This window comes from Streptomyces sp. NPDC046821 (genome assembly GCF_040645335.1).
In the GTDB taxonomy this organism is placed as follows: domain Bacteria; phylum Actinomycetota; class Actinomycetes; order Streptomycetales; family Streptomycetaceae; genus Streptomyces.
The window spans coordinates 1-57,671 of the sequence record NZ_JBEYYB010000011.1; the positions used below are offsets into that span (position 1 = coordinate 1).

A 57,671-nucleotide genomic window follows, 5' to 3' on the forward strand; every position below is an offset into this window, starting at 1 on the left:
CCGGGCGGCGCGCAACAACGAGCCGCGCGGCAAAATTCCGGGGGCGGCCCACATACAACCCGGCGGGGGGCGTACCGGACAACCGGTACGCACCCCTCCGTCATGACGTCACCACGTCGTGACCGACGTCCGGGCCGACCCCCGAGGGGCCGGCCCGGACGTTCGGATCAGGCCAGGTCGAACCGGTCCAGGTTCATGACCTTGTCCCACGCCGAGACGAAGTCCTTCACGAACTTCTCCTTGGCGTCGTCGCTCGCGTAGACCTCGGCGAGGGCGCGCAGCTCGGAGTTCGAGCCGAAGACGAGGTCGGCACGGGTGCCGGTCCACTTGACGGCGCCGGAGGCGTCGCGGCCCTCGAAGGTGGTCGCGTCCTCGGACGTGGCGCTCCACGTGGTGCCCAGGTCGAGCAGGTTGACGAAGAAGTCGTTCGTCAGCTTCTCGGGGGTCGCCGTGAGGACGCCGTGCGCCGAACGGCCGTGGTTGGCGCCGAGGACGCGCAGACCGCCGACGAGGACGGTGAGCTCGGGGGCGCTCAGGTCGAGCAGGTTCGCCTTGTCGATCAGCAGGTACTCGGCCGCGATGCGGTTGCCCTTGCCGACGTAGTTGCGGAAGCCGTCGGCCTTCGGCTCGAGCGCGGAGAACGACTCGACGTCCGTCTGCTCCTGCGACGCGTCGGCGCGGCCCGGGGTGACCGGGACCTTGACGTCGACGCCGGCGTCCTTCGCGGCCTTCTCGACACCGGCGGCACCGGCGATCACGATCAGGTCGGCGAGCGAGACCTGCTTGCCGCCCGACTGCGCGGCGTTGAAGGTCTGCTGGATGCCCTCGAGCTTACGCAGCACGGCCGCCAGCTCGTCGGGCTCGTTGACCTCCCAGCCGCTCTGCGGCTGGAGACGGACACGGGCACCGTTGGCGCCACCGCGCTTGTCGCTGCCGCGGAACGTGGAGGCGGAGGCCCACGCGGTGGACACGAGCTGAGACACCGTCAGACCCGAGGCCAGGACCTGGTCCTTGAGGGCGGCGACGTCGGCGTCGTCGACGAGGGCGTGCGAGACCGCGGGGATCGGGTCCTGCCACAGCAGCGTCTCGGACGGGACCTCGGTACCGAGGTAGCGCGCGATCGGGCCCATGTCACGGTGGGTCAGCTTGAACCACGCGCGAGCGAAGGCGTCCGCGAACTCGGCCGGGTTCTCGTGGAAGCGACGCGAGATCTCGCCGTACGCCGGGTCGAACCGGAGCGAGAGGTCGGTCGTCAGCATCGTCGGCGCGTGGGTCTTCGACGCGTCGTGAGCGTCCGGGACCGTGCCGACGCCGGCGCCGTCCTTCGGCCGCCACTGGTGGGCGCCCGCGGGGCTCTTGAAGAGCTCCCACTCGTAGCCGAAGAGGATGTCGAAGAACGAGTTGTCCCAGGTGGTGGGGGTGTTCGTCCAGATGCCCTCGAGACCACTGGTGATCGCGTCGCCACCCTTACCGGTGCCGAACGAGCTCTTCCAGCCGAGGCCCTGCTCCTCGATCGAGGCGGCCTCGGGGTCGTCGCCGACGCTCTCGGCCGGGCCCGCGCCGTGGGTCTTGCCGAAGGTGTGGCCACCGGCGATGAGGGCGACGGTCTCCTCGTCGTTCATCGCCATGCGGCGGAACGTCTCGCGGATGTCGCGGGCCGCGGCGATCGGGTCCGGGTTGCCGTTGGGGCCCTCGGGGTTGACGTAGATGAGGCCCATCTGGACGGCGCCGAGGGGGTCCTCGAGCTCACGGTCGCCGGTGTAGCGCTGGTCGTCGAGCCAGACGGTCTCGGGACCCCAGTAGACGTCGTCGTCCGGCTCCCAGGCGTCGACGCGGCCGCCACCGAAGCCGAAGGTGTCGAAGCCCATCTGCTCCAGGGCGACGTTACCGGTGAGGATCATGAGGTCGGCCCAGGAAAGGTTCTTCCCGTACTTCTTCTTGACCGGCCACAGCAGACGGCGGGCCTTGTCCAGGTTGCCGTTGTCCGGCCAGCTGTTGAGCGGGGCGAAGCGCTGCTGGCCGGTGCCGCCGCCGCCGCGGCCGTCGCTGATGCGGTACGTACCGGCGCTGTGCCACGCCATGCGGATCATGAACGGGCCGTAGTTGCCGAAGTCGGCGGGCCACCAGTCCTGCGAGGTGGTCAGCACCTCGGCGATGTCCTGCTTGACCGCCGCGAGGTCCAGGGTCTGGAAGGCCGCGGCGTAGTCGAAGTCCTCACCGAGCGGGTTCGCCACGGCCGGGTTCTTCGCAAGGATCTTCAGGTTGAGCCGCTTCGGCCACCACTGGCTGTTCGCGCCGTTGCCCTGCGTGGGATAGGGGGCACGCCCGTGCGCTACGGGGCAGCCACCTCCGTCCTCTGCTTTCGCGTCTGCGGCGATCGCATCGTGGTTCTCAGACATGGGGAATCCTTCCGGACGGGGCGGATCACACTGCTCAGGAACTGTGGTGGTGAAACGGCAGAGCGACAACGGGTCGACAGTAAGCCTCGGAGCGGCGCGGAGGGGTCACTCTTGCTCATCCGCCGCACTGGAGTCTTCCTGTCCCTTGGCTATCGCCATAACCGATCCTACGATGGACAGAGTCCAAGTCAAGAAGTGCACCAAACCCATTTCCCATGGGGCCGGTTACGTGCCGGTCAACCTCGGGTATCCCACCGAACCTGAATAGGTGAACCTATGAGTGGCCTGCTGGAGCGACTGCGAGGGCGTGGCTGGCGGATGACCTCTCAGCGGCGTGTCGTTGCGGAGGTTCTCGATGGTGATCATGTGCATCTCACGGCCGACGAGGTACATGCCCGCGCGGCCCGGCGCCTGCCCGAGATCTCCAGGGCTACGGTGTACAACGCGCTGGGCGAGCTGGTCGCGCTGGGGGAGGTCGTGGAGGTCTCCACGGACGGCCGAGCCAAGCGCTACGACCCGAACGCTTACAGGCCGCACCAGCATCTGGTGTGCTCCGGCTGCGGGATCATCCGCGACGTCCATCCGACCGGGGACCCGCTGTCGGGCCTCCCGGCGGACGAACGGTTCGGCTTCGCCGTGTCGAAGGTCGACGTCACTTACCGAGGGCTGTGCCCGGCCTGCACCTGAGGCGGGGCGCCTTCTCGATCCTGGGACACGTACTCACCCGGACATGTGGCCGGCGGCTGCGGTCGGGCCCGCGCCGGGAGTGGGGCCTACCTTGAACGGGGCGCTGTAGTCGTGGTCGCCCGAGTCCCGGGCCGCGACCTCGACCGCGTAGTCGTCGCCGTTCGGCACGGCGGGTACCGCGCTGAGCAGCTCGGAGGACGGCTTGTTGCTGGCCTTCGAGGCCAGCTTGAACAGGCGCTGCGCGTCTGAACCGGAGCCGTGCGTGAGCCAGACGTCGACCTCCTCGCCGGTGCTGTTGCGCCAGCCGACGTAGAGGCTGCTGTCCACGGGGTACACGGTGTCGCCGGACGGAGTGATCACGGAGACCGGGCTGTCGGTGGTGTCGGGCACCGCCTGGGGCGCGGTGCCCAGGCAGCACAGGAACGCTGCGGCGGTGGCGGGCACGAGCCTGGGGCGAAACATGAGACGACCTCGTTCCGGTGTCGGGGAGGTTACGGCTCTACCCCATCCACCATGTGCGCGGTGGCAAACCGACGCGTCCGCAAGGTTCACCCCATGGGGCGCCACAAGAACGAAGGGCCTGGGCAGTGGGTGTCCCGCACTGCACAGGCCCTAGGCCGGTCGAGTTAACTTCGCCGTATTGAGTTAGCTCAGACGGCCACCGAGTCCAGGACCACCTTCGCTTCCCCCTCCTTCTGCATGTCCACGCCGAGCTCCGCTGTCGGCACCTTGTACGTCTCCCGCAGACCCCAGGCACACAGGGCCAGGACGAGGGCGGCCGCGCCGGAGTACAGGCCCACGCCGATCGGGTCCCCGTGGAAGGCGAGGAGTAGCGCGGTCGCGGCCGTGGCCGCCGTACCGCCGCCGACCGCCGCACCGGTCTGGTACGTGGCGGAGATCGACGAGTAGCGGGCGCCGGCGTGGAACTGCTCGCCCAGGAAGGCCGGGATGCAGCCCTGCGGAGCGGCCATGAGCACGTTCACCAGGACGTAGGCGAGGGTCGCCAGCACCACGATGTGCCCGTTCACCATCGGGAAGTAAGCGAAGAAGAACGCTCCGTACGCGAGGGTGCCGAGGATGACCACCGGCTTGCGGCCGACCCGGTCGGAGAGCCGGGCCATGACCGGCACGGCCACCGTGAACGCGACCGACCCCGCGACCTGGAGCAGCATCGACTCGGAGTACGCGTAGCCTCGCTCCTCCGCGTACGTCACTGTGAAGATCGAGCCGATGTAGGCGAGGGTGTTGTAGCCGAAGGCGACGCCGATGGCGAGCAGCATCTGGCGCGGGTGACGCTTGACGGAGTCCAGGATCGGCACCCGGGGAGCGTGCTCGGTGCGGCGCTCCTCCTGGGGCATACGGCTGCGGGCGATGACGCCGACCAGGACGAGCAGGCCGCCGAGCCAGAACGGGATGCGCCAGGCCCACGTCTTCAGGTCGTCCTGCGGCAGCAGCGTGATCAGGGCGAACACGCCCGTGCCGAAGAGGCTGCCGATGCCGATACCGGCGCTGGTGAAGCTGCCCCACAGGCCACGGCGGCCCTCCGGCGCGTTCTCGATGCCGTAGAGGGACGCGCCGCCCCACTCGCCGCCGGCTGCGAAGCCCTGGATGAGGCGAAGGCCGACGACCATGACGGGCGCGGCGATGCCGACGGTCCCGTAGCTGGGCAGGCAGCCGATGAGGAACGTGCTGCTGCCCATGATCACGAGGGTCAGGACGAGCATGGACTTACGGCCGATGCGGTCGCCGAAGTGCCCGAACACGATGCCGCCGAGCGGTCGCGCGATGAAGCCGCTGCCGAACGCGGCGAACGCCACGAGCGTGCCGACCGTGTGGTCGAAGCCGGGGAAGAAGACGCTCGGGAAGACGATGGCGGCGGCGAATCCGTAGACGATGAAGTCGTAGAACTCCAGGGCGGTTCCGAAGCCGGAGATGAAGAAGGTGCGCACGGCTGCGGCGGCCTGGGCCTTGAGGCCGGGCCGGACGGTCTCCGTCATGGCAGGTCCTTCCAGGGGGACGGGACGGGATGAGCGGGCGGGTGTGGGGGAGTGAGGCGGGGCGGGGACCCCTGGGCCGGAGTTCCGGGCATGGCCGGCCGACACAGCTGCACAGGGGGATCCTTCAGGGCACGGCGGTGGGGGCGTGGTCACCCACGACGCCGCTGAGGAGGTTCTTCGGTGCGGCGTGCATCAACCTAGGAAGGTAAAACGTTTTATACAATGCCGGGCAGGCATTGGTTTCTCTGGATTTACGGACAGAACAGTGGCCCGGGGCGTTCGTAATTGCCGCCGGCGTGGCCCGGCCCCGGGGCAGCCGGCGCCGGTCGACCCCGGGTACGTCACCTCCAGCCGCCCCCCGTCACGCAGCCGACCCCCGCGTCACGTCACCCTCGCACAGCCCCCGTCCGACCCGGCGGTGGTGCCACCGGCTCCGCCACCCCCGGCGTGAAGAACCGTTCGTCGACCATGTTCAGCGCGATGCGTACGGCCCCCAGTGCGACGGCCTCGCGGTCCAGGGCTGACGCCACGATGCGGGGTACCCGGATGCAGACCCGTTCCAGTTCCTCCGTGATGTGGCCGAGCACGATGTCCGCGGAGCGCGAGATGCCGCCGCCGAGTACGACGAGCTGCGGGTCGAACGTGAGGCACAGCGCCACGATGCCCTGGGCCAGGGCCGTCGAGAAGCGCTCGACCGCCGCCTGGGCCAGCGGATCGCCCGAGCGGGCCCGCGCGAACACGCGCTCCGCGACGTCCTCCGGGGCGATGCCCGCTTCGAGGCCGGGCAGGCTGATGAGGTGCATGGGAGCCTCGGCCCAGCCCAGCGCGCTCATCGCCCCTATCTCGCCCGCCGCGCCGCTGTATCCGCGCAGGGGCTTGCCGTTGACCAGCACTCCCGCGCCGGTGCGCAGGCCGGCGTGGATGTAGACCAGGTCGTCCGTTCCCTGGGCCGCGCCCTGCCAGCGTTCGGCGAGGGCGGCGGCGCGGCAGTCGTTCTCGACGTGCAGTGGGCAGGGGAGGGTGTCGGCGAAGGCCGCGCCGAGGTCGAGGCCCGACCACTCGGGCAGGGCCACCGACTTGACGACCCGTCCGGCGTGGTCGACGACGCCGGTCGTGGCGAGGCCGACGCTCCACAGGTCGGCGGGCTCGACGCCGGCGTCCCGTGCGGCGTCCGCGATGGCGGTGCGGGTCGCCGCCAGTCGCGCGTCGGCGCCGTCGCCGGGGGAGACGTGGATCCTGGACTGGGCGCGGAGCGTGCCGGTGAGGTCGGAGATGACGGCCGAGACGCTGTGCGCGCCGATGTCGATACCGGCGACGTGGCCGGCGTCGCCGCGGAACCGGAAGAGGCGGGCCGGGCGCCCCACCGAACGTACGGTGTCCGCCGTGGTGTCGTCGGTGGCCGTGTCGATCCAGCCGGTCTCGGTGAGTTCGTCCACCACGGTCTGCGCGACGGGGCGGGAGAGGCCGGACCGGGCGGCGAGCGGCGTCAGCGCGAGCGGACCGGCGGACCGCAGGGTGCTGAGCACCGTCAGGGCGCGTATCCGCCGGAGCAGTACCGGGTCGGCCCCCTTGATCGTCACCGCGAGCTCATTCATCCCACACCCCTGACCCCGACTTTTTGTTCGTGGGAAGCAATATTAGTGCCGACGGTCCGCCGAGCGGGGGTCTCCTGATCACCTTCGGCTCCCCTTCGTGTTCACGTTTCGAGCCGCGTGGCCGAGGAGTTGTCGGGCAAACCCGGTCAACTAGCTCCATTTCAAGCGCCCTTGGCTGGATGGGATGCTCCTTCCTCTTGACGACGGTCCATCAATTATTAATCATCCCCGTATTAATTATCGAGCCACCGCAGGGGGGATGGTGCAGGCAGTGCCGCTGGGGCCAGCAGAACCGGTGAGGCTCGTCGTGGCCGGCGCGGGAATGCGCGGGATGATCTACGCCCGCCGTGCCGTCCTTGAGGGCCGCGCGACGATCGTCGGACTCGCCGAACCACGCGCCGACGTACGGGAGTCGGCGGCGGCGGAGTTCGGCATCGACCCGTCCCACGTGTTCGCCGACTGGCGGGAACTGGCCGCCGTAGGCCGTATCGGTGACGCGGCGGTCGTGGCCACCCAGGACTCGATGCACACCGAACCGGCCATCGCCTTCGCGGAGTTGGGCTACCACCTCGTACTCGAGAAGCCGATGGCGCCGACCGAGGAGGAGAGTGCGCGGATCGTCGAGGCGGCCGAGAAGGCGGGCGTCATGCTCGCGGTCTGCCACGTACTGCGCTACACCCCCTACACCCGGGCCCTCAAGGCGCTGGTCGACTCCGGCCGGATCGGCACGATCGCCAGCATCGAGCACCTCGAACCGGTCGGCTGGTGGCACCAGGCCCATTCCTTCGTACGCGGCAACTGGCGCAACGAGGCCGAGTCCTCGCCCATGCTGCTCCAAAAATCGTGCCACGACATCGACTGGCTGATCCACCTCATGGGCCAAGTCCCCGCCCGCGTCGCCTCGTTCGGCTCGCTGCTGCACTTCAGGCCGGAGAACAAGCCGGAGGGCGCGGCCGACAACTGCCTCGACTGCGGCGTCGAAGCGCAGTGCCCGTACTCGGCGAAGCGCATCTACACCGGCTTCCTCGATGCCCCGGACACCCGTTACTGGCCGCTGTCCGTCGTCACCACCGACCACACCGAGGCGGGCGTGCTCGCCGCCTTGCGCACCAGTCCCTACGGGGCCTGTGTCTACTCCGGTGGCAACGACGTGGTCGACCACCAGGTGGTGACCATGGAGTGGGCCACCGGCCAGACCGTGTCGTTCACCATGACCGCGTTCACCGCCGCCGACAAGCGCAAGACCCGGATCTTCGGAACGCGCGGCTCGGTCGAGGGCGACGGAGTGCGGCTGCGGGTGCACGACTTCACGACCGACACCGTCGAGGTCATCGAGACCGAGACCGGCGAGGACGGCACCGCCGCGGGCGGACACGGCGGCGGTGACGAGATGCTCCTCGACGCCTTCGTCGAAGCGGTCCGCACCGGCGACCGCTCCCTCATCCTCACCGACGCCCGCGACAGCCTCGCCTCCCATCAGGTGGTGTGGGCGGCCGAACGGGCCAGGAAGACCGCGCAGGTGGTGGCCCTGTGACCGGCCCACCCACCACGCGCCACCACAAGCTCCGCACCGCGCACCACCGGTCCACCCACCGCCGTCCAGCAGGAGGATTCCCACGATGAATGCCATTCGCCGCACCACAGCCCGGACCGCACTGGCGGCGGCCATCGCGACCGTGATGTTCACGGCCGGCTGCGGGCAGAAGCTCGACGGTGAGAAGAAGCCGGACCAGGCGAACGGCAAGGGTGCGGACATCGGCGCGGCGGCCAAGTCCGAGAAGGAGGTGGACTACTGGTCCATCTGGGGCGAGAGCGAGCCGCAGGCGAAGATATTCAAGGCCCGCGCCACCGCCTTCACCAAGGCGACCGGCATCAAGGTCAACATCAAGTACCTCGGCCGCAGCGGCAACAAGGTCCTGCCGGGGGCCATCACCTCGGGCAACGGCCCGGACATCTTCGACGGCGGAAGCGACCACATCGCCGCCGACGAGGCCCAGCACCTGACGCAGAGCGTGGACAGCGTCCTCAAGCTGTCCGTGCCGGGCGAGAGCGGCAAGAAGGTGTCCGACGTCCTGCCCGCGAACGTCCTCAAGTCCGCCCAGGACAAGGACGGCAAGCTGATCGTCGTCCCGCACACCCTGATCTCCACGGCGATCTGGTACGACAAGGCCCGCACCCCGGGCATCGCCAAGAACAAGCCGAAGACGTGGGACGACTTCATCGCCCTCCTCGGCAAGGAGAAGGCCGCCGGCAAGACCCCCATCGCGCAGGACGGCCTCGTCAACTCGTACAACGTGTACTGGTTCTACTGGCTGATGATGCGGCACGGCGGCCCCGGCAGCCTGGTCGGGCTCAGCGCCGACGCCAAGAACTGGGACAGCCCCGCCGTCCTCAAGGCCGCCAAGGACGTGTCGCAGCTCGCCAAGGGCGGCTACTTCCAGTCGGGTTACATGGGCACCAAGTACCCGGCGGCGCAGAACGACTGGGCCCAGGGCAAGGGCGTCCTGAACATCAACGGCACCTGGCTCGCCGCCGAGACCAAGCCGCAGGCCCCCGCCGACGCGAAGCCCGACAGCTTCCCCTTCCCGACCGTCACCGGCGGCCACGACTCCGTCGAGATCGGCTCGCTCGGCTGGGAGCTCAGCTCCAAGGCCAAGCACCCGAACGCCGCCAAGCTCTTCCTGAGCTACCTGGTCCAGAAGGCCGTCAGCGAACAGATCAGCGCAACGGCCCTCAACATCCCCGCACGCGACGACGTCCCCGCCCCCGCCGCCCTCAAGTCCGCACAGGACGCGATGGTCTCGGCGAAGGAGACCAACACGACGTACGACGGAGCCACCGCGAACAGCGCCTGGTGGAACAACGTGCTGCTGCCGCTCGACGACAAGCTGCTCGGCGGAAAGATCAGCCCCGCCGAGTTCGTGGCCGAAGGAAAGAAGAAGACCGCGGATGTTCTCGCCAACGGCTGAGCGAGCGGCCCCGGTGACCGGGCGGGCGGACGCGACGGACCGCCCCGCCCGGCGCCGCAGTTCGAGCGAGGGCCCCGCCGACCGCGCCTACCGCCGCTTCATGTTCCCCGCCGCGCTCGTCTACACCGCCGGCTTCGTCCTGCCCTCGGTGTACGGCGTGGTGCTCAGCTTCATGAAGTGGGCGGGGCCCGGCACCGAACAGAAGTGGGTCGGCTGGCGCAACTACGTCCGGATCTTCCGCGACGACACCGCCCGCCAGGCCTTCGGCAACACCCTGATCATCGTCGTCATCGGCGGCGCCGGAGTGTTCGCCCTCGCGTTCTGCGCCATGGCCGTACTGCGGGAGATGCGCGGCCGCGCCTTCGTGCGCGCCGCCGTCTACCTCCCCTCGATCATCTCCATGATCGCCATCGGCACCTCGCTCGGCTTCCTGCTCAACCCGGACGGCGTCGTCAACCGGGTGCTGCGCTTCGTGGGGCTGCACACCCTGGAGCGGTCCTGGCTGGAACCGCAGCACATCTTCGGCTGCATCGTGCTCGGCGTCATCTGGATGACCAGCGGCACGTACATCGTGCTCCTCATGACGTCCGTCGACGGCATTCCCCAACACCTCTACGAGGAAGCCAAGTTGACGGGCCTTACGCGTATGCAGCAGTTCCGCCACATCACCTTTCCGCTCAGCCGGGACATGATCTCGATCGCGGCGGTGCTGTGGACGGTGAACAGCCTGCGCACCTTCGACATCGTCATCGGCTTCACCGGTACGGCGGGCACCCCGACACCCGAGGCACGCACCTACGCCGTGCAGCAGTGGATGACCACCAACGCACAGGTCGGCATCCCCGAACTCGGCTACGGCTCGGCGATGGCGACCCTCCTCACCGTGCTGACCATCGTGCTCCTCGTCCTGGTCAGGCGGATGAGCCGCAGCGAACGGCTGGAGATCTCATGAGGACCGTCGGCCGCTTCTTCGGCGACATCGCGATCCCGCGCGTCATCAAGACCGTGCTGTGGGCGTTCGTCGCGTTCAACCTGCTCATCCTCGCGTGGACACTGCTCAGCTCCTTCCGCGGTTCGCGCGCGCTGTGGACCAACCCCCTCGGCGCCGACGGCCTGAACCTGGGCGGCTACGCACGGGCCTGGCACGCCGGTGATTTCGCGGGCATGTTCCTGAACAGTGCGGTGACCACCGCCGCGTCCGTCGCCGGCATCATGGCGCTCTCCGCGCCCGCCGCCTACGCGCTGGCCCGCTCCCGGCGCCGCAGCGCCGCACCCGTCGTCACGTACTTCGCCGCCGGGCTCGCCCTGCCGGTCCAGGCCGTGCTGATCCCGTACCAGACGCTGTCGATCAAGCTCAGCCAGTTCATGGTCGACTGGGTCACCGGCTGGTGGGACGTGCGGATCTCCCTCGTGATCTGCAACATCGCCGTCTCGCTGCCGTTCGCCGTCTACGTCCTGACCGGCTACTTCAGGTCGCTGCCGAGCGAGCTCGAAGAGGCCGCAGCGCTGGACGGCGCCGGCCCGCTGCGCACGTTCCTCCAGGTGATGGTGCCCGTGGCCCGCCCGGGGCTCACGATCGTCGCCGTACTGAACGTCATCGGGATCTGGAACGAGCTGCTGCTCGTGCTGGTCCTCATCGACGACCCGAAGAAGCAGACCTTGCCCGCCGGCCTCAGCCAGCTGAGCAGCACCATGCAGTACACCTCGGACTGGGGCGGTCTGTTCGCCGGTGTGGTCATCCTCGTCGCCCCGATGATCCTGCTCTTCTTCTGGTTCGGCCGGAAGATCATGGACGGGATGACGCTCGGCATCTCCAAATAGGCCCCAGCTTCCGACCTTCTGACCGCACCCTCTGTCCCGCACCACTCCCGCCGCCGGCCGCCCGGCCGGCGGCGCAGAGCGACCTGACAAGGAGCCCCTCTCATGTCACGTGGTTGGCGTTTCGCCGGGCCGGCCCTAGCGGCCGTCCTCATAGGAACGAGTACCGGCATCACCGCTCCCCTCGCCACGGCCGCACCGGCCCGCGACCAAGGTGACCCCTCGCTCAAGGCGGCCACCTCGTACTACGTAGACCCGCAGGGCAGCGACAGCGCGGACGGCCGCACCCCGGCCACCGCCTGGAAGTCGCTGGACAAGGTCAACGCCCAGACGTTCCAGCCCGGTGACACCGTGAGCTTCAAGGCGGGCGGCACGTGGACGGGCCAGTTCACCCCGCACGGATCCGGGACCAAGGCCAGCCCGGTCACCCTGACGTCGTACGGGACGGGCGCCAAGCCCCGTATCGACGGCGGCGGTTCGGTGGACGCCACCATCAAGCTGAGCAACCTGCACGACGTCGTGGTGGACGGCTTCGAGGTCACCAACACCGGGTCCGGCACGACACCCCGTATCGGCATCGGCGTGAGCGCCACCGACCAGGGAGCCGTCCCGGGCATCACCATCCGCAACAACAAGGTGCACGCCATCCAGGGCGCGAGCTCCGGCGGCCAGGCCTCCAACCCGTCCGCCGGCGGCATCATCGTCGCCGCGCTCGGCAAGCAGACACCCACCTACTACGACAACCTGCAGATCGAGGACAACGAGGTCTACGACAGCCGGTCCTACGGCATCGTCACCTGGTCGCAGTGGATGCAGCGCGAGGGCTGGAACTACCTCTGGACCGACCTGATGGGCATCCCCGCCGCCGACTACCGGCCGTGGACACCTAGCACCCATGTGGTCGTCGAGGGCAACAGCGTCCACGACATCTCCGCCGGCGGCATCACGGTGATGCAGGCCCAGGGCGCGAGGATCGAGCACAACCGCGTCGACAAGACCGCGCAGAACCACGGCAACGTCGGCATCTGGTGGGCCGGCGCCGACGACACGATGGTGCAGTACAACGACGTGTCCGGCACGAAGTACTGGGGCCTCGCCAGCGACGGCACCGCCTTCGACGCCGACGCGTCCGTCCACCGCAGCGTCGTGCAGCACAACTTCAGCCATGACAACGAGGGCGGCTTCTTCATCGCCGTCTCCACCGCATCGGCGCCCGCCGAGGCGACGATCCGCTACAACGTGAGCCAGGGCGACGCGAACCAGGTCTTCGCGCTCTCCACCAACGCCAAGAACATCGACATCTACAACAACACCATCTGGGTGCCGCTGACCCCGTTCATCGCCAACCACCCCGACCGGGCCTCCTTCAGCCTCGTCAAGGTGTGGAACACGACGGTGAAGGACGTCAGGTTCCGCAACAACGTCATCTACAACGGCGCGAAGCTTCCGTACAACGACCAGAACCTGGTCACCTACGACCGCAACCTCTACCAGGACGGCCCCGTGCCCTCCGACAATTCCGCGATCACCGGCGATGCGAAGCTCACCGCACCCGGCGCCGCCAAGCAGATCACCGACCTCTCCGGCTACGTGCCGACCGCGAACTCCCCGGCGATCGCCGCGGGCCTCGACATCGCGAACGACGGAGGCCGTGACACGGCCGGCACCAAGCTGCCGTCCGGGATGCCCGACATCGGCGGCCGCCAGCGTACGGCGGGACCGGGCCTCGACGAGGCCGCGCCGACCGCGGCCACCACGTTCGGCGACGGCCAGTCATCGACGCCCGCCGCGCTCACCGACGGCTCAGATTCCACCACCTGGGCGAGCCCCAGCTCTGGCGTCACCTACCCGGGCTCCATCACCCTGACCTTCCCGAGCAGCCGCACGGTCTCCGAGGTCGTCCTCGCCACGCACTTCGGCCAGGGCCAGGGCATCACGAAGGCCGACGTCCAGACCTGGAACGGCTCGGCGTGGGTCACGCAGGCCACCGACGCGGCGGTCACCTGGACGAGCAACAACGCGACGGTCGAACGGCAGTCGATCCGCCTGCCGAAGGCCGTCTCCACCACCCAGCTCCGCCTCGTGGTGAAGGCGGCCAATCACACCTGGGGCAACCTGTCGGCCAACGAGATCTCCACCCGCTGACGTCCATTCGGCGCCCTCCGCCACGCCCCTTATGGGTGTAATAAAGCGCGATTCGGGCGTGCGGGGGGTCTGATGGGTCCCGGAAGCATCGTCAACTCACCTGAGGAGAAGAATGCGTATCCGGACCTTCATCGCCGCCGCCGCCCTTGGTGCCGCCACCATCATCGCGGGAGCCGGCGTCGCCAGCGCCGACGGAGAGGCGAACGGTTTCGCCGCCGACTCGCCCGGCGTCCTCTCCGGCAACGTCATCCAGGTACCGATCCACGTGCCGCTCAATCTGTGCGGCAACACGGTCGACATCCTTGGTGCGCTGAACCCCACGATGGGCAACCAGTGCGCCAACAACGGCTGAGCTGAGGCCTGACCGGCTTGGACGGGGCCCGCCCGGGAAACCCTGGGCGGGCCCTGCCGTGCGCCTGGCGCCGGCAGCGGTCAGCGGATCTGGTCCGGTGTCACCTGCAATGGTCAGCGGATCTGGTCCGGTGTCACCGTCAGCCACCGCTTGTCCGCCGTCACCTTCTGACCCAGCTCCTTCTGCCGCTGCGCGCCCGTGGCCTTCATGCCGTCGATCTCCTTCATGTAGCTGTCCTTGCGGTTGACCCACACCCGCACCCCGCCGTGCTCCACGTCCGTCGACCGGAACAGCATCGGACCGTCGCTCTTCGGGGTGTCACCGGCGGCCAGGATCGGCTTCTGCCAGGCGTCGACATACGTGCGGATCGCGGCGGGCTTGCCCTCGTACCAGGTGAGGGGCGCCCAGAGGGTGGACGTCAGTTCGTGGTCGGCGAGCTTCGCCGGGTCGTAGTGGCCGGCGGCGATCTCCTTGCGGGAACTGGTGACCTCGCCCGTCTTCGGGTCCTTGAGCAGGGCGGAGACACCGAGCACGTTCTCGGGCTTCACGTCGTACCCGTACTTGGGGTCGGCGAGCACCATACGTACGAGGTCCTCGCTCGCGGCACTCACCACGTACACCTTGATGCCGTGCTTGCTCAGCGAGTGGTACAGCTCCCGCATCCCCGCGGAGAACTGCGGCGGCTTCGCCCCACCCGGCAGCGGCCCCTCATAAGCGAGCAACTCATCGACATACCCCTTGAGTTGCTTCAAGGTGAACCCGGAGAAGATCTGCGCGGCCCACGGGTACGAGACCTGGTCGTCGATGTCGCAGAGACGGTCGTAGTACTCGGTCAGCGTCTCCTTGTGGGTGGCCGTGTCCTTGAAGGGGATCACCTTCAGGGCCGGGTCCATGTTCTCGCGCGTCAGCACCCCCTTCATCTCCAGGAAGGGCAGCAGCGACTCCTCCAGGTCGTTGCGGTACGAGGTGTTGTCCGCGTCGAACACCGCGTACGCGCCCTGATGGTCATGGGACGCGATGACCTCCGCCAACTTCTCCGCCACCGGCGCCGGCCAGTGCGGCAACTCGGCGGCCACCGCACGCTCCTGAGCCCCGGCCGCAGCCGTGGCCTCCGTCTCCGGCCACAACGCCCCCGCGGCAACCACCGCCCCGGTAAGAGCAGTCGCCACACAGAGGGACACGAGCTTCTTGCGCTTCGGAAGTCTGTTCACGGCGCGAAATATAAGGAGCCGAGGGGCGGATCACCAGAGACCGGAATCATGGAATGGGGAGGCGGGGCGGGGGTAGGCGTGGGGCCGCGCCGGAGGTACGCAGATGCGGCGAAAGGAGGCAGGACGGTGTCTGACGAGTGGGAATGGGACGAGACCTTGTTCGCAGGGGCGGCCTCGTACTACCGGCGCGGCCGGCTGCCGTACGCCTCTGAACTGGCGGATGTGCTCGCCCAGATGCTGGAACTCGACGGGCGAGGACGACTCGTCGACGTCGGATGCGGTCCGGGGACCCTCGCGCTCGGGCTGGCGCACCTGTTCCGCGAAGTCGTCGGTGTGGACCCCGACGGCGGGATGATCGCCGAGGCCACGCGCGACGCGGCCGCGCAGGGTGTCGCCGGGAAGACGAGCTGGGTGCAGGCCCGTGCCGAGGAACTGCCGGGCGGCCTGGAGACGTTCGACATCGCCACCTTCGGCCAGTCCTTCCATTGGATGGACCGTGATCGGGTGGCGGTGGCCATCAGGGACATGCTCCGGCCGGGCGGGGCGCTCGTACACGTCACCGACCTGAGCTCGCCGAGTCCGGCGAAGGGTGAACTGCCCTATCCGGGTGTGCCCGACGCGGCTCTCGGGGCTTTGGTGAAGCGCTGGCTGGGGCCCGTGCGGCGCGCCGGGCAGGGCGTGCTGCCGGACGGCACACGGGGTGGTGAGGCCGAGGTGTACCGGCGGGCGGGATTCTTCGGCCCTGAGCACCGCGTGATTGCGGGTGGGCAGGCGCTGGAACGCACCGTGGACGACGTCGTGGCAGGGGTGTTCTCGAAGTCGTTCTCGGCGCCCCACCTGTTCGGCGACCAGCGCGACGCGTTTGAGGCGGAATTGCGAGGGCTGTTGTGGGCGGCATCGCCGGTGGGGCTGTTCTCCGTGGTCCATCCGGACACCGAGGTCTTCGTCTGGTGGAAGGACCCCAGGTGAGCCGGTCTCTCGGACGAGGCCCGGTTCAGCCCACGTGCACCCGAGGCCGGCGGGATCGGTCCGGTTCGGCTTCTCGGAGGACTTCTCGGGTTACCGGGGCCACCTCGCCCTGGCCGAAGAGGAAGAAGCGGAGGAAGTTGGCGAACGGGTTGCCTTCCGTCCATTCGAAGTAGATGTGCGGGTTCTGGCCGGTGAGGTCGCGGACGTGGAGGAGGAGGGCCGCCAGGGCGTTGGGGACGGACGAGCTTTCCAGGGTCAGGACGCGGTAGCGGCCGTGCATCACCTCGCCGCGGACGTTCAGGCTGCTTTCGAACTCCGACGGGTCGAGCACCGTCACCTCCACGAAGACGAAGTCCTCGTGGGCCGGGACGTCGTTGTCGTGGCGCGTCTGGTCGATCTTCTCGCGGTACTCGGTGAGGTCCCGGTTGTCGGGCTCGTTGGCGACGAACCGGATGCGGCGGTGAGCGATGTCCCGGACGAACCGCTCCGCCAGGTTGTCCAGGGTCACGCTGGTCACGCGCAGTTCGAAGGCGCGGGCGAGCCGGGAGGCCAGTGAGACGAGGATGATGCCGGCGATGAAGCAGGCACCGATCTTCACGCCGTCGGGGCGCTCGATGACGTTCACGACCGTGGTGTAGAGGAAGACGGCGGCGATGACGCCGAACCCGATGGTCCATCTGCGCTGCCTGGCCTTGCGGGCGGCGATGGTCACGGCGATCGCGGCCGAGCTGATCAGGACGAGGACGCCGGTCGCGTACGCGCCGCCCTGCTTGTCGACGTTGGCGTCGAAGATCCAGGTGACGAGGAACGCGACGAGGGTGAAGACGATGACCATGGGGCGTACGGCCCGGGCCCAGTGCGGGGCCATGCCGTAGCGGGGCAGGTAGCGCGGCATCAGGTTGAGGAGCCCCGCCATCGCGGACGCCCCGGCGAACCAGAGGATCGCGATGGTCGAGATGTCGTAGACCGTGCCGAAGCCGCTTCCCAGGTACTCGTGGGCGAGGTAGGCGAGCGCGCGGCCGTTGGCCGCGCCGCCCGGCTTGAACTCCTTCTCCGGGATGAGGAGCGTGGTGATGAAGCTCGTGAAGACCAGGAAGATACTCATGATCACCGCGGCGGTCGTCAGCAGCTTCTTGGCACCCCGGATACGTCCCTTGGGGCTCACCTCCGTATCGGTGGCGTCACCCTTCACATGCGGCATGACCGCCACGCCGGTCTCGAACCCGGAGAGGCCGAGCGCCAGCTTGGGGAAGACGAGGAGGGCCACGCCGATCATGGCGAGGGCGTTGCCGTGCTCGGCGGTGAGCGCGGTGGCCCAGTCGGTGATCACATGGCCCTGCGTGACCACGTGGTAGACCCCGCTGATCACGACCACGACGTTGAGCGCGAGATAGATGCCGACGAGGACGAACGCGACGCCGATCGCCTCCAGGAACCCCTTGAGGAACACCGCTCCCAGCAACGCGATCAGGACGAGCGTGATGACCATCTGACTGTTGTGCAGGGTGCTCGTCAGATGCGGGTTCTCCACCAGGTGGGTGGAAGCGTCCGCCGACGACAGGGTGATGGTGATGAGGAAGTCGGTGGCGGCGAAGCCGAGCAGCGTGAGGACGAACAGCTTGCCCTTCCAGAAGGACAGCAGCCGCTCCAGCATCGCGATCGAGCCGGCGCCGTGCGGGCTCTCCTCGGCGACCCGGCGGTAGACCGGCAGTGCGCCCACCAGAGTGACGATCACCAGCACGATGGTGGCGATCGGCGACAGCAGCCCGGCCGCGAGAGCGGCGATGCCGGGCTGGTAGCCGAGGGTCGAGAAGTAGTCGACGCCGGTCAGACACATCACGCGCCACCAGGGCTGCCCCTTGTGCGGCGGCTCCGCCTCTACCTGCGGCGCCCCTGGCTGCGGGGTCTTGGCCATGTCGGACAGGCCCTCGAGCATCCACGCGCGCAGGCGACCCGTACGGTCCTGGTGTCCGGTAGCCATCGACGTAACTCCTGACCCGGGGCGCGCACAGCCGACGAGCCCATTGTCACCACCTGAGCACGGATCGGCACGGCGGAGGAGTGATCCGCCGCCCTCCCGTGCGGCGGATCCATGGGTATCAGGCCGGTGAGGCCATGGGTGTCACGCCAGCGTGACCTCCACCGGGAGCTTCTTGATGCCGTTGACGAAGTTCGAGCGGACGCGCGGGACGTCGGCGGTGAGGCGGATGCCGGACAGGCGCGGGATCAGTTCCTCGAACATGATGCGGATCTCGGTACGGGCGAGCAGATTGCCCAGGCACAGGTGCGGGCTGCCCTTGCCGAAGGTGACGTGGTCGTTGTCGGTACGGGTGACGTCGAAGTCGTACGGGTTGCCGAAGACCTTCTCGTCGCGGTTGCCGGACGCGTACCACATGACGACCTTGTCGCCCTCCTTCACCTGCTTGCCGCCGAGTTCGACGTCGCGGGTCGCGGTGCGGCGGAAGTGGTAGACGGGGGAGGCCCAGCGCAGGAACTCCTCGACGGCCGTCGGGATGAGGGAGGGGTCCTCCTGGAGGCGGGCCAGCTGCTCGGGGTGCTGGAGGAGCGCCAGCATGGAGTGGCTGATGGTGTGCCGGGTGGTCTCGTTGCCGGCCACCACGAGGAGCAGGAAGTAGTTGTCGAAGTCCTGCGCGGACAGCGGCACCCCGTCGCGCGGGGTCTCGTTGACGAGCTTGGACACCAGGTCGGTGCCGTTGCCGCCGCGCCGCCGGCGCGCCAACTCCCGCCCGTACTCGAAGACTTCGAGGGACGCGGGGGAACGGAACGGGAGGTGGCGGTACTTCTCGCTCTCCTCGCTGCCGAGGAGCACGTCCGCGTAGTCGGGGTCGGTGTTGCCGATGATGCGGTTGCCCCAGTCGATGAGCTGCTGGTTGTCCTCCGGGGGCACATCCAGGAGGCGGGCCAGTACGTTGATGGGGAAGTCCGCCGACACCTCCTTGACGAAGTCGAAGCTGCCCTTGGCGAGCGCCGAGTCCAGGGTGCTGGCGGTGAGGCCGCGCAGGAAGTCCGCGTAGCTGTTGATGACGCTCGCGCCGAACTGGCGCTGGAGCAGGCTGCGCATGGCGCGGTGGCGCACACCGTCGAGCTCCAGGATGGAGGCGCGCGTCTTGATCTGGTCCTCGTCGACCTCTTCGAGGTTCACGAACTTCGTGGACGTGAACGTCTCGGCGTCGCGGTCGACACGGGCGATGTCCTCGTGCCGGGTGACCGCCCAGAAACCGGAGTTGGGCGCGTCCTCGGGCTGCCAGTGGACCGGGTCCTCGTGGCGCAGGGTGTGGAACATGCGCCACGGGGTGACGCCGTCGGTGAAGTTGTCGAGGTCGGCGAGGTCGACGTCGGCGAGCGCCATCGGCTCGATCGCCGCGGCCTGGCCGGCGGACTGGGTCGTGTGGGTGGTCATGGGTGCTCCTGAAGGTGGTGCGGCCGGTCAGAGGTGGTAGGAGTACTCGGCGAACTCCCAGTCCGTGACGTGGTGGTTGAAGCGGTCGACCTCGTTGCGCTTGTAGCTGAGGAACGACGTGGTGAAGCCCTTGCCGAGGACTTCGGTCAGCGCGTCGTCCGCCTCCAGGGCGTCGAGCGCGGCGGGCAGCGTCGTCGGCAGCAGCGGGGACTTCTCGGGGTCGTAGCCGTAGCCCTCCAGCGGTGCGGGCGGCTCCTTGCCCTCCTGGATGCCGAGGAGGGCGGCGGCGCAGAGGCCCGCGATCGCGAGGTACGGGTTGGCGCTGGCGTCGCCGAGCCGCAGCTCCAGGCGGGCGCCGGAGCCGCGCTCGGGCGGCACGCGGACCATGGCGCTGCGGTTGTCGAGGCCCCAGTCGACCAGCCAGGGCGCGAGGGTGTCGGGCCCGAAGCGCTTGTAGGAGTTGACGGTCGGGTTGAGCAGGGCCGCGAGCGCGGGCGCGTGGGCGAGGATTCCGGCGACGGCGTGGCGGGCGGTGTCCGCGAGGCCGTAGGCGCCGGAGGGGTCGTCGAAGGCGTTGCGGCCCGGCTCGGTCCCAGGGCCACCGGCGTCGGTCCCGGCGTCACCCGTGGTCTCGGCGGAGAAGTGGAGATGGAAGCCGGAGCCGCCCGCGTCGTTGAAGGGCTTGGCCATGAAGGTGGCCAACTTCCCTTCCTGGCGGGCGAGTTCCTTGATCGCCGCCTTGAAGAGGAACGCGCGGTCGGCGGCGTCCATGGCCTCCGAGTGGTGGAGGTTGATCTCGAACTGTCCGGCGTCGAACTCGTGGTTCCCGGTGGTCACACCGATGTCGAGGTCGCGGAGCTTGCGCAGGGCGGGCAGCAGGTGGTTGTCGGCGTCGGCGCGCAGGCCCGCCGTGTAGACGACACCGGCGACGCCCTGACCGTAGCGGCGCCAGCCGGACGGGGCCGCCGCGTCGGGGTCGAGCAGGAAGTACTCCAGCTCGGGGCCGATGATCGGGCGCAGGCCGACCTGCTCGCAGCGGGCGAGCACGGAACGCAGCAGGTCGCGCGGCGACTCCGGGCTGTGGACGCCCGTCGCGGGGTCGGTCGTCTCGCCCAGGCACCAGGCGACGCCGGGCTCCCAGGGGAGGGCGCGGACGGTGGCGAGGTCGGGGCGCACGGTCACGTCGGGCAGACCGGCGTCGAGCCCGCCCGCGACCGGCACGACATCGCCGCGCGGGCTGGTGTGGTAGACGGCGCGGCAGAAGGCGAGGCCGTGCTCGCGGGCCGAGGGCAGGTGGTCGAGCAGGACGTCGCGGGCGCGGTCGGTGCCGATGAGGTCGGGATACGTCACCCGGACCACGTCTATGCCTCCGGCGGCGAGCCGGTCCATGGTCGGGCGGAGTTCTGGGGTGTCTTGAGCGCTCACCGATGTCTCCTCGGCGGATGTGAACGGGGCGTGGTGGCCGGCGGGGCGTCCCACCCGGTGGGGGCGGGGTGTCCCACCCGGTGAGGTGCGGGGTGCGCACCCGGTGAGGGGCGTGGTGGCTCACCGGGTGAGGTGCCGGCGGCGAGGCGGGAGCGTCGGCCGCTCGGGGCCGCTTCGCCTGCTGTTTGATGCCAAACGGTATGGATGACCGCCGACGTCCGCAAGGGGTGCGGGGTAAGAATTTATCCATCTGGATAGCTCTTGACCAGGGCCCGTCCGGCTCCTACGTTGTTTGAAGCCAAACGAGTTGGGGGTGCGAGTCCCGCCAGCGGCTGTCCGCCTAAGGACATGCACCCCTTTGGCCGGGGCCCGGCCACGGAGCCGGGCCCCATTTCCCCCGGTGCGCCCCGACGCCCTCACCTCCAGGAGGACCGGCCATGAAGGTCGTCGTCGACATGAACAAATGCCAGGACCACGGACAGTGCGTCTTCTCGGCCCCTGACGTCTTCCAGCTGGACGACAACGGCCGCCTCGCCTACGTGAGTGACCCCGACGACGCGCTGCGCGACGAGGTCGAGGAGGCCGCCGACGTCTGTCCGCTGCAGGCCATCCGGATCGAGGCCTGACATGACCGCCACGCCGCACGAGGCCCCCGGCCCGGGGCGCGTCGTCGTCGCCGGCGCCTCGATGGGCGGTCTGCGCGCCGCCGAACAGCTGCGCGCCGCCGGCTGGACCGGGGCGATCACAGTCGTCGGGGACGAGCCCCACATGCCGTACAACCGGCCCCCGCTCAGCAAGGACGTCCTTGCCGGCGCCACGCCGTTCGAGTCACTGGCCTTCACGCCCCGGGCCAGCACGGCGGACGTCGAGTGGCGCCTCGGCACCGGTGTCCGCTCGGCGTGCCTCGACGAGCGGACCGTCGTCCTGGACGACGGGACGGAACTCGCCTTCGACGGCCTGGTCATCGCCACCGGAATGCGCCCGCGCAGGCTCCGCTGCGCAGGTCCCTCGGGTCCGGACAGCGGCCGCCACACCGTACGGACCCTCGCCGACGCCCAGGCCCTGCGCGGTGAACTGACCCGGCCCGGCGTCCGCGTGGTCGTCGTCGGCGCGGGCTTCATCGGCTGCGAGGTCGCCGCCACCGCCAAGGGCCTCGGCGTCACCGAGGTCACCGTGGTCGACCCCGAGCCGCTGCCCATGCTCCGCCCGCTCGGAGAACTCCTGGCCCGCTCGCTGCACCGGCGCCACGAGGAACGCGGAGTGCGCTTCGCCCTCGGTGTGGGCGTCGCAGGCTTCGAGGGCGAGGACCGGGTGACCGGAGTCGTCCTGAGTGACGGAACGGTCCTACCGGCCGACGTCGTCGTCGAGTCGGTCGGCTCGATCGCCAACACCGAATGGCTCGACGGCAACGGCCTCGACCTCACCGACGGCGTCCTCACCGACGAACACCTGCGCGTCGGCGGCCACCCGCACGTCGTCGCCGTCGGTGACGTGGCCCGCTTCCCCAACGCCCGCTACGACGGCGTACCCCGCCGCGTCGAGCACTGGTCGATCCCCACCGACACCGCCAAGCACGCCGCGAAGACCCTGGTGGCCCACCTCGCAGGGACGCCCGCGCCGGGCGCGCCGTTCGCCCCGCTGCCCACCTTCTGGAGCGACCAGCACGAATTCAGGCTGCAGTCGTTCGGCGCGCCCGCCCTCGGCACCGCCGACGCCCGCGTCCTGGACGGCGACCCCGACGGCGACGTCCTCGTGGGCTACCACGCCGACGACCGCCTCGTCGGGGTGGTAGCGCTCGGCGGCCACGCCGCCACCACCGGCGCCGCCCGCTACCGCGCCCAGCTCCTCGCGCAGCCCGCCCTCACCTCGTAAGGAACCCCTGTCATGGCCAGCGTCCGTGGTTACTTCCACCCAAAGACGGCGACCGGCGAGGCCTCGCTGATCCCCTCCCCGCCGTGGCACTACTCCGGCGACCTGCTCACCGTCGAATACCGCACCGACCCGGCCCGGGTACGTGAACTCCTGCCCGAACCACTGGAGTTGGCCGACGAGGACCCCGGCGCCGTCGCGCTGATCTGGGCAGACTGGCAGTCGTGCGCGGCCGCCGGGGACGAACTGCTCGACCCGGTGCGCGCCCAGTACAAGGAGGCGTTCGCGGTCGTGCGCTGCCAGTACAAGGGGCGCACCTACTCGCGGTGCGTGTACATCTGGGTCGACAAGGACTTCGCCATCGCGCGCGGCCTGCACCAGGGCTACCCGAAGAAGCTCGGCTCCATCCACCAGACCCGCCCGCACCCCTACGGGCCCGCCCCGCGCATCGAGGCAGGTGCCCGCTTCGGGGCCACCCTCGCCGCGGCCGACCGGCGCCTCGCCCAGGCCGTGGTCACCCTGCGCGAGCCGTCGGAGACCAACGGCTTCGTGAACGGTCACCCGATGGCCCACCACCGCTGGCTCCCGTCGATCGAGAAGGGCAAGGGCCTCGCCCTCGACGAGCTGATCGAGACCGGCGCCGCGTCCTTCGAGGCGGGCCAGGCATGGGTCGGCGACGCCGACCTCGAACTCTTCGAGGCGCCCACGGAGGAGCTGGCCCGCCTTGAGATCCGCGAACCGATCGCCGCCTACTACCGGCAGGTCGGTGTGGTGTGGGACGGCGGCACCCTCCTCGAATCCGGCACGTCCGAGGCCGAGTGAAGGCCGAGTAACCCCCTTGTTCCGTACGCTGCTTGGAGACTGGACATGAGTGCTGACATGAGTGCTGACACGAGTGCCGACATGAGTGCTGACGTGAGGGCGCACACCCTCACCGTGGCCGGGGTGGACGTCGACACCTGGCACTGGATCGGCGGCGAGCGCGTCGCCTCCGCCGACACCTTCACCGACCACTCGCCGATCGACGGGAGCGTCCTCGGTGAGATCGCCTGTGGCACGGCCGCCGAGGCCTCGGCGGCCGTCGCCGCCGCCCGCGCCGCGTTCCCCGGCTGGGCGGCCACCCCGCCCGCCGAGCGGGCCCGCATTCTGCACGCCGTCGCCGACGGGGTGGAGAAGCGCATCGAGGACCTGGCGATCGTCGAGACCCACGACAACGGCGCCCTTCTGCGCTCCCACCGGCGCGGTGTGATGCCCCGCGTGGCCCACAACTTCCGCTTCTTCGCCGACTGGCTCCTGGAGCTCGGCCACGACGACTTCGACACACGCGGCCACACCAACCACGTCACCTGGGACCCGGCAGGCCCCTGCGTGCTCATCACGCCGTGGAACGCGCCCCTGATGCTCGCCACCTGGAAGATCGCCCCGGCGCTCGCCGCGGGCAACACGGTGATCCTCAAGCCCGCCGAGTGGTCACCGCTCACCGCCTCCCTGTTCGCCGACATCGCCGCCGAGGCGGGACTCCCCGCAGGCGTCTTCAACGTCGTGCAGGGCTACGGCGCCGAAGCCGGCAGCGCCCTCGTCTCCCACCCCGACGTACGCCGCATCAGCTTCACCGGCTCGGTGCCCACCGCGAAGACCATCGCGGCCGCCGCTGCCGCCAACCTGGCCCCCGCCAGCTTCGAACTCGGCGGAAAGTCACCGCTGTTGGTGTTCGCCGACGCTGACCTCGACCTCGCCGTGGACCTCGCCGTCGAGCAGTACGACAACGCGGGCCAGGTGTGTCTGGCAGCGACACGCATCCTCGTAGAAGAGACGATCGCGGAGGAGTTCACCCGGCGCTTCACCGAGAAGGCTTCGGCCCTGCGACAGGGCGACCCGCGTGACGAGGCCACCGACATCGGGCCCAACATCCACCCCCGCCAGCTGGAGAAGATCGACGGCTTCGTGCAGCGGGCCCTGTCGGCCGGGGCGCGCGCCGTCATCGGCGGCCACCGGGGCGAGGGTCAGTTCTACACGCCGACCCTGCTCACCGACGTCGCCCAGGACTCCGAGATCGTCCAGGAAGAGGTCTTCGGCCCCGTCCTGACCCTCCAGACCTTCACCGACGAGGACGAGGCGGTCCGCCTGGCCAACGACACCCGCTTCGGCCTCGCCGCCACCCTCGCCACCGGCGACAAGGCGCGCGCCGACCGCGTCACCGCACAGCTCGTGGCCGGCACCGTCTGGGTCAACTGCTTCTTCGTACGCGACCTTCAGGCACCCTTCGGCGGCTCCCGGCACTCCGGGGTCGGGCGTGAAGGTGGCACCTGGAGCTTCGACTTCTACTGCGACCTGAAGAACACCGTGACCGCGCCGAAGGGGTGGCGGGACCATGGGTGAGATCGTCGGGGCGGGTCTGCTCGCCCATGTCCCCACCATCGTGCTCCCGCAGGAGACACGGTTCGAACTGAACGAGGGCAAGGAGATCACCCTCGTCACCGGACTGAACGAACTGCGGCGCGACGTCTTCGAGCGGGACGACTACGACACCGTCGTCGTCCTGGACTCGCACTGGGCCACCACCGTCGAGTTCGTCGTCACCGCGCAGCCGCGCAGGGCCGGCCTCTTCACCTCCGAAGAGCTGCCGCGCGGCATGTGCCGGATGCCGTACGACTTCCCCGGCGACCCCGAACTCGCCGAGAACATCGCCAAGTTCGCGGACAAGCACGGCACGTGGATCACTCCGATCGACGACCCGTACCTGCCCGTCTACTACGCCACCACCAACCTGTGGAAGTTCCTCGGCGAGGGCCTGCCCGACAAGAGGTGGGTCACCATCGGTGTCTGCCAGACCGGCGACATGGAGGACCACCTGCGCCTCGGCCGCGCGCTCGCCGACGGCATCGCGGCCACCCCGGGGCGCCGCGTCCTGATCGTCGCCTCCGGAGCCCTCTCGCACACGTTCTGGCCGCTGCGCCAACTCCGTGACCACGAGTCGAGCGACCCCGCGCACATCTTCACCCCCGAGGCACGCGACGCCGACCACGAACGCATCGCGTGGTTCAAGGAGGGCCGTCACGACAAGGTCCTCGACACCATGGACGAGTTCTGGAAGTTCAAGCCCGAGGCCAAGTTCTTCCACTACATCATGATGGCGGGCGCCCTCGGCGAGCGTGCCTGCGTCGCCCGGGCCCGCCAGTACGGCGAGTACGAGAACTCGATCGGCACCGGCCAGGTCCACCTCTGGTTCGACCGCCCGGCCGACGGCTGGACCGGCGAAGACCGGAACACCGACGCCTTGACCGCCGACGGCCTGCCCGCACGCCCCGCCCCCCGTAACCCGCACAGCCGCGCCTAGGAGCCCCGCCATGCCCGAGTACCGCCGCATCCTGCTGGACGGCGCGGCCGTCCAGGTCCGCCGCGAGGACGACGAACTGGTCGCCGGTGACGGCCGCCGCGTCAAGATCGACGACGCCCGGCACCTCCCGCCGGTCGTCCCGTCGAAGGTCGTCGCCGTCCACCTCAACCACCGCAGCCGCGTAGACGAGTTCCAGATCCAGCTCACGCCCACACCCACGTACTTCCACAAGCCGACCTCGGCGCTCAACTCCCACCAGGGCGCGATCGTCCGCCCCGAGGGCTGCAAGTGGCTCAACTACGAGGGTGAGGTGGCGATCGTGATCGGCCGCACGGCGCGGAACATCTCGCCGGAGGAGGCGGGGGAGTACATCGCCGGTTACACCGTCGCCAACGACTACGGCCTGCACGACTTCCGTGACACCGACGCCGGTTCCATGCTCCGGGTGAAGGGCTCCGACACCCTGTGCCCGCTCGGCCCCGGCCTGGTCACCGACTGGGACTTCCACGACAAGTACCTGCGCACCTACGTCAACGGAGAGCTGGTGCAGGACGGCTCCACCTCCGAGATGGAGTGGGACATGCACTACCTCGTGGCCGACATCGCCCGCACCATCACGCTGTACCCCGGCGACGTACTGCTGTCCGGTACGCCGGCCAACTCCCGTCCCGTACAGCCCGGCGACGTGGTGGAGGTCGAGGTGGAGGGGCTCGGCAGGCTCACCAACCACATCGTCACCGGTCCCACCCCCATCCGCTCCGACGTGGGCGCCCAGCCCACCGAGTCCGAGGAGGTCCTGTCGACCGCGCTCGGCGGCGACTGGGAGTTCCGCGGCATCCGCCCGCCGCGCCGCTGACGGCACCCCGAGCGCGGGCCCACGCCACATGTGGCGCGCCCTCGCAGGCTAGGTAGGGTCCCAGACGTGACCGAATCCGCCGAAGCGCCAGACGACAAGAAGAGCCCGAGCCCGCAGGGCAAGGCGCGTAAACGGGTGGACTACGGAGCCGGCCGGGACGCGCTGCTCAAGGCGGCCGTACGGGTGGTGGCCCGTGGTGGGCTGCGCAAGCTCACCTACCGCGCGGTCGCCGAGGAGGCCGGTGTCACGCACGGCCTGGTCGTGCACCACTTCGGCTCCCGTGACGCGCTCATCGAGGCGGCGCTGGCCCACACGGTGCACACCAGCCTGCACAGCAGCGCCATGGAGTCCGGCACCGGCAGGACCGCCGACTTCGCGGCGGGGCTCTCGGACATGGTCGCGGCGAGCCCGGACGCGCAGGCGTTCCAGTACGAGCTGATGCTGGAGTCGCGCCGCAGGCCCGAGCTGCTGCCACCCCTGCGCACCCTGTACGACGAGTACTTCGACGCGGCCCGGCGCGAGCTGGCCCGCATGTTGCCCGAGGACGCGAGCCCGGCGCTCATGCGGCTCGTCTTCGCCGCCCTGGACGGGCTCGTCCTGCATCAACTGGTGTTGGGCGAACCGGAGATGACGGAAGCCGCGCTGGAGGAGCTCAGGTCGCTGCTGCGGATGCTCGGGGCGGACTCTGGGGCTGACGCGGGCGCCGCATCTGACGCTGACGGCGACCATTCCGATGCTGACGTCGACCCCTCCGAAGCCCGCGACGACCACTCCGGCGCTGACGTCGATCCCTCCGAAGCCGGTGACGGCCACTCCGGCGCTGACGTCGACCCATCCGAAGCCGGTGACGACCACTCCGACGCTGACGTCGACCCCTCCGGCGGCCCCGCCTGACCCTCACCGCCCACGCGTGCGAGGGGGCAGGCGGAGGCCCGGTCGGAACAACTCCGCAGGGCCTTGCCAAACGCCGAGTTCCAGCTCACCATGGGGCAACTCGTTTGGCCTGAAATGAATCGCCCCCCTCCCTCATTTCCGGCAGGTGATCCGCGTGGACAGTCAGACGGTCACAAGGCAAGAGACCGTGCAGGCACCGCCCACAGCAGGCAAGCTCAAGTCCAACGCCCTCGGCGTCGTGGGCATCCTCTTCTTCGTCCTCTCCGCGCAGGCGCCGCTGACCGGCATCGCCGGCGCCCTCCCCATCTCGGTCGGCCTCGGCAACGGCGCCGGCGCCCCCGCCGGATACGCCGTCGCCGGTGCCGTGATCTTCCTCTTCTCGGTCGGCTTCGTCGCCATGGGCCGCCACGTCGTGGACGCGGGCGCCTTCTACACGTACATCGGCAAGGGCCTCGGCCGGACCACGGGCACCGGCAGCGCGGGGGTCGCCCTCTTCGCGTACTGCACGATCCAGGCCGGCATGTACGGGCTCTACGGGTCCATCGTGAGCGGGCTGGTCGCCCAGTACACCGGCCTCCACGCGCCGTGGTGGGTGTGGGCCGTCGGCACCATGCTGGTCGTCCAGATACTCGGCGCCGCGGGCATCGAGATGGGTGCCAAGGTGCTCGCGGTGTTCGTCCTCGCGGAGTTCAGCATCCTGCTGGTGTTCTCCCTGGTCACCTTCATCAAGGGCGGCGGACCGGAAGGGCTCGGGTTCGCCCAGAGCTTCTCGCCGAAGGCCGCGCTCCAGGGCGCACCAGGTGTGGCGCTCATGTTCGCCGTGGCGTCGATGTTCGGCTTCGAGGCCACCGCGATCTACGGCGAGGAGGCACGCGAACCCAGGAAGACCGTGCCGCGCGCCACCTACCTGTCGGTCGCCGTCGTCACCGGGTTCTTCGCCTTCACCTCGTGGATGCTCGTGTCCGCCTACGGCCCCTCCCACGCCGGCGCGGCCGCCGGGAAGGCGCTGGCCGGCGGTGACGGCGTCGCGTTCGTCATGTCACCGGTAGCCGACCTCTTCGGCGGCTGGGCGGGCGACGTCCTGCCCGTCCTGCTCGCCACATCGCTCTTCGCGGGCATCCTCGCCTTCCACAACTCCGCCAACCGGTACCTCTTCTCGCTCGGCCGCGAAGGTGTGCTGCCCCGCAGGCTCTGCGCACTCAACCAGCGCCACTCGCCCCGGGCCGCCGGCACCGTACAGACCGCGCTCGCGCTCCTCCTCGTCGTGCCGTTCGCACTGCTCGGCAAGGACCCCGTACTCAGCCTGTTCTCGTGGTTCAGCGGCGTCGCCGTCCTCGCGATGATGCTGCTGTACTTCCTGACCTCGGTCTCGGTGATCGTCTTCTTCCGGCGCGAGCGCCTGGACACCCGGCTCTGGAACACCCTGATCGCCCCGTCCCTCGGCGCGCTCGGGATCGGGGGCGCGATCTGGGTGATCCTCGCCAACTTCACGACGCTGATCGGCGGTTCGGCCGCCACGGCGACGTGGCTGGCGCTCAGCGTCCCGGCCGTCCTCGTCCTGAGCGCCGTCGCGGCGAAGGCCGTCCGATCGCGGGCCTGACCCCTCTCGGGGTGCGCCGCCGGCGCACCCCGACCCATCGAACGTACTCAGTGAGCCGGAGGCCACACCCATGCTGGATCTCACCCACGACGAGTGGCTGAACCGCGCCAAGGAGCTGGACCTGTCCGGCGTCCACCACATCGACGGCGCCGACGAACCCGGCGGCGGAGCCACCTACGCCGCCGTCTCGCCGCGCGACGGCCAGGTCCTCGCCCGGATCGCCGACGGCGGCACGGCCGAGGTCGACGCCGCTGTGGCCGCCGCACGCCGCGCCTTCGACAAGGGCCCGTGGCCGCGCCTCGCCCCCGCCGACCGGGGCCGCGCCCTCCTCCGCCTCGCCGACCTCCTCGAGGAACAGCGCGACCGGCTCGCCCTCACCATCAGCCTGGAAATGGGCAAACCCATCACGGACGCGTACGCCATCGAACTCCGCGCCGCCGTCAACACCTTCCGTTTCTACGGGCAGTTGGCCGACAAACTCACCGACGAGTCCCCGCACACCGCACCCGACGCCCTCGCCCTTGTCACCCGCGAGCCCGCCGGAGTCGTCGGCGCGGTCGTCCCCTGGAACTTCCCGCTCACCCTCGCCTCGTGGAAGGTGGCACCCGCGCTCGCCGCCGGCTGCACCGTCGTCCTCAAGCCTTCGGAGAACTCACCCCTGTCGGCGCTGCACCTCGCACGCCTGGCCACCGAGGCGGGCCTGCCGCCGGGTGTCCTGAACGTCGTCACCGGCGACGGCCCTACGGCAGGGCGCGCCCTCGGCCTCCACCCCGACGTAGATGTGCTCGCCTTCACCGGATCGACCGCCGTAGGACGCCACTTCCTGCACTACGCCGCAGACTCCAACCTCAAGCGCGTCTGGCTCGAACTCGGCGGCAAGTCACCCAACATCATCCTCCCCGACGCCCCTGACCTGGAGAAAGCCGCCGCCACCGCCGCGTGGGGCATCTTCTTCAACCAGGGCGAGATGTGCACCGCACCCTCGCGCCTCCTCGTCCACACCTCCGTCGCCGAACGTGTCACCGAGGCCATCGTGCGCCGCGCCGAGGAACTACGTGTCGGCGACCCGCTCGACCCCGCCACCGAGATGGGCGCCCTGGTCGGCGAGAGCCACCTCGACCGCGTACTCGACCACATCAACACCGCCACCGACGAAGGCGCCCGGTTGCGCACCGGCGGCACGCGCACCCTGACCGAGACCGGCGGCAGCTTCCTGCGGCCCACCGTCTTCGACGAGGTGAACCCCGGGATGCGGCTCGCCCGGGAGGAAATCTTCGGCCCGGTCCTGTCGGTCCTCACCTTCGACGACCTCGACGAGGCCGTGACCCTCGCCAACGCCACCGAGTACGGGCTCGCCGCCGGCCTGTGGACCTCCGACCTGTCCACCGCCCACCAGGTCTCCCGCGCCCTCAGGGCCGGAACGGTCTGGGTCAACTGCTACGAGGAGGGCGACCTCACCGTGCCGTTCGGAGGCATGAAGCAGTCCGGCAACGGCCGCGACAAGTCAGCCCACGCCCTCGAGAAGTACACCGAACTCAAGACCACCTGGATCCAGCTGTGACACCGCGCCCGCTCATCGCCGTCCCGGCCCGCTTCGCCGCGTCCACGTCCGCACTCCGGTACGCCGCCGAAGTCAACGCCCGCGCCCTGATCGAAGCCGTCTGGAACGCCGGCGGGGAACCGGTCACCCTCCACCCGCACGCACCCGGCGGCACGGCAGACCCCGCCGAGGTGGCCGCTCGCCTCGCACGCTTCGACGGACTGCTGCTGCCCGGCGGCGGCGACATCGCTCCGCACCGCTACGGCGCCACCGCCGCACACTCCAGCGTCTACGACGTGGACGACGAACAGGACAGCTTCGACCTCGAACTCGCCCGCCAGGCACTGCACTTGGGCCTGCCGCTGCTGGCCGTCTGCCGGGGACTGCAAGTCGTGAACACCGCGCGCGGCGGCACATTGCACCAGGACATGGGCGGCCCCGAGCGCGAACACCGGCACATCGTGCACCCGGTGTCGGTGGAACGCCACTCGCTCCTCGAACAGGCCACCGGCGCCGAGAAGGTGGACGCCTCCTGCTACCACCACCAGCGCGTCGACCGGCTCGGCTCAGGCCTCAAGGCCACCGCCCGCGCCGCCGACGGCACGGTGGAAGCGCTCGAACTCCCGGGCGCACGCGGCTGGTTCACCGCAGTGCAGTGGCACCCCGAGGACACAGCACACGAAGACCCCGCCCAGCGAGGCCTCTTCGAGGCACTGGTGCGCGCGGCGCGCGGGGGAGCGGGGGTGGGTTAGGCCTTCGGGCGGCGGCCGCTGCGGCGCGGAGCCGGTTCCGCGCCGTCCAGGAGTGCGAGCCGGCGCTCCTCGCCGTGCTCCTCGACCTGGAGTACCACCCGGCGCAGCGCGTCCGCGACGCCACGGCACTCCTCGTCGCTGAGCTGCCCGGCGACGAAGGCCTCTTCCTCGTTGAACTTGGGGAACACCCGCCGCATCAGCTCCTCACCCTCGTCCGTGAGGCTGAGCAGCACGAGCCGCCCGTCGCTGGGATGCCCGGCACGCCGTACGAGACCCCGCGTCTCCAGGGTCCGGGACACACCGGTGAGCGTGCCCTTGGAGATCCCCGCCTCCTCGGCCACATGGCGGGTCTCCGACTCGCCCCACACCCAGATCACCCAGAGCACGACGAACGCGGTCCACGTCAGATCGGACTCGCGGAGCACCGAGTTCTCCAGGTGCTGGCGGACGGCCGAGGCCGCTCGGTAGATGTTGGCCACCACCGCCATCTGCTCATGGCGCACCTGCATTCCACCGAGCTTCGCCTCGGCTAGCTTCTCGGCTTCGGTGATGGATCGTTGGCCTGGCACGAGCACACTCCTTCTGCGCCCCCGTGGCGCGCTCGGCCAAGGATATCGTTCGGGGCCAAAACGCACGGGGTGACCGGGAAGGCGCACGGAGTGCCTGGGACGGTGCACGGAGTGCCTGGGAAGGCGCAAGGCGCGGCCGGAAAACGCACAAAGGCAAGGAGAGCTTGCGAGCCCTTTCCCTGCCTCTCTCAACGTATAGCGCGGCGGGGGGCTTGCCGCAAGGCCCGGGTGAGGGCGCACAATCATCCGTCGACGCCACAACCTGCGGAAATGGGGACACGACGTGCGTGTGTTGTTTCGACCGGCCACCCCGGTGCGACGGGGGAGCGCGGCTGCCTCGGAGGTGGCGCGATGACCGAGCAGTACGTGCTGGACCTTCAGAAGGCCGACGAGACGCAGATCGCGATCGTGGGCGGCAAGGGCGCGCACCTGGGCGCGCTGTCGGGGATCGACGGCATCCGCGTACCGGGCGGCTTCTGCGTGACGACGGACGCCTTCCGGCGGGTCATGGCCGCAGCGCCGTCGGTCGACGATCTGCTCGATCAGCTGTCCTGCGTGGACCCGGACGACCGGGGGTCCATCCGCACGCTGAGCGCGCAGGTTCGCCGGACCATCCAGGAGATCGCGATCCCGGACGACCTTGCGGCGGAGATCACCGGCGCGCTCGCCCGGCACGGCGAGCAAGCCGCGTACGCCGTCCGGTCCAGCGCGACCGCCGAGGACCTGCCGACGGCCTCGTTCGCCGGGCAGCAGGACACCTACCTGAACGTCGTCGGACCCGAGGGGATCCTCCAGCACATCAGCCGGTGCTGGGCCTCGCTCTTCACCGAGCGGGCCGTGACGTACCGACGTCGGAACGGCATCGATCACCGGACGGTGCACATGGCCGTGGTCGTGCAGCGCATGGTCCTCCCGTACGCGTCCGGCATTCTGTTCACCGCTGACCCCGTCACGGGCAACCGGAAGGTCGCCACCGTGGACGCCGGCTTCGGCCTCGGCGAGGCCCTGGTCTCCGGACTGGTGAACCCGGACGTCTACAAAGTGCGGCACGGCGAGATCGTCACAAGGTCAATTGCCGCCAAACAGCGCGCAGTTGAAGCCCTCCCGGGCGGCGGTACGCGCGAAGTGGCGATCGACGGGCAACAGCAGGAGCAGCCCGCGCTGACGGATGCGCAGGTCGTCCACCTCGTGGACCTCGGACGCCGGATCGAAGCACACTTCGGCCGCCCGCAGGACATCGAGTGGTGTCTCGTCGACGACGACTTCCGGATCGTCCAGAGCCGCCCGATCACGACACTGTTCCCCATCCCGGAGGCCGACGACCAGGAGAACCACGTCTACGTCTCCGTCGGCCACGGGCAGATGATGACCGACGCCATGAAGCCCCTGGGTCTGTCGATGTGGCAGCTGACGGCCATGGTGCCGATGCACGAGGCCGGCGCGCGGCTGTTCGTCGACGTCACCCCGCGCCTGGCCACGCCCACGAGCCGCGCCGCTCTCCTTGACGTCATGGGGCGGGGCGATCCGCTGGTCAGGGACGCCCTGGAGACCGTCCTCGACCATGGCGACTTCGTGCCGTCACTCCCGGACGCGAGCCCCGGCGCACGGCCGCCGGCCGGCGCCGCACCCGCCCCGATCGAGAACGACCCGGCTGTCGTCACCGGGCTGATCGAGCGCAGCGAGGCCTCCGTCGCCGCCCTGGAGCGCGACATCCGCACGAAGACGGGACCGGAGCTGTTCGACTTCCTCCTTGAAGCCTTCGACGAGCACAAACGTGCCCTCGGCGACCCGCTGAGTATGCAGGCGATCATGGCGGGGATGGAGGCCACATGGTGGCTCAACGACAAGCTGCAGGAGTGGCTCGGCGAGAAGAACGCCGCTGACACACTCACGCTGTCCGCCCCCGACAACATCACGTGCGAGATGGGCCTCGAACTGCTCGACGTCGCGGACGTGATCCGCCCGTACCCCGAGGTGGTGGCATACCTCCAGGGTGTCGAGGACGAGGGCTTTCTGGACGAGCTGCCGAAGCTGGCGGGCGGGGCCGAGGCGCGCGACGCCATCGAGGCCTATCTCGACCGGTACGGGATGCGCTGTGTCGGCGAGATCGACATCACGCGGCCGCGGTGGCGTGAGCGCCCCACCACGCTCGTGCCCGTCATCCTCGACAACGTCAGGAACTTCCGGCCGGGCGCCGCCGAGCGCCGGTTCGAGGAGGGGCGGCAGAAGGCGCTGCAGAAGGAACAGGACGTACTGTCCCGCTTGCGGGCCCTGCCGGACGGGGCCACGAAGGCCGACGAGACCAAGCGGATGATCGACCGGGTCCGCACCTTCATCGGGTACCGGGAGTACCCCAAGTACGGGATCATCAGCCGCTACTTCCTCTACAAGCAGGCCATGCTGGCCGAGGCCGAGCGCCTGGTGCGGGCCGGAGTGCTGCGCGAGAAGGAGGACGTCTTCTATCTCACGTTCCAGGAGTTCCGCGACGTCGTGCGTTCGCAGCAGGTGGATGACGAGCTCGTCCGGCAGCGCAAGGACACCTTCCGGGCACACCACGCGCTGACGCCACCCAGGGTGCTCACCTCGGACGGCGAGGCCCTCACAGGGTCGTACCGGCGCGATGACGTGCCGGACGGCGCCCCGGTCGGCCTGCCGGTGTCGGCCGGGACCGTCGAGGGGCGGGCCCGCGTGATCCTCGACATGGCGGACGCCGACCTCGAAGCGGGCGACATCCTCGTGACGACCTTCACCGACCCCAGTTGGTCTCCGCTGTTCGTCGGAATCGCGGGCCTCGTGACGGAGGTGGGCGGCCAGATGACCCATGGCGCGGTGATCGCCCGCGAGTACGGCTTGCCCGCCGTCGTGGGTGTGGGCGAGGCCACCCGGCTGATCCGGGACGGCCAGCGGATCCGCGTACACGGAACCGAAGGGTACGTCGAGATCCTTTCGTGAACTGGCAGATGGCGTGGGGGAGTTGAAGGAGGGGCGGCGTCCTCGCGGAAGTGAGTGATGTGTCGCCGCCCGAGCCTCCCGGCTCCCCGCACTAACACCCTTTTCGGGACCGAACCCCTTGATGAACATCACACGCGGACAAACGGCACCTAATGGGACATAACGACACGTCGATCGTCCTGCCTCTCCCTGTCTCCCTGTAGCGTCGCCGTCGTTCGTCATCCGGATCGCCCGGTGTGACACGAAATGACACCGCAGGCCCGGAGCGGCGACGCAGACACAGAGCAGGACGGAAATCTCGATGCTGGGAACGCACACACCGCGACGCGTGAAGCGGGGACTGGCCGCGGTCCTGGCCTCAGGGGCGGCGCTCACCGGCCTGGCGGCCGCCGCGCCGGCCGGAGCGACCGCACCCGCCACGAAGACCCCTGCCACGAGCACCCCCGGCACGACCACCCCCGGTACGGACCTCGGTGGATCGCCGGTGACCTGCACCTCGAACCGGCCCGGACTCGCGGACCGCCTGGAGCGCGACATCGCCGGCGCCCTCCACGGGCACGCCGACGCCTCGGCCCTCGCGCTCTACGACCGCACCACTGCCACGTCGTGCACGTTCCGCGCCGACCAGGCCTTCGACTCGGCCAGCGTCGTCAAGGTCACGATCCTCGGCGCGCTCCTGCGCCAGGCCCAGGAGCAGCACCGTGTGCTGACCGCACGCGAGCTCAGCCTGACCTCCGCCATGATCACCAAGTCGGACAACGACGCCACCAACGCCCTGTGGCACCAGCTCGGCCACACCGGAATCCAGCACTTCCTCGACGTGGCGGGTATGCGGGACACCGTTCCCGGTCCCCAGGGCAGGTGGGGGCGTACGCAGATCACGGCCGGTGACCAGGTGAAGCTGCTCCGCCTCCTCACCTCCGACAATCCGGTGCTCGACACGAACGCGCGCACCTACGCGCTCCAGCTGATGAACCGCGTCGTCCCCGAACAGCGCTGGGGTACGCCCGCCGGTGCGCCCACGACGGCGACCGTCCACGTGAAGAACGGATGGGTTCCGCTGGACACCCACGGCTGGCGTGTGCACAGCGTCGGCGTGTTCACGGGCAACGGTCACGACTACGGCATGGCTGTCCTCTCGCACGGCCACGCCACGATGGAGAACGGCATCGCGACCGTCGAGAGCGCCGCCCGCGTCATCAACCGGGACCTGAACCTATAGGCACCTTTTCCGGCGCTCTGCGACTCGGGCGGGCGCTGAAGCAGTGCCACGCCAAGGCCACCCCCACGCCGACGAACATCACCGCGTCCTTGAACGCGTGCCGTTTGCTGGTGTGGGCCAACGGCCAGTCGATCGCGGTGATCTGCGGCACCAGCGGGAGCCACACCCACGGGGAGCGGGCCGCTGCGCCGGGGACCGAGGTGGAGGCGAGCAGCACCAGGACCACCACCAGGGCGTAGTGCACGAACGTGGGCCGGAAGGTCGGAAACGTCGCCAGCATCAAGAGGCAGGCGGTCTCCACGACACGCAGCGCAGGGTCACCGGCCCGCCGCCACCGCAGCCACGCAAGGTACAGCACGGCCCCGGACAGCGTCACGGCGATCACGTACGCCACTGGCTCCGGTACGCCGAGCCTCGGCAGTACGGAGATGAGCGACGCGTCGTACGGCTTCGCGTACGAGTCCTGGCCGTGCAGCAGAAACGGAATGGTCTTCGTCAGGAACAATCCGGGCTGTGGCATGAAGGCCACCGCGATCAGGCTCACCACCACCGGAACTCCGAGAAGTACCGCGCACGCCTTCCACTTCCTGGCGAAGACGAAGAGCAGGAGCACGGGCAGCAGCATCGGTTTGAACGCGATGGCCGCTCCGGTCGCCGCGGCCGCCCCCAGCCAGCGGCCCCGCGAAGCGAGGAACAAGGTGAGGGGCAGGGCCACCACGGAGAAGACCGTCCAGTTCCCCAGCGCCAACTCGCTGCGAAAGGGAACGAAGAACGGCAGCCCGCCCACCCCGTACACCGCCAGCCTGCTCCGCGCGGACACGTCGAAGATCCGCAGAGCGAAGAACCACCCCACAAGCACCAGGGCCGCCACGACCACCGGCACCACCACCCGCAGCACCCCGGCGTCGAGCAGGGTCTGCGGTGCGGCCAGCAAGGCGCTGCTGGGCAGGTAGAGAAACCGCCGGTCCTCGTAGGGGGAGGTGCCGCCGAGGTACATGTGGGCGGCGTTCACCAGAATGGCGTTGTCCGCCGAACGGACTCCGCGCCGCACGTCGCTCATGACGAACACGGCCATCAGCAGGGCGGCCGCTCCCTGTTCGGGCAGGGACGCCCGTCCCCTCATCAAGTGAGTCAGTGGATCTTCGACGCGGGACTGCCGGGCAGCGTCCAGTGACATGAGGCATATGCTAATTCCGGGCGTCGCGCGGTGCGCGTCGGCCGAGTCCCGGCGTGGTGGCGGGAGTTCAGAGCCAGCGCCGGGCGGCTTCGACGCTGTCTCCGCCATTGGTGTTGAACGCGATGGCGGCCTGGGGCGCGTGGCGTCGGATCAGGTTCAGGATCTGTTCGAAGAGCGGGAGCAACTGCTCCGTCCTGCGGATGCCGCCGCCCACGACCACCACGTCCCACGGGCGCTCGGTCAGGGCCGCGACGAGTACCGACTCCGCCGAGTCGTCGAACACGACCAGCGCCATCGCCGCGTCGATGCCGTACTCACCGAACCGCGTCAACTCATCGTCGAGAGCGGCACGAAGGGCGTCCCCGTCGATGGTGGCCGTCGCCTGCGGGTCATAACCGACTACAAGTGCGGAAGGCATACGGCCAAGCTACCCCGTAACCTGCGGACTCGCCGGTGACCTGCGGCGACGGTGCCACGAGCGGCGATTGTCAGTGGGGGCTGCCATGCTGCGTCCCAGTGGGATTCGTCGCTTCACGGAGGGCTTGAACATGCTTTCTACGACGTACGTGCCGGGTGCGCCCAACTGGCTCGACCTCGGCGTGCCGGATGTCGACGCGGCCGCCGCGTTCTACGGCGGGGTCTTCGGCTGGACCTTCCAGTCCGCCGGCCCCGAAGCCGGCGGGTACGGGTTCTTCCAGCTCGACGGGAAGGTCGTGGCCGCCGCCGGACCGCTGACCGAGGAGGGGGCCACCCCGTCCTGGACGGTCTACTTCAACACGCCCGACGCGGACGGCGTGGCCAAGGCCGTGGAGACGGCCGGAGGGAAAGTCCGTATGGCGCCGGACGACGTCTTCACCGCGGGACGGCTCGCCGCGTTCACCGATCCGGCCGGCGCCGACTTCGCCGTCTGGCAGCCCGGTGACACCCAGGGCCTCGAAGTGGTGATGCAGCCCAACGCCCTCTGCTGGACGGAGCTTTACACCACCGACGACGCGGCGGTGAAGGACTTCTACCGCACGGTGTTTTCGTGGCAGTACCAAAGTATGCCGACGGGTGAGGGCGGCCCCGAGTACACCGTCGTCGCCCCCGCCGGATCGGCGGACGTGGGCGCGGCGGCCCACGGCGGCATCATGCAGCTGATGCAGGACAACCTCGACGCCGGTTCCGGATCCGAGTGGCACCCGTACTTCGGCGTCGTGGACTGCGACGCGACGTACGCCGCCGCGACCGAGCGCGGCGCCGTCACCCTCTTCCCGCCCATGGACGTGCCCGGCGTAGGCCGGATGGCCATGGTGAACGACCCGTTCGGCGCCACGTTCGCGCTGATCAAGGGGGACCCGACGATGCGCTGACCCGCACCGGGGGCTGACCTTGGCCATGGGTTGACCCGCACCATGGGCTGACCCGCGCGCGGACGTGACGCCTGACCGGGGCGTGATCACCTCACCGGAGGTGTGATCACCGCACGACGAGGACCAGCTTGCCGGTCGTGCGGCCGGTCTCGCCCAGCTCGTGGGCCTTCGCGGCCTCCGCGAGCGGGAACGTACCGGCGATCGTCGCGCGCAGCGCGCCCGTGGCGATCAGGTCGGCGAGCGCGTTCATGGAGGCGTGGTCGGACTCCACGGCCATCTCCACGCCCCGCACGCCGAGCTGTTCGGCCTCGTCCGCCAGCTCCGTCGTGCCCGTCGGCAGGATCGAGACCAGCACGCCGCCCGGCCGCAGGGTGCGCAGGGACAGGCTGCGGGAGTCGCCGCCGATGGTGTCGAAGACGACGTCCACATCGCTGACGGCCTCGGCGAAGTCGGTCTCGCGGTAGTCGATCAGTTCGTCGGCGCCCAGACCGCGCAGGAAGTCGTGCTTGGCCGCACTGGCCGTACCGATCACGTACGCGCCCCGCGCCTTGGCGATCTGCACCGCGAGGTGACCCACCCCGCCGGCCGCCGCGTGGATCAGGACGCGCTGACCGGGCTGCACCTGCGCGGTGTCGACGAGCGCCTGCCAGGCGGTCAGGCCGGCGAGCGGGACCGCGCCCGCCTGCACATGGTCGACCTGGGACGGCTTGTGCGCGAAGGCGCGGGCGGGCGCGGTGACGTACTCGGCGTGCGAGCCCGCCCCGTGCGGGTACGGCAGCATCCCGAAGACCTCGTCGCCCGGCTTGAACAGAGTCACGCCGACACCCGTCGCCTCGACGACCCCGGACACGTCCCAGCCCAGGACGAACGGCGGCTCACCGAGGAAGACGCCCTGCTCCCGGTGCTTCCAGTCGGTCGGGTTGACGCCCGCCGCATGGACCCTGACCAGGAGCTGACTCACTCCCGGCACCGGGCGCTCGCGTTCGACCACTTTCAGTACCCCGGGGCCGCCGAGGACGTCCTGGCTGACGGCGCGCATGGTGGGGGAGGTGGGTGTGGTGACTTCGGGGGTCTCTGCGGTGCTCATGGAACCAGGGTGCCGTCACCGGCCGCCGGAGAAAATGGCATGACTGCCACCCTTCGATAGGATCGTGCCATGAGTGGCACAACTGGCACGCACAGGGTGGTCGTCCTCGCACTCGACGGGGTGCACCCGTTCGAGCTGGGCATTCCGCAGCGGATCTTCGGCGCAGCGGACGGCCGGTACGAGATCCGCACCTGCAGTGTCGACGGCGAACCGGTGCGCACGGACGCCGATTACCGGATCACGGTGGAACACGGCCCCGAAGCGCTGGCCGAGGCGGACACCGTGGTCATCGCTCCGGTCGAGCAGTACCCGCCCGACAGCAGCGCGCTCGCCGGTCCCCTCGCCGACGCGCTCGCCCGCATCCGTCCCGGGACCCGCATCGTGTCCATCTGTACGGGAGCTTTCGTGCTCGCGGCGGCGGGTCTGCTCGACGGCCGCCGGGCGACCACGCACTGGATCCTCGCCGACCGGTTCAGGCGGCTGTTCCCGCAGGTCAAGCTGGATCCCGACGTGCTCTTCGTCGACGACGGCGACATCCTCACCTCGGCGGGCGCCGGCGCCGGGGTCGACGTCTGCCTCCATGTCGTACGTCAGGATCACGGCGCCGAGATGGCCAACCATGTGGCGCGGCAGTGTGTGGTGCCGCCCTGGCGCGAAGGGGGTCAGGCGCAGTACATCGAGCAGCCGGTGCCGGAGGCGTCCACGGCCGGCACGGCCGCCACGCGGGAATGGGCACTCGGCCACCTCGATCTCCCGCTGACCCTGGCCGACCTCGCGGAACATGCCCGGATGAGCCACCGGACGTTCGCCCGCCGCTTCCGGGGCGAGGCCGGAATGAGCCCCGGGCGGTGGCTCACCCAGCAACGCGTCGCCCGAGCACGACATCTGCTGGAGTCCAGCGACCTGCCCGTGGACAGAATCGCCAGAGAGGTGGGCTTCGCGACAGCCGCGTCGCTGCGGCAGCATCTGAACGCCGCGATCGGCGTGTCGCCGATGGTATACCGCCGCACTTTCCAGGCGACCCGGCATGTGTAAGGGCCGGAGCGACGGGGCAACTGCGCCTGTGTGCAGGCGACTTGGTTACATCACGCACTCCCGAACGGGAGGTGGCCGGCGCAGAGACCAACGCGCCGGCCACCTCCCGGAGCGCTGTCATCCCCGCGGGAACACCGGCGGGAAGAGCTCGTCCACCGGACGACGCTGGTGGTCGCGCTCCGGGTACGCCGCGCGCATCTGGTCGAACAGTTCCTGACCGGCCCGCCGCAGTGCGGGAAGGTCGACGCCGGGAATCTCGCCGTCACGCATGACGACCTTGCCGGCGACCATGGTCAGGACCGCGTCGCGGGCGGTGCCGTTGAAGACCAGGGTGCGGAGCGGGTCTTCGGTGACGCCCATGCGGAAGTCGTTCAGGGAGAACGCGGTGAGGTCGGCGGCCGCGCCCGGGGCGAGACGGCCGAGGTCCGGTCGGTGCAGGGCGGTCGCCCCGCCGTTCCACAGGGCGTCGAAGTAGCCGGAGAGGTGGCCCTGGCCCAGGTCGCCCGCCTGGATCTTGGCGATCTGGGTGCCGACGTCGATGCCCCGGACCAGGTCCGGCGGGAACGAGTCCGTGCCCAGGCAGAAGTTCACGCCCTTCGCCCGGTACTCGCCGAAGGTGTGCAGGTTGTGCGCGTACCGGGAGTTGGTGAGCGGGCAGTGCACGATCGAGACGCCCGCGTCGACGAGCACCGAGATGTCTCCGGTGTCGCGGCCGTGCACCTCCGGGTGCACGTCGAGGACGACGCCGTGCGGGACGATCAGGCGGTCGGACAACAGGCCCGAATCGGCGATGAGTTGGAGCGGCGTACGCCCGTAGGTCTGCTGGATGTACTCGCGCTCGGACACTCCCTGTAGTGCGTGCAGGCGTACCAGAGCACCGCTGCGGTACGCGGCCTGAGCGACGTCCCGGAGCAGTTCGGGGGTGAGGGTCTCGATGCGGCAGGGGAGCAACACCCCTGTCACCAGTGGGTCGTTGAGCTGCTCGGCGTACTCCAGGAAGCGGACCGCGTCGGCGAGTCCGCGCCGGCCGGCCTCCTCGTCGAACCGTACGGTGCGCTTGCCGTCGGCGCCGATCACGTTGACGCCGGAGCGGAACGACGGGCCGAGGAAGGCGCGCAGGCCGAGCCGGGACGAGACCTCGGTCATCGCGACGAAGTCCTCGTAGGTCTCGGCCCAGTCGCTGTGGACCTCCGAGGCGATCGGCATGTAGCTGGTGATGCCGTGGAGGGCGAGCTGGGTGAGCGCGTACTCGCGCACCGTGCGGCGCTGCTCCGGGGTGAACACCGCGCGGGGCGCGTCGAAGTAGTCGCTGGACCACGTGAAGCCGGAGGACAGCTCGGGGGAGGCCGAGGAGTCGAGGATGATGTGGTCGATGTCGGTGAGGGCGTCGAGGTCGATGAGGCCGGGCGTGACCACCGCGTCGCCGAGGTCGATGCGTTCGCCGGCCGGGTGCCGGTCGAGCTCGGTGCGTTCCCCCACGGCGATGACCGTGTCGCCCTCGATCAGGACGGCCCCGTCCGGGATCTCCACGTGTGAGCGCCCGTCGTGGGCGATCACCCAGGATGCGGTCACCAAGGTCTTCATCTGTACCCCTCTCGGATTTGGTACACCACGTAGGCGTGGCCGTCACCGATGACCGGGGCGCAGGTCGTCGCGTCGTACGACCGGGCAGGCCACCGGCATCAGGACGCGCCATGCTGAGCGAGACCATATCCCGTCCTGACAAGGGGCGTAAGGCCGGTTGCGGGGCATGCAACGGCTTGGTCGCGGATGTCAGAACACCCTGGTGGAAAACGCGATTCTTGGTATACCGTTCCGGCCATTCCACTCCGCCGAGCACCCAAGGATCGACGTGCCGGATCCCCATGAGTCTCCGAGTCGGACGCCCAGCGCCGACACGCCGCAGCCTCCCGACGGGCAGGTGGCCACCCTGCCTTCACCGGAGTCCGTGGCCGCATCCACCGGGCCCGAGCCCGCCGCGGAGATCGCCACCGCGCGGTCGTTGATCGGCACGGCGTGGCTCCGGATCCGGCGCAGCCGAATAGCCATGGCGGCGCTGGTCGTGGTGTGCCTGATGGTGCTGTTCGCCGTCCTGGCCCCGCTCCTGGTGAAGATCGAGGGCTCCGACCCGTTCACCTCCCGTACCGGGCCGGACTTCCTGGACGACTTCACCACCCCTGGCCTGCCGCTTTCGTACTACCGCTACCCGTCGGGCGAGCACTGGCTCGGCCTCGAACCGGGCCTGGGCCGCGACATCTTCGCGCGCATGGCCTACGGTGCGAGGATCTCGCTGACCATCGCCCTGCTGTCCACGGTGGTGTCCGTCTTCCTGGGTACCGTTCTCGGTGCCGCCGCCGGATACTTCGGCGGCAAGGTCGACATGGTGATCAGCCGCGTGATGGACCTCTTCCTGGCCTTCCCGCACCTGCTGCTCGTCCTGTCGCTGACCCCGATCATGCAGTCCCGGCTCCGGGGCACCTCGCTCGACTCGGGCAGTCTGGTCCCGATCGCCTCACTGGTGATCATCCTGGGCTTCTTCGGCTGGGCGTACCTCGCCCGAGTCGTCCGCGGCCAGGTGCTTTCGATCAGGCAGCAGGAGTTCGTCGAGGCCGCCCAGGCCTACGGCGCCTCCCACCGGAGCATCATCTTCCGCCAGATCATCCCGAACGTCATGGGCGTCGTGCTGGTCTACGCCACGATGATGATCCCCACCAACATCACCGCGGAGGCGGCCCTTTCCTTCCTCGGTGTCGGCGTCAAGGACCCCACTCCTTCGTGGGGCCAGATGCTCAACGCGGCCCAGTCCGGGAACTGGTACCTGTCGGACCCCTGGTTCCTGGCCGTGCCGGCCGGCGCGCTGGTGATCACCGTGCTCGCCTTCAACCTCCTCGGCGACGCCGTCCGCGACGCCCTGGACCCCAAGTCCTCTCGTCACTGATCCACTCGCGGCGCGTCCACGGTCCTTTGGCCGTGACCCACCCTCAGTTCCACCTCTGACGCGCCACACCTTTCCGTCCGCAAGGAGTAGCAGTGAATCGAAGCACCATGGCGGCGATCGCCCTGACGGCGACCGCAGGGCTGGCCCTGACCGCCTGTGGCGGCGCCAAGCCCACCCCCGGAGACAAGCAGGGCGCCGCCAAGGACGCCTATGCACCGGTCACGGTCGGGAAGGGTTTCACCACCAAGGGCGGCAACATCAACGTCCTCATGTCGTCCGACTTCCAGACCCTGGACCCGGGCAACAGCAACTACGTGCAGACGGCGAACGTCGGCCAGCTGTACTACCGCACGCTGGTCATGGCCAAGGAGACCGCGGGCCAGCCGCCCAAGATGGTCCCCGACATGGCCACCGACCTCGGCAAGGTGTCCAAGGACGGTCTGACCTGGACCTACACCCTGAAGAAGGGCCTCAAGTTCGAGGACGGGTCGCCGATCACCAGCAAGGACATCAAGTACGGTGTCGAGCGCACCTACGCCCGCGACGTCTACACCCAGGCGCCGCAGGAGCTCAACGCCGCGCTGTCGGACGACAGTTACAAGGGCCCGTACCACGGTGGCGACTTCAAGGGCATCGACACTCCGAACGACCAGACGATCGTCTTCCACCTGAAGCAGCCGTACGCCGAGTTCCCGGCCCTGGTCTCCCGCTCCAACACGGCGCCGGTGCCGAAGGCCAAGGACACCAAGCTCGACTACACCAACCACCCGGTGTCGTCCGGCCCGTACAAGATCAAGTCGTACGACCGCGGCCGCCAGATGAAGTTGGTCCGCAACGCCGAGTGGGACCCCGCCACCGACCCCAACCGCTCCGCCCTGCCGGACACGTTCACCTTCAGCCTGTCGACCGCCCAGGCGACGATCAGCCAGCAGCTGCTCGCCGACTCCGACCCGACGGCGATCACCCTGGACAGCAATGGCGGCCTCCAGGCCTCCGACGCGGCCAAGCTGAACGACCCCGCGGTCAAGAAGCGCACCGCCGCCGGCCTCCTCGGCTGCACCGACGTGCTGAACTTCAACACCGAGACCATCAAGGACAAGGACGTCCGCAAGGCCATGGCGCTCGCCATCGACCGCGCGTCCATCCAGGTCCAGTACGGCGGCGCCCGTTTCGGCAAGCTCGCGCAGTCCTACATCAACCCGGCCCAGGTCGGCTACGTCCCGCAGCACACGGACCTCGACCCCACCGGCAAGCCGAAGCTGGACGAGGCCAAGAAGCTGATCCAGGGCAAGAACGTCCCGAAGAAGCTGGTCTACGGCTACGCCGACACCAACGCCCGGTACAAGAACGTCGGTACCGTCCTCCAGCAGAACCTCAAGGCGCTCGGCATCGACCTCCAGCTGCGTCCGATCCCGGCGGCCAACTACTACACCGTTCTCGCCGGTGACCAGATGCCCGACATCGCCCGCAGCGGCTGGTGCGGTGGCGCCGACAGCGGTTCGGTCCGTACGACGATCGACCCGAACATCGGCCCGAGCCTGGACGGCAAGACCTACGGGTTCTCCAACATCCCGCGCTACCACGACCCGAAGATCGCCAAGGCCATGTACGACCTGCGCGGCACCAACGGCTCCAGTGAGGAGCTCGGCAAGAAGTGGGCCACTCTCTTCGACCAGGCCATGCAGGACTACCCGCTGGTCCCGCTGATCCGCAGCTACACCAGCAGCGTCGTCGGCGACAAGGTGCGTGACGCTCAGATGGGTTACTTCTTCGGCGCCATCGATCTGTCGACCGTCGGCGTCCAGCACTGACGTTCTCGCAACTGAGAGCACTAGAGAGGTAGAACGGTGAGTTCATCCCGAGCCGGCAGGTCGCAGCTGTGACCAGTTTCCTGATGCGGCGCTTCGTCGCGATGATCGTGCTGCTGTTCGTCATCAGCTTCGTGACGTTCACGTTGTTCCAACTCGGTCCTGCGGACCCGGCCGCGGCGGCCTGCGGGCAGGAATGCACCCCGCAGCGCATAGCCGAGGCCCGGGTGGCGCTCGGGATGGACAAGCCGTTCCTCACGCAGTACTTCACCTACATGTCGGGTCTCCTGGGCAGCCACATGGTGGGCGCGCCCGGGGCCGAGACCCTGTGCTCGTGGCCGTGCCTCGGCAAGTCGTTCCAGACGAACGAGGACGTCACCTCGATCATCGCGCGGGCCCTGCCCTACACGCTGTCGGTGGCCAGCGGCGCGATCATCCTGTGGACCGTCGTCGGCGTCGGCTTCGGCCTGCTGGCCGCGCTCCGCAAGGGCAAGTTCACCGACAAGCTCATCGTCGGCGGCGCCTCGGTGGGCGTGTCCCTCCCCATCCCGGTGACCGGCCTGTTGCTGCTGCTCCTGTTCGTCAGCACGCTCCACATGCTGCCGTTCACCACCAACGAGATCTCCTCGCCGTTCGGGGCCGCCGGCCCCGGGGGCTGGTTCCTCAACTACCTGTTGCCCTGGGTCGCGCTCGCGGTGCTGTTCAGCGCCCAGTACATCCGTGTCACCAGAAGCAACATGCTGGAGACCCTGGGCGAGGACTTCATGCGGACCGCCCGCTCCAAGGGCCTCTCCCGGCGCAGCATCATCTTCAAGCACGGCGCCCGCGCCGGCATCACTCCGGTGGTCACCATGCTCGGCCTCGACATCGGCACCCTCCTCGGCGGCGCCGTGCTCACCGAGCAGATCTTCTCGGTGCCGGGCGTCGGCTTCACCGCCGTCCACGCCGCGCAGTCCGGTGACCTGCCGGTCACGATGGCCATCACGATGATGGCCGCGTTCTTCATCATTGTCGCCAACGTCCTGGTCGACATCGCCTACGCGGTGATCGACCCGCGAGTGAGGGTCGCCTGATGACCACACCCGAAGCCGCGCCGGAAGCCGCCTCCGAAAGCACGCCTGGAGCCGTCTCCGAGGCCGCACCCGAGGCCAAGTCCGCGGCCGCGCCCATGCTGTCCATCCGCGACCTGCGGGTGAGCTTCCCGACCGACGACGGCGTTGTGCACGCCGTCAACGGGATGGACCTCACCCTGGCCCGCGGGGAGACCGTCGGAATCGTCGGCGAGTCCGGTTCCGGCAAGACCGTGACGAGCCAGGCCCTCATGGGCCTGCTCAAGGACACGACGGCCTCCGTCACCGGCGAGATCCTGCTCGACGGCCAGGACCTCAACAAGCTGACCGAGTCGCAGATGCGGGCCCACCGCGGCAAGAAGATTGCGATGATCTTCCAGGACCCGCTGTCGGCGATGCACCCCTTCTATCCCGTAGGCGCCCAGATCGCCGAGGCGTACCGGGTGCACAACAACGTGTCGAAGAAGGCCGCCGCACAGGTCGCCGTCGACATGCTCGGCCGCGTCGGCATCCCCGACCCCAAGCGCCGCTACTCCGCCTACCCGCACGAGTTCTCCGGCGGTATGCGGCAGCGCGCGATGATCGCCATGGCGCTCGTGTGCGAACCCGAGCTCCTGATCGCCGACGAGCCCACCACCGCGCTCGACGTCACCGTGCAGGCCCAGATCCTCGACCTGCTCAACGAACTGCAGCAGGAGACCGGCACCTCCGTGATCCTGGTGACCCACGACCTCGGCGTCGTCGCCGAGGTCTGCCACCAGGTCGTGGTGATGTACGGCGGCGAGTGCGTGGAACAGGCCACCGTGGCCGACCTCTTCGCCGACCCGCGCCACCCCTACACCCAGGGCCTGCTGGCCTCCATGCCGTCTCTGGCGCAGCGCTCCGAGCGGCTCAGCCCGATCCCGGGCTTCCCGCCGTCGCTGCTCGCCCTGCCCGAGGGCTGCCTCTTCGCGGACCGCTGCCCGAAGACGCACCTGGTGCCCGACGACGCCTGCTTCACCACCCGTCCGACGCTCATCGGCGTCGACGGACACCACCCCTCGCGGTGCCACCTGGAGACCCTGCAACCGACCGGAGAGGTGGCATCATGACGCCGCTGCTGGAGGTCACCGACCTGACCAAGCACTTCCCGATCCGCTCCCGCGGACTGGGGCGCTCGCACGGCGCGATCAAGGCCGTCGACGGCGTCACCTTCTCGGTCGGCGCCGGCCAGACCCTCGGCCTGGTGGGGGAGTCCGGCTGTGGCAAGTCGACCACGGGCCGCCTCCTCATGCGCCTCCTCGAGCCGACGTCGGGCAGCATCAAGCTCGACGGCCGGGAGATCGCCGAACTCAAGCGTTCGGAACTCCAGGAGTACCGGCGCAAGGTCCAGATGGTGTTCCAGAACCCGTCGTCCTCCCTCAACCCCCGCCAGTCCGTGGGCAGCGCCATCGCGGCGCCCCTGCTGGCCCAGGGGATCACGCCCACCGGCGGTGTGAAGGCCAAGGTGCGGGACCTCATGGACCGGGTGGGCCTGCGCCCCGACCACTACAACCGCTTCCCGCACGAGTTCTCCGGCGGCCAGAAGCAGCGCGTCGGCATCGCCCGCGCGCTCGCCCTGGACCCGCAGCTGATCATCTGCGACGAACCGGTGTCCGCCCTGGACGTCTCCGTGCAGGCGCAGGTGATCAACCTCCTGGAGGACATCCAGCGGGACACCGGCGTGGCGTACCTCTTCATCGCCCACGACCTGTCCGTGGTCCAGCACTTCGCCGACCGCATCGCCGTCATGTACCTCGGCAAGATCATGGAGTACGGCGAGACCGACCGGGTCTTCGGCGCTCCCGAGCACCCGTACACCCGGGCGCTGCTCTCCGCCGTCCCGCAGCCCGACCCGGCCGCGGACCGCAGCGGGCGCATCCGGCTCAAGGGCGACCTGCCCAGCCCGGCCGACCCGCCGCGCGGCTGCGTGTTCCAGTCCCGCTGCCCCGTGTACGTGGGCCTCGATCCCGAGCGCAAGCAGCTCTGCTCGGAAAAGGTGCCGACCGGGGACGTGGCCTGCCACCACATCGACATCGCCGCCGAGGCCCTGGCCCCGGCGTCCGGCTGACCCGCTCCGACCGGGCGCCGGCAGCCGTACCGCGATACCGCACTACCGCACAACAGAAAGGTGACAGCTGTGTTGATCCGTGACGTCCGCCCGTGGGGTGGTCCGAACAGTGACGTCGAACTGTCCGGTGACCGCATCACGGCGATCCGTCCGCACGACCCGGCGGCCGCGCCGCCGGCCGGCGAGGTGGTCGAGGGCCGCGGCAGACTGTTGCTGCCGTCGTTCAGCGACGTTCACGTGCACCTGGACTCCACCAGGATCGGCCTGCCGTTCCGGCCGCACACCGGCGGCCCGGGCGTGTGGACGATGACGATGAACGACCGCGAGAACTGGCGCTCGGCCGAGATCCCGCTCGAGGAGCGGGTGGCCGGCACCCTGGAGCGGATGATCGCCCGCGGCACCACCCGCGTCCGGTCGTACGCCCAGGTCGACGTCGACTGCAAGCTCGAGAAGTTCGACGCCGTGGTCGCCGCCAAGGAGAAGTTCGCCGGGCAGGCCGAAGTCCAGATCATGACGTTCCCGCAGGCCGGCATCCTCCTGGAGAAGGGCACCGCCGACTACCTGGAGGCCACCCTCAAGGCGGGCGCCGACGTCATGGGCGGCATCGACCCGTGCACCCTCGACAAGGACCCCAAGGGACACCTCGACGTCGTCTTCGGGCTTGCCGAGAAGTATCAGGTCGAGGTGGACATCCACCTGCACGAGCCCGGCCACCTCGGCGTGTTCTCCACCGACCTGATCCTGGAGCGCACCCGCGCGCTCGGTATGCAGGGCAAGGTCACCATGTCCCACGCCTACGAGCTGGGCTCGGTCTCCGAGTCCGTGAGCCGTCGCATCATCGACGAGTTCGCCGAGCTCGACATCGCGATGGCCACCGTCGCCCCGTCGGCGCGCGGCCAGCTGTCCCTCGTGGAACTCACCGAGGCGGGCGTCCGCGTCGGCCTCGGCGAGGACGGCCAGCGCGACTACTGGAGCCCGTACGGCAACTGCGACATGCTCGACCGCACCTGGCAGCTGGCCTTCACGAACAACTTCCGTCGTGACGACCACATCGAGATGTCCCTCGCCGTCGCCACCATGGGTGGCGCGTCGATCATGAGCCACGACGTCCCGCGCCTCGCCGGCGTCACGGACCGCCCCGGCCTGGCCGTCGGCGACCGCGCCGACCTGCTCCTGGTCGACGGCGAGACCCCGACGAGCGCCGTGATGGACCGCGGCCAGGACCGCACGGTCCTCCACAACGGCGTCGTGGTCGCCGACCAGCTGGCCGTGATCAAGGCCTGATCCGACATAGGTGAACGGCCCTCCCTCTCCGATTCGGTCGGCGAGGGAGGGCCGTTGTCGTCTGTGCTGTGACTACACGTCAGGCGTACGTCCAGCGCCAGCGGTTGGAGCGGAGGGTGCACTTGATCCTCGCACCGTCCTCGGTGGTGGTGACGGCCTCGTGATCGCTGTTGCGGCAGAACTGTCCTGCGTCGTAGCAGTTTCCCGAATTGGAGCGGATCGAGCACGTGCCACCGGCGGCCTGACCTCCGCCTCCACCAGTCGAACCGCTCCCGCTGTCAACGGTCTTGGTGGCCTTGACGGTCTCGGTGACGGTGATCGTGGGGCGGGGTTCGGGCTTGAGGGTCTCGGTGACGGTGGGCCCGGGTTCCGGGGTGGTCGTCACGGTGACGGTGGGCGCAGGCTTGGCCTCGGCGGCGGCCGGCTGCTGCGCGGTGTTCCCGCCGCCCGTAGCCAGAGCGCCGACCAGAAGCAGTCCCGCGCCGCCGAGCCATATTCGCTTACGTTTGTGAAGCGGTCGGTTGTCGGGCGGGCGCGGCGCGGGCGGCGGCGTGTACGGATTGGTCGACATGGCTCTCAACTAACCATGTTTTCAACGCCGTTGCCCGGCATGAGCCGCGATTGCGCCCAGGACTTCAGGCATGTCCTGGTGCGGGGCGCCTATCAGTACCCGCGAGCCCTGGCCCGGCCCGGAGAGGACCTCGCAGACGGCGACGAGCGGGTAGGTGCTTTCGAGCTGCGAACGCGATGTGTACCCGCGCCGCTGCGCCTCTCTCTGCGCGCGCGTCGCTTCGTCTAGGTAGGGCTGTATCCCGTACTGGCGGCGCACCACGTGCGGGTCGCTGCGGTGGGGCGGTCGGACGGTGATCACGCGGAGGGGGCCCGGGAGCGGCCTCAATGCCACGTACGCGTTCGGATCGGGGGTCGTGCCGATGACGTCCGGGCCTACGTACAGCGGGTGTTTGAGGTCGAGGTTCCACGGGCCGGTGCCGGACACCCCGCCGTCGACCGCGTGCACCGAGACCGGACGGACCGGCTCGACGTCGGCCGCGCGCGCGAGCCAGTTGCGCGCCCACCACCGTAGCCACAGCAACGTGGGGACGAGGAGCACCACGGCCGTCACCGCGAAGCCCACCACCACCGCACGCGGCCGGGGTGCGGCCCACGCCACGAACGCCCCCACGCCGCCCGCCGCGAAAAAGACGAACACGGGAGCCAGCCACTGCCACGCCATGGCCAGGGGGTGGCGCCGCCCGCTCAGCGCCAGCCACATCGCGGCCCACAGGGGCCCGAGGCCCAGCCCGGCCAGGAGCGAGGCAAGTGCGGCGGGTCCGGTGAAGAGCCTGCCCGGGTAGTGGGTGGTCCGCACGGTGGCGGTGTCGTAGGGCGTTCCGGCCTGGATCAGCCGTACCGAGCCGCGCCACCAGAACAGGGTCACCGGCTGCCCGGCCTGCGCCCGCCCGTACACCGAATCCCGGTCGCGAGGGGCGTCGGAGGAGCGGTAGGTGAGCTCAAGAGTGCGGTGGTCGGCGCGGGTCAGTACCAGGGTGTACTTGGGGCGGGAGCGGTTGGCTTCGAAGCCCGTGTCGCTCACGGTGACGCTCTCGCGCCGCATACAGTCCGGCTCGCGGTACCGGTCCCCGCACACCTTCAACTCGCTGGTGGCGCGCCCGTTTTCGACGATCGCCAGTTTCGTGAAGTCCGTGTCGTCCCGGTGTGCCGCTTCCGCTTCCCGCCAGAACTGCCGGGCCGTCCCGAGCAGAGCGACGGCGATCAGCAGGCACACACCCGCGCGGACGAAATCCCCGACCCTGGTTCTCATCTGTTCCTCTTCCCCCGACGCCCCACCTGTGCAGCGGTCTGCGGAGTGAGCCGCAGGCATCCTACCCAGCGTGAAAAACGGAAGGCGGTGCCGAGGCTGTTCGAGATACCTTCCGGCCCATGGCTGATGAAGGCTTCCGGCACCCCAGGCTCGCCCCGCTCTACGACGTGCTCGATCCCGACCGCAGCGATCTCGACGTATACGCGCGCATGGCCGAGGAATTCGGCGCCCGCCGGGTGCTCGACATCGGCTGCGGCACAGGCGTCTTCGCGCTGCTTCTCGCCGACCGAGGGATCGACGTCGTAGGGGTCGACCCGGCCGGGGCGTCCCTCGACGTGGCCAAGGGAAAGCCGGGCAGCGACCGCGTGCGCTGGATCCACGGCGACGCCACTGATCTCCCGCCACTCCGCGTGGACCTGGCCACCATGACGGCGAACGTCGCACAGGCCATCGCCGACCCGACGGACTGGCAGGAGACGCTGAAGGGTGCCTACGAGTCACTACGCCCCGGCGGACGCCTCGTGTTCGAGACCCGGGACCCGGCCAGACGCGCCTGGGAGGAGTGGAACCGCGAGCAGACGTACGTGACGACACCGGTCCCCGGAATCGGCGAGGTCGAGAGCTGGTGCGACCTGACCGACGTGAACTGGCCGCTCGTCACGTTCCGTTGGACGTACGTCTTCTGCTCTGACGGCGAGGCGATTACGTCCGATTCGACGCTGCGCTTCCGCGAGCGCGCGGAGGTCGAGGAGGATCTGGCCGCCTGCGGGTTCGTCGTCGACGAGGTGCGTGACGCCGAGGACCGTCCGGGCAAGGAGTTCGTCTTCGTGGCACGGCGTCCCGAGGCCGGCTGAGAGAACTAGCGCCGCGTCGAGTCCCGCACCACCACCGTGCACGGCACCATCACCCCGCTCGGCGCCTTCCCGTCCAGTACGTCGATCAACATGCCGACCGACTCCGCACCCAGGCGGCGCGCGTCCAGGCTCAGGGCGGTGAGCGGCACCTCCCAGTCCTCGGCGCCGCCGGACTGCGCACCCTCACGCATCACGCTGACCATCAGGTCGCCGGGGATGCTGAGGCCGAGCTGCCTGGCCGCGATCAACAGCGCTTGCCCGTAAGTCTCGTTGAGGCCATGCACCGCGTCCGGGCGCTCGGGACCGGACAACAGCCGTAGCGCCGCCTCCACCGCGTCCTCCGTCGCGGCCGGTGTCTCCACGACCGGCGTCTGCCCGGCCGCCTCGCACCACTCCCGGTAGTGCCGCTCGCAGTCCTGGGTGTACGCGTCGGGTTCGGCGCCCGAGAGCAGGCCGACGCGGGTGGCGCCCGCCTCCCGGAGATGGCCGAGCACCTCGGCCATGCCGTGCTCCAAGTCGCTCTCGACCGTGGGTACTTGCTCGTATCCCGGGTCGATGGGGCGGCCGTCGGTGACGACGGGGAGCCCTCGGCGCGCGCAGTCCGCGAGCAGGGGGTCCTCGCGTACCGGGTCGACGATGATCAGGCCGTCCATGGGGACCCGCGCCCACAGCCCGGACGCCGGGTCGCCGGGGACGACGACGAGCGCGTAGTCCCGCTCGACCGCGGTCATGGTGGCTCCGGCGGAGAACGCCGCGTAGTACGGCCGGTAGGTGCTCGCCCACGGCCGGTCCGACATGTGGCCGACGGCGAGTCCGATGATGCCGGTGCGCCCGGACACCAGGCCCTGGGCGACAGGGTCGGGGCGGTAGCCCAGCTCCGCCGCCGCGGTGCGCACCCGCTCCCGCGTGGCCGGGGCGATCTGGCCCTTGCCGCTCAGGGCGTGGGACACCGTCGTGATGGAGAGTCCGGTGGCCCGTGCCACGTCGCGGATCCCGGGGCGCCGGCCCCCGGTCTCGGCCCGCGTGGATTTCCGGCTGGTCATGCCTCGGTCCGCCTTCCGTCTGGTGCCCCCTGCGGCCTGGGGAGCGTACTGGAGAACCGTTGTCCCGCTCCTGCGTCCCCAAAACGTTTTTGTTGCGATGAGCTCGGGGTCTTGACGAGCCCAAAACGTTTTGGGCACTGTAACGCATCACCGAAAACCGGCACTTGCCCAAGGAGCCCCATGCGCAGCATCCGTACGACTGCCGTGCCCGCACTCACCGCCCTGATGCTGGCAGCCCTCACGGCTTGCGGGGGCTCCGCCGCGGGCGGCGACGACTCCACCACCCACACCACCGACGCCAAGGGCACCACCTACGGCAAGTGCAAGGTGTCCGGTGAACGTGGCTCGATCCACCTCAAGACCGTCCAGAAGGACACCCTCACCGTCGTCGGCGACCTCCCCAGCCCCGGCTGGTGGAACGGCGACACCGTGAAGCAGATCGCGGACGGTTACGAGTACTGCATGGCCGCCAACATCGCCTACCGGGCCGGCCTGTCCAAGCTCACCGTGCGCAACGTGTCCTTCGACGCGCTCGTCGCGGGCAAGACCCAGGACTTCGACATGGCGCTCGCCGAGATCTCCATCACCGAGCCCCGCCGCAAGGTGGTCGACTTCTCCGCCCCCTACTTCGCCTCCAACATCGGCGTCCTCGTGACCCAGGGCTCCAAGGCGAGTGCGAAGAACCTCGCGGGCCTGCGCCTCGGCGTGAAGCAGGGCACGACCGGCGCCGACTTCGTCCGCGACAAGATCCGCCCCAAGACGGCCCCGAAGGTCTTCGCCGGTGACGTCGAACTGCAGGCCGCGCTCCAGGCCGGACAGGTCGACGCCGCGCTCACCGACGTCGCCATCGTCCTCGGCAAGGCCCAGGAGTCGAAGGGCAAGCTGCAGGTCATCGGCCAGTACAACACCGGTGAGTCCTACGGAGCGCTCTACCCGAAGGGGAGCAAGAACGCCTCCGTCCTCGACGGGGCCATCGGCGGCATGAAGAAGGACGGCACCCTCGACCGGCTGTCCTCCACCTACCTGGCCAAGGCCTTCGGCGGCGACCCGTCCACGATCCCCACCTGGAGCACCAAGTGACCGCCAGCTCCGACCTGTTGACGGCCGGGCCCGCCCGGCCGAAGGCGGCCGCACCGCCCCGCAATGCCCTTCCGCTGGCGGCCGCTTCGGTGGCCGGCGTCCTGGTAGCCGTCGCCCTGACCGCCGTCACCGCTCTGTCCGTCATGGACGCGGTACCCGGCGCCGGAGTGCCCGTGACGGCGGGCGCCGTCATCGTGGCCGCCGCAGTCCTCACCCAACTCCGGCCCGCGCTCAGGGCGGTGCGATCGAGCCGGCAAGCAGCCGAGGCCTGGTCGCAGGACCGGCGGGCCGACGCCCGACGGGCCGTCTCCGAAGCACGCGAGGACGCCTGGACCGCACTCGGCTGGTGCCTGACCGCACTCGTCGTGCTGGGCGCGGTCTGGTTCCTGTTCGCCAACGACCGTGCGGTACAGAGCACGTTCTTCGACGGCGGCGTCATCCGCATCAGCATCTCGGAGATCACCGCCGCCTTCGGCACCAACCTCTTCATCGCCGTCGTCGCCCAGGTGCTGATCCTCGTCTGGGGCCTCGCCCTCGCACTCGCCCGGATGGCACCGGGCCGGGCCGGACGGCCGCTGCGACTGCTCGCCACCACCTACATCGACGGCTTCCGCGCCGTCCCCGCGATCATCATCATCTACCTGATCGGCTTCGGCCTGCCGCTGGCCAAGGTACCGTTCCTCAGCTCCCTCAGCCCGGTCTGGTTCGCCATCCTGGCGCTCACCCTGACCTACGGCGCGTACGTCGCCGAGGTGTTCCGCGCCGGCATCGAGTCCATCGCGCCCGGCCAGAGCGCCGCCGCCCGCTCACTCGGCCTCTCGCAGAGCTCCACCCTGCGCCACGTCGTCCTGCCCCAGGCCACCCGCCGTGTCGTCCCGCCGCTCCTCAACGACTTCATCAGCCTCCAGAAGGACACCGCGCTGGTGAACGTCATCGGCACCATCGACGCCTTCAACCAGTCGAAGATCTTCGCCTCCAACCACTTCAACCTCTCCTCGGTGACTGTGGTCGCGGCGCTCTTCATCCTCATCACCATTCCGCAGGCCCGCCTGGTCGACCGCCTCGTGGCCCGCGAGCAGCGCCGCGGCAAGGGAGCCTGACATGGCCTTCATCGAGATCGACGGCGTACACAAGAGCTACGGCGACACCCCCGTGCTCAAGGGCATCGACCTGAACGTCGAACAGCACCAGGTCGTGACCCTCATCGGCGCCTCCGGCAGCGGCAAGAGCACCCTGCTGCGCTGCATCAACGGCCTGGAGGACATCAGCGGCGGCGAGATCCGCGTCGACGGGGAAGTCGCCTCCGGACGAGGCACCGACGTGGACCGGCTCCGCCGCGACGTCGGCATGGTCTTCCAGCACTTCAACCTCTTCCCGCACATGAGCGTCGTACGCAACGTCGCCCTCGCGCCCATGCGGGTGGGAGGTGTGCCGCGGGCCGTGGCCGAGGAACAGGCCCGCACACTGCTCAAGCGGGTCGGCCTCGCCGACAAGGCCGACAGTATGCCGGACCAGCTGTCCGGCGGTCAGCAGCAGCGCGTGGCCATCGTCCGCGCCCTGGCCACCGGCCCGCGCGCACTGCTCCTCGACGAGATCACCTCCGCCCTGGACCCTGAACTCGTCGCGGAAGTCCTGGCCATCGTGCGCGAACTCGCCGAAGGCGGCATGACCATGCTGCTGGCCACCCACGAGATGGGCTTCGCCCGGGAGGTGTCGAACAAGGTGTGTTTCCTGCATCAGGGAGTTCTGCTGGAGGAAGGGCCGCCGGAGCAGATCTTCGGCGACCCGCAGCAGGAGCGCACCCGCGCCTTCCTGCGCCGCATCGTCGAGGCGGGCCGGCTGTGAGCGCCGCGCGAGTGCTCGTCGTCGAGCACGAGGACGGTACGGGACCGGCCCAGGTCGGCGAACGCCTCGCGGGCCAGGGACTCGACATCGACCTGTGCCGCCCATGGGCCGGGGACGAACTGCCCAGCACCCTCGACGGCCACGACGGCCTGCTCGTCCTCGGCGGTTCCATGGGCCCGTACGACGACGAACGGGCGCCCTGGCTGCCCGCGGTGTGCGACCTGCTGCGCCAGGCGGTGGCCCGTGACGTACCCACACTCGGGATCTGCCTGGGCATGGAACTGCTCACGGTCGCCTGCGGGGGAGAGGTGCGGCACGCCGCTCTCCCTGAAGTCGGACTGATCGAGCTGACGCCACTTCAGGAGGCTGCCAAGGACAGGCTGTTCGAGCCGTTCTCGGACTCGGGCCGATGGCTGCGCGCCGTGCAGTGGCACTGGGAGGAGACCGGCACCCTGCCCGAGGGCGCCGTCCCGCTCGTCACCAGCGAGCGCTGCGCCCACCAGGCGTACCGGATCGGCACCTCGGTCTGGGGAGTGCAGTTCCACCCCGAGGTCCTGGCCGGTGACATCCGCACCTGGGGAGCGTCCGACGTGGGCCCGCTGCACGAA

Annotated in this window: 48 protein-coding genes and 1 pseudogene (1 of these 49 running past the window's edge); 33 read left to right on the plus strand and 16 right to left on the minus strand. The window is 69.6% G+C overall.

All coding sequences use genetic code 11. From position 1 onward, the window contains the following. Window positions 1-167: 167 nt before the first annotated feature. A complete protein-coding gene (gene katG / locus ABZ893_RS22700; RefSeq protein ID WP_361406708.1) occupies window positions 168-2,399 on the minus strand; it encodes a catalase/peroxidase HPI in 2,232 nt (743 codons plus the stop codon). Between the two features lie 276 nt (window positions 2,400-2,675). Here katG and ABZ893_RS22705 point away from each other — a divergent pair, with 276 nt between their 5' ends. After that, window positions 2,676-3,086: a Fur family transcriptional regulator gene (locus ABZ893_RS22705; RefSeq protein WP_361406710.1), complete on the plus strand. Its 411-nt coding sequence runs from the start codon at window positions 2,676-2,678 to the stop codon at window positions 3,084-3,086. Between the two features lie 33 nt (window positions 3,087-3,119). Here ABZ893_RS22705 and ABZ893_RS22710 read toward each other — a convergent pair whose 3' ends face one another. The 3 genes from ABZ893_RS22710 to ABZ893_RS22720 all read right to left on the minus strand — a co-directional run bounded on the left by ABZ893_RS22710 (window position 3,120) and on the right by ABZ893_RS22720 (window position 6,678). Continuing rightward, window positions 3,120-3,548 (minus strand): Ser-Thr-rich GPI-anchored membrane family protein, encoded by a 429-nt coding sequence (locus tag ABZ893_RS22710; protein ID WP_361406712.1) that lies wholly within the window; start codon window positions 3,546-3,548, stop codon window positions 3,120-3,122. 188 nt (window positions 3,549-3,736) lie between these two features. Then, window positions 3,737-5,083: an MFS transporter gene (locus ABZ893_RS22715; protein WP_361406714.1), complete on the minus strand. Its 1,347-nt coding sequence runs from the start codon at window positions 5,081-5,083 to the stop codon at window positions 3,737-3,739. Between the two features lie 386 nt (window positions 5,084-5,469). Beyond that, complete coding sequence (locus ABZ893_RS22720; RefSeq protein WP_361406716.1) at window positions 5,470-6,678, minus strand: ROK family protein; 1,209 nt, start codon at window positions 6,676-6,678, stop codon at window positions 5,470-5,472. A 295-nt stretch (window positions 6,679-6,973) separates the two neighbouring features. On the opposite strand from ABZ893_RS22720, the gene ABZ893_RS22725 reads away from it, so the two are divergent. The 6 genes from ABZ893_RS22725 (at window position 6,974) to ABZ893_RS22750 (ending at window position 13,962) form a co-directional block, all read left to right on the plus strand. After that, complete coding sequence (locus tag ABZ893_RS22725) at window positions 6,974-8,212, plus strand: Gfo/Idh/MocA family oxidoreductase (RefSeq protein ID WP_361406718.1); 1,239 nt, start codon at window positions 6,974-6,976, stop codon at window positions 8,210-8,212. Between the two features lie 85 nt (window positions 8,213-8,297). Then, window positions 8,298-9,647 carry a hypothetical protein gene (locus tag ABZ893_RS22730; protein WP_361406720.1) on the plus strand — a complete coding sequence of 450 codons (1,350 nt, stop codon included), beginning with the start codon at window positions 8,298-8,300 and terminating at the stop codon, window positions 9,645-9,647. After that, window positions 9,628-10,599, plus strand: a complete 972-nt coding sequence (locus ABZ893_RS22735) for a sugar ABC transporter permease (RefSeq protein ID WP_361406722.1) — start codon at window positions 9,628-9,630, stop codon at window positions 10,597-10,599. Before ABZ893_RS22730 ends, ABZ893_RS22735 begins: the two co-directional genes overlap by 20 nt. Further along, the gene (locus ABZ893_RS22740; protein WP_361406724.1) at window positions 10,596-11,468 is read left to right on the plus strand and encodes a carbohydrate ABC transporter permease; all 873 of its coding nucleotides are present in this window, start codon (window positions 10,596-10,598) and stop codon (window positions 11,466-11,468) included. Before ABZ893_RS22735 ends, ABZ893_RS22740 begins: the two co-directional genes overlap by 4 nt. A gap of 102 nt (window positions 11,469-11,570) precedes the next feature. Beyond that, entirely contained in the window at window positions 11,571-13,610 is a 2,040-nt protein-coding gene (locus ABZ893_RS22745; protein ID WP_361406726.1) for a right-handed parallel beta-helix repeat-containing protein, read from the plus strand. A gap of 112 nt (window positions 13,611-13,722) precedes the next feature. Continuing rightward, the gene (locus tag ABZ893_RS22750) at window positions 13,723-13,962 is read left to right on the plus strand and encodes a chaplin (RefSeq protein ID WP_361406728.1); all 240 of its coding nucleotides are present in this window, start codon (window positions 13,723-13,725) and stop codon (window positions 13,960-13,962) included. 113 nt (window positions 13,963-14,075) lie between these two features. Here the strand turns inward: ABZ893_RS22750 and ABZ893_RS22755 are convergent, their stop codons facing one another. Beyond that, a complete protein-coding gene (locus ABZ893_RS22755) occupies window positions 14,076-15,173 on the minus strand; it encodes an HAD family hydrolase (RefSeq protein ID WP_361406730.1) in 1,098 nt (365 codons plus the stop codon). A 126-nt stretch (window positions 15,174-15,299) separates the two neighbouring features. On the opposite strand from ABZ893_RS22755, the gene ABZ893_RS22760 reads away from it, so the two are divergent. Beyond that, complete coding sequence (locus ABZ893_RS22760) at window positions 15,300-16,142, plus strand: class I SAM-dependent methyltransferase (protein ID WP_361406732.1); 843 nt, start codon at window positions 15,300-15,302, stop codon at window positions 16,140-16,142. A gap of 25 nt (window positions 16,143-16,167) precedes the next feature. Here ABZ893_RS22760 and ABZ893_RS22765 read toward each other — a convergent pair whose 3' ends face one another. From ABZ893_RS22765 to ABZ893_RS22775, 3 genes are all read right to left on the minus strand, one after another. Continuing rightward, entirely contained in the window at window positions 16,168-18,123 is a 1,956-nt protein-coding gene (locus ABZ893_RS22765; protein ID WP_361406734.1) for an amino acid transporter, read from the minus strand. 141 nt (window positions 18,124-18,264) lie between these two features. Continuing rightward, window positions 18,265-19,563, minus strand: a complete 1,299-nt coding sequence (locus ABZ893_RS22770) for a cytochrome P450 (protein ID WP_361406736.1) — start codon at window positions 19,561-19,563, stop codon at window positions 18,265-18,267. 27 nt (window positions 19,564-19,590) lie between these two features. Beyond that, on the minus strand, window positions 19,591-20,988 hold the full coding sequence (locus ABZ893_RS22775; protein WP_361406738.1) for a glutamine synthetase family protein: 1,398 nt from the start codon (window positions 20,986-20,988) through the stop codon (window positions 19,591-19,593). Window positions 20,989-21,425: 437 nt separating this feature from the next. Between ABZ893_RS22775 and ABZ893_RS22780 the strand changes: the two genes are divergently transcribed. The 10 genes and pseudogenes from ABZ893_RS22780 (at window position 21,426) to ABZ893_RS22825 (ending at window position 31,836) form a co-directional block, all read left to right on the plus strand. Then, window positions 21,426-21,614 carry a ferredoxin gene (locus tag ABZ893_RS22780; RefSeq protein ID WP_361406740.1) on the plus strand — a complete coding sequence of 63 codons (189 nt, stop codon included), beginning with the start codon at window positions 21,426-21,428 and terminating at the stop codon, window positions 21,612-21,614. Between the two features lies 1 nt (window position 21,615). Continuing rightward, window positions 21,616-22,860 (plus strand): FAD/NAD(P)-binding oxidoreductase, encoded by a 1,245-nt coding sequence (locus ABZ893_RS22785; protein WP_361406742.1) that lies wholly within the window; start codon window positions 21,616-21,618, stop codon window positions 22,858-22,860. Window positions 22,861-22,872: 12 nt separating this feature from the next. Continuing rightward, entirely contained in the window at window positions 22,873-23,679 is an 807-nt protein-coding gene (locus ABZ893_RS22790; RefSeq protein ID WP_361406744.1) for an acetoacetate decarboxylase family protein, read from the plus strand. Window positions 23,680-23,760: 81 nt separating this feature from the next. After that, entirely contained in the window at window positions 23,761-25,236 is a 1,476-nt protein-coding gene (locus tag ABZ893_RS22795; protein ID WP_361406745.1) for an aldehyde dehydrogenase, read from the plus strand. Further along, window positions 25,229-26,194 carry a 3,4-dihydroxyphenylacetate 2,3-dioxygenase gene (locus tag ABZ893_RS22800; protein WP_361406747.1) on the plus strand — a complete coding sequence of 322 codons (966 nt, stop codon included), beginning with the start codon at window positions 25,229-25,231 and terminating at the stop codon, window positions 26,192-26,194. Before ABZ893_RS22795 ends, ABZ893_RS22800 begins: the two co-directional genes overlap by 8 nt. A gap of 10 nt (window positions 26,195-26,204) precedes the next feature. Next, window positions 26,205-27,050, plus strand: coding sequence for a fumarylacetoacetate hydrolase family protein (locus tag ABZ893_RS22805; RefSeq protein WP_361406749.1), 846 nt, complete (start codon window positions 26,205-26,207; stop codon window positions 27,048-27,050). A 66-nt stretch (window positions 27,051-27,116) separates the two neighbouring features. Then, window positions 27,117-27,743: pseudogene (locus ABZ893_RS22810) on the plus strand (TetR family transcriptional regulator); the annotation flags it as partial. A gap of 355 nt (window positions 27,744-28,098) precedes the next feature. Then, the gene (locus ABZ893_RS22815; protein WP_361406751.1) at window positions 28,099-29,544 is read left to right on the plus strand and encodes an APC family permease; all 1,446 of its coding nucleotides are present in this window, start codon (window positions 28,099-28,101) and stop codon (window positions 29,542-29,544) included. 70 nt (window positions 29,545-29,614) lie between these two features. Beyond that, window positions 29,615-31,105, plus strand: coding sequence for an aldehyde dehydrogenase (locus tag ABZ893_RS22820; protein WP_361406753.1), 1,491 nt, complete (start codon window positions 29,615-29,617; stop codon window positions 31,103-31,105). Beyond that, on the plus strand, window positions 31,102-31,836 hold the full coding sequence (locus ABZ893_RS22825; RefSeq protein ID WP_361406755.1) for a gamma-glutamyl-gamma-aminobutyrate hydrolase family protein: 735 nt from the start codon (window positions 31,102-31,104) through the stop codon (window positions 31,834-31,836). The genes ABZ893_RS22820 and ABZ893_RS22825 overlap by 4 nt, the downstream gene beginning before the upstream one ends. Here the strand turns inward: ABZ893_RS22825 and ABZ893_RS22830 are convergent. Further along, window positions 31,833-32,405, minus strand: coding sequence for a MarR family transcriptional regulator (locus ABZ893_RS22830; RefSeq protein ID WP_361406757.1), 573 nt, complete (start codon window positions 32,403-32,405; stop codon window positions 31,833-31,835). The two genes, ABZ893_RS22825 and ABZ893_RS22830, sit on opposite strands and share 4 nt — an antisense overlap. Window positions 32,406-32,756: 351 nt before the next feature. Here ABZ893_RS22830 and rph point away from each other — a divergent pair, with 351 nt between their 5' ends. After that, window positions 32,757-35,357, plus strand: coding sequence for a rifamycin-inactivating phosphotransferase (gene rph / locus ABZ893_RS22835; protein WP_361406759.1), 2,601 nt, complete (start codon window positions 32,757-32,759; stop codon window positions 35,355-35,357). Between the two features lie 328 nt (window positions 35,358-35,685). Continuing rightward, entirely contained in the window at window positions 35,686-36,579 is an 894-nt protein-coding gene (locus ABZ893_RS22840; protein ID WP_361406761.1) for a serine hydrolase, read from the plus strand. Here ABZ893_RS22840 and ABZ893_RS22845 read toward each other — a convergent pair. Together ABZ893_RS22845 and ABZ893_RS22850 are read right to left on the minus strand one after the other, a co-directional pair. Next, window positions 36,557-37,756, minus strand: a complete 1,200-nt coding sequence (locus ABZ893_RS22845) for a glycosyltransferase family 87 protein (protein WP_361406763.1) — start codon at window positions 37,754-37,756, stop codon at window positions 36,557-36,559. The two genes, ABZ893_RS22840 and ABZ893_RS22845, sit on opposite strands and share 23 nt — an antisense overlap. Window positions 37,757-37,823: 67 nt before the next feature. After that, window positions 37,824-38,174, minus strand: a complete 351-nt coding sequence (locus tag ABZ893_RS22850; protein WP_361406765.1) for a hypothetical protein — start codon at window positions 38,172-38,174, stop codon at window positions 37,824-37,826. A gap of 130 nt (window positions 38,175-38,304) precedes the next feature. Between ABZ893_RS22850 and ABZ893_RS22855 the strand changes: the two genes are divergently transcribed. Further along, on the plus strand, window positions 38,305-39,108 hold the full coding sequence (locus ABZ893_RS22855; RefSeq protein ID WP_361406767.1) for a VOC family protein: 804 nt from the start codon (window positions 38,305-38,307) through the stop codon (window positions 39,106-39,108). 106 nt (window positions 39,109-39,214) lie between these two features. On the opposite strand, the gene ABZ893_RS22860 is transcribed toward ABZ893_RS22855, so the two are convergent. Next, window positions 39,215-40,195, minus strand: a complete 981-nt coding sequence (locus ABZ893_RS22860; RefSeq protein ID WP_361406769.1) for an NADP-dependent oxidoreductase — start codon at window positions 40,193-40,195, stop codon at window positions 39,215-39,217. A 69-nt stretch (window positions 40,196-40,264) separates the two neighbouring features. Between ABZ893_RS22860 and ABZ893_RS22865 the strand changes: the two genes are divergently transcribed. Beyond that, window positions 40,265-41,230, plus strand: coding sequence for a helix-turn-helix domain-containing protein (locus tag ABZ893_RS22865; protein ID WP_361406771.1), 966 nt, complete (start codon window positions 40,265-40,267; stop codon window positions 41,228-41,230). A 117-nt stretch (window positions 41,231-41,347) separates the two neighbouring features. Here ABZ893_RS22865 and ABZ893_RS22870 read toward each other — a convergent pair whose 3' ends face one another. Next, entirely contained in the window at window positions 41,348-42,814 is a 1,467-nt protein-coding gene (locus ABZ893_RS22870) for a chlorohydrolase family protein (protein WP_361406772.1), read from the minus strand. A 364-nt stretch (window positions 42,815-43,178) separates the two neighbouring features. On the opposite strand from ABZ893_RS22870, the gene ABZ893_RS22875 reads away from it, so the two are divergent. The 6 genes from ABZ893_RS22875 (at window position 43,179) to ABZ893_RS22900 (ending at window position 50,419) form a co-directional block, all read left to right on the plus strand. Next, on the plus strand, window positions 43,179-44,168 hold the full coding sequence (locus ABZ893_RS22875) for an ABC transporter permease (RefSeq protein ID WP_361406773.1): 990 nt from the start codon (window positions 43,179-43,181) through the stop codon (window positions 44,166-44,168). 92 nt (window positions 44,169-44,260) lie between these two features. Beyond that, window positions 44,261-45,979, plus strand: a complete 1,719-nt coding sequence (locus ABZ893_RS22880) for an ABC transporter substrate-binding protein (protein ID WP_361406775.1) — start codon at window positions 44,261-44,263, stop codon at window positions 45,977-45,979. A 68-nt stretch (window positions 45,980-46,047) separates the two neighbouring features. Continuing rightward, on the plus strand, window positions 46,048-47,049 hold the full coding sequence (locus tag ABZ893_RS22885) for an ABC transporter permease (protein WP_361406777.1): 1,002 nt from the start codon (window positions 46,048-46,050) through the stop codon (window positions 47,047-47,049). Window positions 47,050-47,144: 95 nt separating this feature from the next. Further along, complete coding sequence (locus ABZ893_RS22890; protein ID WP_361407253.1) at window positions 47,145-48,137, plus strand: ABC transporter ATP-binding protein; 993 nt, start codon at window positions 47,145-47,147, stop codon at window positions 48,135-48,137. Further along, window positions 48,134-49,135: an oligopeptide/dipeptide ABC transporter ATP-binding protein gene (locus ABZ893_RS22895; protein ID WP_361406779.1), complete on the plus strand. Its 1,002-nt coding sequence runs from the start codon at window positions 48,134-48,136 to the stop codon at window positions 49,133-49,135. The genes ABZ893_RS22890 and ABZ893_RS22895 overlap by 4 nt, the downstream gene beginning before the upstream one ends. Before the next feature lie 69 nt (window positions 49,136-49,204). Further along, a complete protein-coding gene (locus tag ABZ893_RS22900) occupies window positions 49,205-50,419 on the plus strand; it encodes an amidohydrolase family protein (RefSeq protein WP_361406781.1) in 1,215 nt (404 codons plus the stop codon). Between the two features lie 79 nt (window positions 50,420-50,498). On the opposite strand, the gene ABZ893_RS22905 is transcribed toward ABZ893_RS22900, so the two are convergent. Together ABZ893_RS22905 and ABZ893_RS22910 are read right to left on the minus strand one after the other, a co-directional pair. After that, complete coding sequence (locus ABZ893_RS22905; protein ID WP_361406783.1) at window positions 50,499-50,990, minus strand: hypothetical protein; 492 nt, start codon at window positions 50,988-50,990, stop codon at window positions 50,499-50,501. A 21-nt stretch (window positions 50,991-51,011) separates the two neighbouring features. Beyond that, the gene (locus ABZ893_RS22910) at window positions 51,012-52,241 is read right to left on the minus strand and encodes a hypothetical protein (RefSeq protein WP_361406785.1); all 1,230 of its coding nucleotides are present in this window, start codon (window positions 52,239-52,241) and stop codon (window positions 51,012-51,014) included. 119 nt (window positions 52,242-52,360) lie between these two features. Here ABZ893_RS22910 and ABZ893_RS22915 point away from each other — a divergent pair, with 119 nt between their 5' ends. After that, on the plus strand, window positions 52,361-53,095 hold the full coding sequence (locus tag ABZ893_RS22915; protein ID WP_361406787.1) for a class I SAM-dependent methyltransferase: 735 nt from the start codon (window positions 52,361-52,363) through the stop codon (window positions 53,093-53,095). A gap of 5 nt (window positions 53,096-53,100) precedes the next feature. Here the strand turns inward: ABZ893_RS22915 and ABZ893_RS22920 are convergent, their stop codons facing one another. Continuing rightward, window positions 53,101-54,138: a LacI family DNA-binding transcriptional regulator gene (locus ABZ893_RS22920; protein WP_361406789.1), complete on the minus strand. Its 1,038-nt coding sequence runs from the start codon at window positions 54,136-54,138 to the stop codon at window positions 53,101-53,103. 180 nt (window positions 54,139-54,318) lie between these two features. Between ABZ893_RS22920 and ABZ893_RS22925 the strand changes: the two genes are divergently transcribed. The 4 genes in view from ABZ893_RS22925 to ABZ893_RS22940 are tightly spaced (at most 1 nt apart) and all read left to right on the plus strand, a layout consistent with a single transcriptional unit that may run on beyond the window. Further along, window positions 54,319-55,218 (plus strand): ABC transporter substrate-binding protein, encoded by a 900-nt coding sequence (locus tag ABZ893_RS22925; RefSeq protein ID WP_361406791.1) that lies wholly within the window; start codon window positions 54,319-54,321, stop codon window positions 55,216-55,218. Then, on the plus strand, window positions 55,215-56,318 hold the full coding sequence (locus ABZ893_RS22930) for an amino acid ABC transporter permease (protein WP_361406793.1): 1,104 nt from the start codon (window positions 55,215-55,217) through the stop codon (window positions 56,316-56,318). The genes ABZ893_RS22925 and ABZ893_RS22930 overlap by 4 nt, the downstream gene beginning before the upstream one ends. A 1-nt stretch (window position 56,319) precedes the next feature. Next, window positions 56,320-57,063, plus strand: a complete 744-nt coding sequence (locus ABZ893_RS22935) for an amino acid ABC transporter ATP-binding protein (RefSeq protein ID WP_361406794.1) — start codon at window positions 56,320-56,322, stop codon at window positions 57,061-57,063. Further along, window positions 57,060-57,671, plus strand: the 5' portion of a protein-coding gene (locus ABZ893_RS22940) for a type 1 glutamine amidotransferase (protein WP_361406796.1). The gene runs 141 nt beyond the window's last position; only the first 612 of its 753 coding nucleotides appear in the window; it begins with the start codon at window positions 57,060-57,062; its stop codon lies beyond the right edge, outside the window. The genes ABZ893_RS22935 and ABZ893_RS22940 overlap by 4 nt, the downstream gene beginning before the upstream one ends.

What these genes read in the sequence shown, in the direction of transcription:
- ABZ893_RS22905 (WP_361406783.1), bottom strand. Translation starts at nt 50,990, where the DNA reads ATGTCGACCAATCCGTACACGCCGCCGCCCGCGCCGCGCCCGCCCGAC.
- ABZ893_RS22740 (WP_361406724.1), top strand. Translation starts at nt 10,596, where the DNA reads ATGAGGACCGTCGGCCGCTTCTTCGGCGACATCGCGATCCCGCGCGTC.
- ABZ893_RS22795 (WP_361406745.1), top strand. Translation starts at nt 23,761, where the DNA reads ATGAGTGCTGACGTGAGGGCGCACACCCTCACCGTGGCCGGGGTGGAC.
- ABZ893_RS22790 (WP_361406744.1), top strand. Translation starts at nt 22,873, where the DNA reads ATGGCCAGCGTCCGTGGTTACTTCCACCCAAAGACGGCGACCGGCGAG.
- rph (WP_361406759.1), top strand. Translation starts at nt 32,757, where the DNA reads ATGACCGAGCAGTACGTGCTGGACCTTCAGAAGGCCGACGAGACGCAG.
- ABZ893_RS22710 (WP_361406712.1), bottom strand. Translation starts at nt 3,548, where the DNA reads ATGTTTCGCCCCAGGCTCGTGCCCGCCACCGCCGCAGCGTTCCTGTGC.
- ABZ893_RS22780 (WP_361406740.1), top strand. Translation starts at nt 21,426, where the DNA reads ATGAAGGTCGTCGTCGACATGAACAAATGCCAGGACCACGGACAGTGC.
- ABZ893_RS22910 (WP_361406785.1), bottom strand. Translation starts at nt 52,241, where the DNA reads ATGAGAACCAGGGTCGGGGATTTCGTCCGCGCGGGTGTGTGCCTGCTG.
- ABZ893_RS22845 (WP_361406763.1), bottom strand. Translation starts at nt 37,756, where the DNA reads ATGTCACTGGACGCTGCCCGGCAGTCCCGCGTCGAAGATCCACTGACT.
- ABZ893_RS22865 (WP_361406771.1), top strand. Translation starts at nt 40,265, where the DNA reads ATGAGTGGCACAACTGGCACGCACAGGGTGGTCGTCCTCGCACTCGAC.
- ABZ893_RS22860 (WP_361406769.1), bottom strand. Translation starts at nt 40,195, where the DNA reads ATGAGCACCGCAGAGACCCCCGAAGTCACCACACCCACCTCCCCCACC.
- ABZ893_RS22730 (WP_361406720.1), top strand. Translation starts at nt 8,298, where the DNA reads ATGAATGCCATTCGCCGCACCACAGCCCGGACCGCACTGGCGGCGGCC.
- ABZ893_RS22855 (WP_361406767.1), top strand. Translation starts at nt 38,305, where the DNA reads ATGCTTTCTACGACGTACGTGCCGGGTGCGCCCAACTGGCTCGACCTC.
- ABZ893_RS22915 (WP_361406787.1), top strand. Translation starts at nt 52,361, where the DNA reads ATGGCTGATGAAGGCTTCCGGCACCCCAGGCTCGCCCCGCTCTACGAC.
- ABZ893_RS22745 (WP_361406726.1), top strand. Translation starts at nt 11,571, where the DNA reads ATGTCACGTGGTTGGCGTTTCGCCGGGCCGGCCCTAGCGGCCGTCCTC.
- ABZ893_RS22925 (WP_361406791.1), top strand. Translation starts at nt 54,319, where the DNA reads ATGCGCAGCATCCGTACGACTGCCGTGCCCGCACTCACCGCCCTGATG.
- ABZ893_RS22920 (WP_361406789.1), bottom strand. Translation starts at nt 54,138, where the DNA reads ATGACCAGCCGGAAATCCACGCGGGCCGAGACCGGGGGCCGGCGCCCC.
- ABZ893_RS22750 (WP_361406728.1), top strand. Translation starts at nt 13,723, where the DNA reads ATGCGTATCCGGACCTTCATCGCCGCCGCCGCCCTTGGTGCCGCCACC.
- ABZ893_RS22935 (WP_361406794.1), top strand. Translation starts at nt 56,320, where the DNA reads ATGGCCTTCATCGAGATCGACGGCGTACACAAGAGCTACGGCGACACC.
- katG (WP_361406708.1), bottom strand. Translation starts at nt 2,399, where the DNA reads ATGTCTGAGAACCACGATGCGATCGCCGCAGACGCGAAAGCAGAGGAC.
- ABZ893_RS22720 (WP_361406716.1), bottom strand. Translation starts at nt 6,678, where the DNA reads ATGAATGAGCTCGCGGTGACGATCAAGGGGGCCGACCCGGTACTGCTC.
- ABZ893_RS22800 (WP_361406747.1), top strand. Translation starts at nt 25,229, where the DNA reads ATGGGTGAGATCGTCGGGGCGGGTCTGCTCGCCCATGTCCCCACCATC.
- ABZ893_RS22890 (WP_361407253.1), top strand. Translation starts at nt 47,145, where the DNA reads ATGCTGTCCATCCGCGACCTGCGGGTGAGCTTCCCGACCGACGACGGC.
- ABZ893_RS22715 (WP_361406714.1), bottom strand. Translation starts at nt 5,083, where the DNA reads ATGACGGAGACCGTCCGGCCCGGCCTCAAGGCCCAGGCCGCCGCAGCC.
- ABZ893_RS22820 (WP_361406753.1), top strand. Translation starts at nt 29,615, where the DNA reads ATGCTGGATCTCACCCACGACGAGTGGCTGAACCGCGCCAAGGAGCTG.
- ABZ893_RS22770 (WP_361406736.1), bottom strand. Translation starts at nt 19,563, where the DNA reads ATGACCACCCACACGACCCAGTCCGCCGGCCAGGCCGCGGCGATCGAG.
- ABZ893_RS22870 (WP_361406772.1), bottom strand. Translation starts at nt 42,814, where the DNA reads ATGAAGACCTTGGTGACCGCATCCTGGGTGATCGCCCACGACGGGCGC.
- ABZ893_RS22735 (WP_361406722.1), top strand. Translation starts at nt 9,628, where the DNA reads ATGTTCTCGCCAACGGCTGAGCGAGCGGCCCCGGTGACCGGGCGGGCG.
- ABZ893_RS22850 (WP_361406765.1), bottom strand. Translation starts at nt 38,174, where the DNA reads ATGCCTTCCGCACTTGTAGTCGGTTATGACCCGCAGGCGACGGCCACC.
- ABZ893_RS22785 (WP_361406742.1), top strand. Translation starts at nt 21,616, where the DNA reads ATGACCGCCACGCCGCACGAGGCCCCCGGCCCGGGGCGCGTCGTCGTC.
- ABZ893_RS22805 (WP_361406749.1), top strand. Translation starts at nt 26,205, where the DNA reads ATGCCCGAGTACCGCCGCATCCTGCTGGACGGCGCGGCCGTCCAGGTC.
- ABZ893_RS22895 (WP_361406779.1), top strand. Translation starts at nt 48,134, where the DNA reads ATGACGCCGCTGCTGGAGGTCACCGACCTGACCAAGCACTTCCCGATC.
- ABZ893_RS22705 (WP_361406710.1), top strand. Translation starts at nt 2,676, where the DNA reads ATGAGTGGCCTGCTGGAGCGACTGCGAGGGCGTGGCTGGCGGATGACC.
- ABZ893_RS22765 (WP_361406734.1), bottom strand. Translation starts at nt 18,123, where the DNA reads ATGGCTACCGGACACCAGGACCGTACGGGTCGCCTGCGCGCGTGGATG.